We start from the raw sequence: 57,671 nt of genomic DNA on the forward strand, positions 1-57,671 counted from the left end.
CCGCGACGACCTCCCCGTCCTCGAGGAGGACGGCCGCGCCGTCGTGCGCCGAGATCGCGTTGAACGCCGGTCGTGGATATCCCAGGTGATCCGGCTCGTGCCCGCCGCTGATGCCAAGAACTCGCATGGCGGACCATGGATCGCAGATCCGTGTCTGTCGACCGCCGGAGACGACCCTGAGCCGGTGTCAGAGAGAACGTGCAAACGTACAGCGATGATGTGTCGAGTAATGTCACGTTCTGTGAAGAAGTGCTAAGCGAATGGCCGGCGAGCGGCGTCCGCGCCGGGTAAACCGCTGGACAGGGCCTGCTCCGCGTGTCATCAACTCCGCCGGCCGCCAAAACGGCCGTCCGAGACACGATATCTTCGCCTGACTGCAGGGGACGAGCATTGGCCCCTGGCACTCGTTGTGACAGTTTGCGCGCTCAACGGACACTTCGAGGCGCGTCGCTGCGCCGCCGTCGCTGCGCCCCGGCTCCGCGCTGGAGCAAGGACGGGCGCGGTCTCGTGAGCTGGCGCGGCCTCAGTGAAAGGACCTGCTCGTGACACGTGGCATGACTCCTCCCGGCCATGACGCGCGGCGCTCCGCGCCTCGCGAGGCGCCGGGCGCGCCGGGCGACGTCGCGTCGCTCCCTGAGCTGCTCGCTCGTCGCGCCGAGGAGCGCGGCGGCGCGCCAGCCTATCTCTATTTACAAGAGGGCGAGGCGGAGACCTCGACGCTCACGTTCGACGCGCTCTACGCGCGCGCGAGGGCGATCGCCGCCTTCCTCCGGCGGCGCTACCCTCCGAGGAGCCGGGTCCTCCTCCTGTTTGCCCCGGGGCTGGAGTTCATCGAGGCGTTCTTCGGGTGCCTCTGGGCGGAGATGGTGGCCATACCCACCTCGCTCCCGCGGCCGAACCAGGCGGAGTCCCGGTTCGACGCCATCGCCGCGGACTGCGCGCCCGCGTGCGCGCTCACCGGGGGGAACGCGCTGCGCGAGCGGAGCCGCTCCACGTCGCGGGCCGGGGTGCCCGTCCACGCGCTGGGCGAGATCTCTCGAGAGGACGTGCAGGGCGCGGGCTGGCCGCGCTGTGCGCCCGGGGACGTCGCGTACCTGCAATACACCTCCGGCTCGACCTCGAGCCCGAAGGGGGTGATGGTGAGCCATCACAACGCCCTTCAGAACTGCCGCATGCTCGCGGCCGGCTTCGGGCTGGAGGAGGGCGACACCTTCGTCACCTGGCTACCCCACTTCCACGACATGGGCCTGGTTTACGGCCTCGTGATACCGCTGTTCCTGGGCGGCAGGTGCTATGTCATGCCGCCTGCGGCGTTCCTCTTCCGCCCCCTGCGCTGGCTCGAGGCGATCTCGCGCTACCGCGCGCACCACAGCGCGGCCCCGAACTTCGCCTTCGACCTGTGCGTGGCGAGCTCGACGCCGGAGCAGCGCGCCCGGCTCGATCTCTCGTCCTGGAAGACGGTCATCAACGGCGCCGAGCCCGTCCGCGCGCGGACCCTCTCGCGGTTCGTCGACGCCTTCGCGCCGTGCGGGCTGAGGCCCGATGTCCTGCGGCCTGGCTACGGCCTCGCCGAGGCGACCCTGGGGGTCTCCTGCGTGCCGAGGCGCCCGTCGCCGCGCGTCCTGTCGGTGAGCGCCGCGGGGCTGCAAGAGGGGCGGGTGCGCGCGTGCCCCCCTGCGGACCCGGACGCGCAGGAGCTCGTGAGCTGCGGCGCGCCCATGCCCGGCGTGCGCGTCGCGATCGTCGATCCGAGCAGCGGAGAGCCCGCGCCCGACAGGCAGGTCGGCGAGGTGTGGGTCGCGGGCGACGCGGTGGTGAGCGGCTACTGGCAGAACGAGCAGGCCACCCGCGCGTCGTTCGGCGCGCGGCTGCGCGGCGGCGACGGGCCACCTTTCCTGCGCACCGGGGATCTCGGGATCATCCACGAAGGGGAGCTGTTCGTCACCGGGCGAATCAAGGACATCATCATCGTCCGGGGCCGCAACTACTATCCACAGGACATCGAGCTCGCGGTCGCCGGCGCCCACGAGGCGTTCGCGCCCGACGGGGGCGCAGCCTTCTCCGTGAGCCCCGAGGACGGCATCCGCCTGCCCGCCGATGAGCCGGAGGCGCTCGTCGTCTGTCAGGAGCTCAAGCGCGGTCAGCGCGGGCTCGACCTCGAGGAGCTCGCGCGCGCCGCGCGGCGCGCCGTGGCGCAGCAGTTCGGCCTGCCCGTGGCGGCGGTCGTCCTCCTCGGCCCGCGCCGTATCCCCAAGACCACCAGCGGGAAGATCCAGCGGAGGGCGTGCAAGGCGGCGTTCCTGCGCGGCGAGCTGGAGACGCTCGGGGTGTTCCAGGACGAGCGCGGGCGCGACGGGGAGCCCGGCGCGGCGCTCGCGCACGGCGGGCTCCCCGAGGGCAGCGCGAGCTCGACCCCGCTCCTGGAGGCGCTCGCCAGGGACGTCCTGCAGGTCGAGGCCACGCCGCTCGGCTGGGATGTGCCCCTCGTCGAGTACGGGCTCGACTCCCTGAAGGCGGTCCAGCTCGCGAACCGCCTCGCCCGGCTCAGCGGGGCGCAGATCTCGCCGGTGCGCCTGTTCGAGGGGATGACGCTCGCCGAGCTCCAGGCGCTGCTCGACCAGCACGGCGCGCCGGGCGGCCACGCGGCCGCGATCTCCATCGCGGGCCCGGATCGCGGCGATCCGCACGCCCCCTTTCCCCAGACCGAGGTGCAGCGCGCGTACCTTGTGGGGCGAGAGGAGAGCCTCGATCTCGGCGGCGTCGGCTGTCACGCCTACCTCGAGCTCGAGCGGGACGAGCTCGACCTCGACCGGTTCGAGCGAGCGTGGAACCGGGTGATCGAGCGGCACGACATGCTGCGGGCCGTCTTCTCCTCGGACGGCCTCCAGCGCGTGCAGCGGGCAGCGCCCGCCTTCCAGCTCACGGTGTGGGACCACCGCGCGGAGACGCCGGCCGGCGCCGAGCGGGCGGTCGAGGAGGTGCGGTCTCGGCTGTCGCACCGCGTGTTCGCGCCCGACGCGTGGCCGCTGTTCGAGGTGGGCGTGTCGCTCTTGCCGGACGGCCGCTGTCGCGTGCACCTCAACGTGGATCTCCTCGCGCTCGACGCATGGAGCGTCGGGATCCTCTCGCGCGATCTGGAGCTGTTGTACGAGCAGCCGGAGCTCCGGCTCCCCCCGCTCGGGGTGACCTTCAGGGACTGTGTCCTCGACGATGTCCGGCACAGGCAGACAGCGGCCTACGAGCGCTCGCTGGCGTACTGGCGCGAGCGGATGGCGAGCTTGCCGCCGGCGCCCGAGCTGCCGCTCGCGCGGAGCCCGCGGGACGTCACGCCGCCGCGCTTCGTGCGGCGAAGAGGGCGCCTCGCCCGGCCCGCGTGGGAGCAGATCAAGGAGCGGGCGAGAGCGCACCGGCTCACGCCGTCGGGCGCCTTGCTCGCCGCGTTCGCCCAGGTGCTCGGGAAGTGGAGCGCTCGCCCGGAGTTCGCGTTGACGCTGACGTCGTTCGAGCGGCCGCCGCTGCACGAGGACGTTTACGGGGTCGTCGGCGACTTCACCACGGTGGCGCTCCTCGGCTTCGACGTGGACCGACACCGGCCCTTCTGCGAGGTGGCCCGCGCCGCGCAGGACCAGATCTGGGGCGCGCTCGAGCACCGGCGCGTCGGGGCGATCCCCGCGCTGCGCGAGCGGAGGGCCCCGAACGTGCCCGTGGTGTTCACGAGCATGCTCGGCCAGGGAGGGCCGAGCTCGCGAGCGCCGTTCGCCTGGCTCGGCGAGGAGGTCGCCGGCATCAGCCAGACGCCGCAGGTGTGGTTCGATCATCAGGTCGTCGAGGACGGCGGCGATCTGACGTTCTCGTGGGACGTCGTGGACGCGCTCTTCCCCGAGGGAATGGTCGACGCGATGCTCGAGTCCTACCGGGACCTGCTCGACGAGCTGTCGCGCAGCGACGCGGCGTGGCGGCGCGCGGCGCAGGTGGCGCTCCCGCCCGCGCAGCGCGCGGTCCGCGAGGCGGTGAATCGGACGCGGAGCGCCGAGCCGGAGGCGCTCCTCCACACGATGTTCGCCCGCAGCGCGGCGAAGGACCCCGCGGCGCCCGCGGTCATCGCGCCCGAGGGGATCATCACCTTCGGGGAGCTCGATCGGCGGAGCAACGCCCTCGGCCGCGCGCTGCGCGCGCGCGGCGCGCGCCCGAACGCGCTCGTCGCCATCGCGACGGAGAAATGCGGGGCGCAGGCGCTCGGCGTCCTCGGCATCCTGAAGTCCGGGGCGGCCTACCTGCCCGTGGATCCGACGTGGCCGAGGGAGCGGGTGTGGAGGATCCTCGAGCAGGGCGAGGTGCAGATCGTGCTCACGCAGGCGCGGTTCGCGGAGCCGACCCGGTGGCCCGCGGGCGTTGTCGTGCTGCCGATCGACGCCCCCGACGGCGGGTCGGAGGACGCCTCGCCGCTCGACGTCGTGCAGGGGCCCGACGACCTCGCGTACGTCATCTTCACCTCGGGCTCCACCGGGACGCCGAAGGGGGTGGCGATCGAGCATCGCGGCGCCGCCAACACCATCGACGACGTGAACGCGCGGCTCGGCGTGCGCGCCTCGGATCGTATCCTGTCCCTCTCGTCGTTGACCTTCGATCTGTCGGTGTACGATCTCTTCGGGTCGTGGGCGGCGGGAGGCGCCGTGGTCCTGCCGCACCCGGCGCGCACGCGGGATCCGGGCCACTGGCACGAGGTGATGACCCGGCACGGCGTGACGCTGTGGAACACCGTCCCGGCGCTGATGCAGATGCTCGTCGAGGATCGCGCGCTCCGGGCCGACACCTCGGCGCCTCTGCGCGCGGTGCTCCTCAGCGGGGACTGGATCCCGGTCTCGCTCCCCGATCGCGTCCGCGAGGTGTTCCCGGGCGCTCGTGTCCTCAGCCTCGGAGGGGCCACCGAGGCGTCGATCTGGTCCATCGCTTATCCGATCGAGCGCGTCGACCCGGGCTGGAAGAGCATTCCTTACGGCAAGCCGCTGGCCAACCAGCGGTTTTACGTGCTCGACCGCTACATGAAAGCGTGTCCGGACTGGGTACCTGGCCGCCTCTACATCGGCGGCGTGGGCCTCGCGCGCGACTACTGGCGCGACGAGGAGAGGACCCGGGAACGCTTCGTGACGCACCCGGACACGGGAGAGCGCCTGTACTGGACCGGCGATCTGGGGCGCGCCCTTCCGGATGGAACCATCGAGTTCCTCGGGCGTGAGGACCTCCAGGTGAAGATTCAAGGGCACAGGATCGAGCTCGAGGAGATCGAGGCGACGCTGCTCAAGGCCCCCGGCGTCGGCAGCGCCGCCGCCGCGGTGGGGAGCACCGCGAGCGGGGGAAAGCGGCTCCTCGCGTTCGTCGCGCCGGCCCCGGGGCAGGCGGTCGACCTGGCCACGCTGCGCGGGTTCGTCGCGTCGAAGCTCCCCGACTACATGGTCCCGAGCGCGCTGATTCAGCTGCCTTGCTTGCCCCTCACCAGCAACGGCAAGGTCGACCGCGGCGCGCTGGCCGAGCCGGCGCGCGAGCGGAGCCCCGAAGAGCTGCTCCGCGCGCACGCGCGCGTGCGCGACGTGAGGCTCGAGCGGGCGATGGACGGGAGCGGCGCGTGGCTCGCCTACGTGGTCGCCCGGGAGAGCGGGCCGGCCCCGGCCGCCCCGCTGCTGCTCGATCCCATCGAGAAGGCGCTGCACAAGCTGAGCAAGCCGGCGCTGCGCGACGATCTCGCCGGGGCCGCGATCCCGCTCGGCTCCGGCGGGCCGGCGGACGATCGGCTGAGCGCCTTTGCCCGGCGGCGCAGCCATCGCCAGTTCCGGAGCGAGCCCGTCGCCTTCGAGCGCCTGGCCGGCATGCTGGCGCAGCTCGCTCAGGTGAGGCTGCCGGGGTATCCGATCCCCAAGCAGGCCTATGCCTCGGCCGGGGGCCTCTACCCGGTTCAGGTCTATCTCTACGCAAAGCCCGGCCGGATCGAGGGGGTCCCGGGCGGCACGTTCTACCATCACCCGGAGCGGCACGAGCTGGTCCCCATCGAGATCGGGGCGCACATCGACGGCTCCGCCCACGCGGGGCCCAACGCGCAGGCGTTCGAGAGCTCGGCCTTCAGCGTGTTCCTCGTGGCGGACCTCGGCGCGATCGAGCCGGTCTACGGCGCCCTGGCGCGGGATTTCTGCCTCATGGAGGCCGGGATCATCGCCCATCTGCTCGAGTCGTCGGCGCCGGATCAGAGCCTGGGCCTGTGCCAGATGGGCGGGTTCGATTTCGCGCCCGTGGCCCGCCTGTTCAAGGCCGGGCCCCGACACGAGTACCTGCACGGCCTCGTCGGCGGGGCCATCTCGCCCGCGGACACGACGATCGAGGCCCTCGCCCGCGATTCGGAGGCGCTGCGGGCGATGATCGACCTGGCGACGCGCGTCGCCGCGGAGCGGCCAGCGCGGCCCGCGGCTCCGCCGGAGCGCTCGCCCGAGCCGCTCGAGAGAGAGCTCTCGGCCTACCTCGCGGAGCGCTGGCAGGAGCGGCCGATCCGGGTGATCGTCGTCGATCGACTCCCCGGGTCGCCCCCGCCCGCGCGCGTCCCGGCGCACCGCGCGCACGCGGAGGGCGGGAGTCCGGCCGGGGCGGCTGTCGCGGAGGACGACGCGCTGGAGGGCGCGATCGCCCGCATCTGGGCCGAGGCGCTCAAGAGACCGGCCGTGGGTCGCGACGACAAGTTCTTCGAGCTCGGGGGCGACTCGCTCTTGCTCGTCGGGGTGGCGCGGGCCATCCGGGAGCGCCTCGGATACGACGTCGCCCTGGTGCACCTCTTCGAGCACCCGACCGTGGCCCGACAGGCAGCCTACCTGAGGACGCTCGCAGCGAAGGCGCCCCGGCCGGCCGGAGGCGGGGCGGGCGAGCCCGCGGCGCCGCGGGCGGCCGAGGACGCGAGGCTCGATGCGGTCGCGGAGCGCGCGCAGCGGCAGCGCGAGCGAGGCCTCGGGCGGCGCGCGCTCGCCGACGGGCAGGCCGCACGCCGGAACCGGCAGGAGGGGTGAGCGATGCGAGAGCTCGAGGAGCTTCGTGATGCCATCGCGATCATCGGGTTGAGCGGCCGGTTTCCGGAGGCGAACGATCCGGAGGCGTTCTTCCGGAACCTGTGTGAGGGCAAAGAGTCGATCGCTCGCTTCACCGACGAGGAGCTGCTCGCCGCCGGGGTCCCTCGGGCGCGCGTCGAGGATCCTCGGTACGTCAAGGCGCGGCCCTGCGTCGATGCCCCCGAGTGGTTCGACGCAGACTTCTTCGGATACAGCGATCGAGAAGCGCAGTGGATGGATCCGCAGCAGCGGCTGTTCCTCGAGTGCGCGCACGAGGCGCTCGAGCAGGCGGGCTACGACCCGGAGCGGTACGCTGGCTGGATTGGCGTCTTCGCCGGCGCCAACCTGAACAGCTACCTCCTCGAGCACCAGCGCGCGCTGCCGATCGAGCTCGACTCCGCCGAGGGGCTAGAGCTCCTCATCGCGAGCGAGAAGGACTACCTGGCGACGCGCGTCTCGTACAAGCTCAACCTCAAGGGCCCGAGCCTCACGATCCAGACGGCGTGCTCGACAGGGCTCGTCGCCGTCCACCAGGCGTGCCAGAGCCTGCGGGCCCTCGAGTGCGACATGGCGATCGCGGGCGCGGTCTCGCTCATGTTCCCGCAGCGCCGCGGGTACCTCTATGAGCGGGGCGGGCCCTGCTCCCCCGACGGCCGGTGCCGTCCGTTCGACGCCAGGGCAGCGGGCACCGTGTTCGGCGACGCGGCCGGCGCGGTGCTGCTCAAGCGGCTCGAGGACGCGCTCGATCAGGGGGACTTCATCCACGCGATCATCCTGGGCTCCGCGACGAACAACGATGGATCCGCGAAGGTCGGTTACACCGCCCCGAGCGTCGAGGGGCAGGCCTCGGTGATCACCATGGCGCACGCGGGAGCCGGCGTCCGCGCGGGCACCATCGAGTACATCGAGGCGCACGGGACCGGCACGTCGCTGGGCGATCCCATCGAGATCCGCGCCCTGGAGCAGGCGTTTCGGCGCGATCCCGGCCCGCTCGGCCGGTGCGCGCTGGGGTCGGTCAAGGCGAACATCGGGCACGCGAGCACGGCGGCGGGGATCGTCGGGCTCATCAAGGCGGTGCTGGCGCTCCGGAACGAGCAGATCCCGCCCACGATCCATTACGAGGCGCCGAACCCGGAGATCGCCCTCGACCGCACGCCGTTCTACGTGAACGCGGAGCTCCGCGCCTGGCCGAGGCGCAGCGCCCCCCGGCGGGCCGGCGTGAGCTCGTTCGGGATCGGGGGGACCAACGCGCACGTCGTCCTGCAGGAAGGCCCGCGCTACGAGGCTGCGCCCGGCGGGGAGAGCGAGGTCCTGGTCCTCTCGGCCCGGACCGATGAGGCGCTCTCTCTCCTGCGGTCGCGCCTCGCCGATCACCTGGAGCGCCACGGGGAGCTCTCCCTGCGCGACGTGGCGTTCACGCTGCTCGAGGGGAGGCGGCGCTTCTCGCGCCGCGCTCACGTCGTGGCCTCCTCGCTGCCCGACGCCGTCGCGCGGCTGCGGCGGGCGGGCGAGGGGCGAGCGGCGGGCGCCGAGGGCTCGGGCGTGGTGATGCTGTTCACCGGGCAGGGGAGCCAGCACCCGGGCATGGGCCGGTCGCTGTACGAGGAGCACGCGCTCGTCCGGCAGATCGTCGACGAATGCGCCGGGAAGCTGGAGCCGCTCCTCGGGCTCGACGTGCGCCGCGCGGCGTTCGACGGCTCGGCCGAGGAGCTCCGGAACACCGGGGTGGCCCAGCCCGCGCTGTTCGTGATCGAGTACGCCGTGGCGCGGTGGCTCGAGTCGCTGGGCGTCCGCCCGAGGGCGCTGCTCGGCCACAGCGTGGGCGAGCTCGTGGCGGCCTGCGTCGCGGGGGTGCTCTCGCTCGAGGACGCGCTGCGGGCGGTCGCGGCGCGGGCGCGGCTCATGCAGTCGCTGCCGCGCGGGGCGATGCTCGCGGTGTCGCTCTCGGCGCGGGCGGCGCTCGAGAGCCTGCCCGCGGAGCTGTCGCTGGCCGCGGTGAACGGGCCCGAGCTCTGCGTCGTGTCCGGCAGCGAGGCGGCCGTCGCGCAGTACGAGGCGCGGCTCCGCGCGCTCGGGGTGCACGGGCGGAGGCTGCAGACCTCCCACGCGTTCCACTCCCCCGCCACCGAGCCGATCCTGCGCGAGTTCCGCGACGTGATGGCCGGGCTCGCGCTGCGCGCGCCGCGGATACCCATCCTCTCGAACGTGACGGGCGAGCGGATGACGGACGAGATGGCGCGGAGCCCGCAGTACTGGGCGGACCACCTGCGGCGCGCCGTCCGGTTCGCGGACGGCGTGAGGACGCTGCTGCAGGGCGGGGAGCCGCAGCTGTTCGTGGAGGTCGGGCCGGGCTCGACCCTGTGCTCGCTGGTGCGCGCCCAGCTCCAGGGGGTGGAGGGCAGCGCGGCGGTCCCTGTCCTGCCCGGGCCCTCCGAGGCCGGGGCGGGCCGTCAGGTGCTGCTCGAGGCCCTGGGCGCGCTGTGGTCGCGCGGCGTCGACCTGCGCTGGGCGGAGGTGTTCCCGCGCGCGCAGGCGCGCCGCGTCGCGCTGCCGACCTATCCGTTCGAGCGCAGGCGCCACACCGTGGGCGCGGCGGCGTCCGAGCAGCCCGCGAGCGCGGCGGAGCGGGAGGCCCCCCGGAGCGCGGGGGGCGCGCGGCTGTCGCGGCTGCGGTGGTCGCGCCTCCTGGAGCCGGCGCAGCCCGCGTCGGCGTCCGAGCGGGCGCGCGAGCAGCCGTGGCTGCTCCTCGCCGACGAGCACGAGGGCGCGCGCGCGCTCCACGAGCAGCTCCGCGCCGCGGGCGTCCAGCTGCTGACCGTGCGGCCCGGGGCGGCCTTCGCGGAGCCGGACCGCGGCGCGTTCGTCGTGCGCCCCGACAGCGAGCGCGATTTCCGGGAGCTCTTCGCGGCGCTCGGCGGACGAGGCCTCGCCCCCCGCCGCATCGTTCACCTGTGGAGCGCGCTGCGAGGCCCGGGCGCGGGCGCCGACGAGGCCATGCAGCGGGGCCTGCTCAGCGTGTGCGCCCTGGCGCGGAGCCTCGCCGACGCCCCGAAGGCGGCGGACATCGAGCTCACCGTCGTGACCCGGGAGGCGCACGCGGTCGCCGGCGAGGCGAGGCACGCGCCCGACGAGGCGGCCCTCATCGGCCTCTGCCGCAGCCTGCCGAACGAGGTCCCGGCGCTCCGCTGTCGCGTCGTCGACGTGGTCGCCCCGCAGGGCGGGGCGGCGAGCGCGCCGTGGGCCCGGGCGCTGGCCCGCGAGCTGTCGAGCGACGCGGAGCACGACCTCGTGCTCCTGCGCGGGCAGCAACGGTGGGTCCCGACGTTCGAGCCGATCGCCGGCGCGGCCGGCCCGTCGCTCCTGCGGGAGCGGGGCGTCTACGTGATCACGGGCGGCCTGGGCGGCATCGGGCTCTGCCTCGCCGAGCACCTCGCGCGCGCCCACGCGGCCAGGCTCGTGCTGGTCGGGCGAACGCCGCTCCCGCCTCGGCCCGCGTGGCGCCGCTACCGCGAGCGCGACGACGCGCGGGCCGCGGTCGCCGAGATCCTCGACGTCCTCGGGCGGCTCGAGGACGGCGGGGCAGAGCTCCTCGTCGCCGCCGCGGACGTGGCCGTGAAAGAGGACGTCGATCGCGTGTTCGCCGAGGCGAGGGCGCGCTTCGGGCGCATCGACGGCGTCTTCCACTGCGCCGGCATCCCGGGCGCAGGCCCGCTGCGCGGGAGGACGGACGACGAGGTCCTTCGGGTCCTGTCACCGAAGACCACGGGGGCGTGGAACCTCGCCGCGCAGCTCGCGCAGGAGCCGCACGCCTTCCTGGTGCTGTGCTCGTCGATATTTTCCCACCTCGGGGCGATCGGCCAGGCCGACTACGCCGCGGCGAACGCCTTCCTCGACGCGTTCGCCGGGGCGTACCACGACCTGACCGGCAACCCCGGGTTCGCCGTCGCCTGGGACGGCTGGGAGCAGGTCGGCATGGCGGCGAGGGCGGGGATCACCGCGGCGGCGCCGCTGCGGCCCGGGCCGGCGTCGACGAGCCGGGGGCCACACCCGCTCATCGACCGGGTCGAGGGCGCGGCGCCGGCGCCGCGAGCGTTCCACAAGACGTTCAGCCTGGCGCGCGACTGGACGGTGGCCGAGCACCGGATGCGGAAGGACGCGGTGGTGCCGGGCGCGGCGCTGATCGAGATGGCGCGGGCGGCGGCCGCGCTCACCGGGCTGCGCGCCGTGGCGATCCACGACCTTCGCTTCCACGCCCCCTGCCGGGTGGAGGACGGCGCGCCGCGGCCCGTTTGCCTCGCGATCCAGCAGAACGGGGCGCGGACCGATTTCTCCCTCGTCGTCCCGGGCCTGGACGGGCCCGAGGGCCGGATCGCGTCGGGCTCCTGGACCCGCGCGGAGGAGGCGCGCCGGGTCGTGGACGTCGCGTCGATCCGCGAGCGCTGCGCGACGGCGTCACCCGCGCGGCTGTTCGAGGCCGTGAACGCGAGCGGGCTCATGCAGTGGGGGCCCCGCTGGGACAGCCTCGAGTCGCTCCACACGGGGGTCGACGAGGCGCTCGCCGTCCTCTCCCTTCGACCGGAGTTCGCGCAGGACCTGTCCGAGGTCGGCTTGCATCCGGCACTGCTCGACGTGGCGACCGCCATCACCGCCGGGTTCGACCCTCGAGGGACCTATCTCCCCGTGGCGTACGGCCGCGTCGTGTGCCTCGCGCCCACGCCCGCAAGGCTGTTCAGCCATGCTCGCCTGCGCCGCCAGGACACCGTGCCCGGGCGCGCGCTCTCCGCGGACGTGACGCTGTTCGACGAGCAAGGGCGGGTCATCGCCGACATCGCGGGCTTCGTCCTGGAGCGCGTCCAGAGCGACGCCGTCGCCGCGCTCTCCGCTCCGGCGCGCAGGGCCGCGCAGGGCATCCGTACCGAGGACGGGATGCGGGCCATCGAGCAGGTGCTCTCGCTCGCCGGGCCCGAGCAGATCGTGGTGTCGCCTCACGAGCTCTCCCAGCTCGTCGAGCAGCAGCGCCGCGCCCGGATCGCGCCGCCCGCGGGTGCGCCGCGCGCCCTCGGGGACGACGAGCGGCCCCGCGACGAGATCGAGCGAGCGATCGCCGCGCAATGGGAGGAGCTGCTCGGCCGCCGGCCGATCGGCATCCACGACTCGTTCTTCGAGCTCGGCGGGCACTCGCTCCTGGCCGTCCAGGCCCTCTCGCGCATCAAGGAGGCCTTCGACATCGACCTCGCGACGCGCGACCTGTTCGAGGGGGCGACCGTCGCCCGGGTCGCGGAGAAGATCACGAGCGCTCTCGCCGAGCAGCTCGAGGCGCTCGAGCTGCTGACGAGCGGCGCCGCCCGCGCCGACGAACCGTCGTGAAGCAGGGCAAGGAACCCGGAAGAGGAGCGCGAAGGTGACCGAGCTAGCGCAGCGGATCAAAGGCCTGTCGTCCGAGGAGCTCAAGGCGCTCGTCGCGACGCTGAAGCAGAAGCGCCCTGCGGCGGGCGGATCGGGCTCGGGGCTCGTGCGGACCGGGCCGCGGACGCGCTTCCCGCTGTCGTTCGCGCAGCAGCGGCTCTGGTTTCTGTACCGCTACGCGCCCGACAGCCCGGCGTACAACCTGCACGCGGCGGTGCGCTTTCACGGCGCGCTCGACGGGGCGGCGCTCGAGCGGGCGCTCTCGCTGCTCGTGGAGCGACACGACATCCTGCGGACGCGCTTCGACGAGGGCGCCGAGGACGCGTACCAAGAGGTGATGCCCGAGGCCGCGGCCTCCGTGGCGCTCACGGACCTGTCCACGATGGATCCGGCGACCCGGGAGCGGGAGCTCGGCGCGCGGTGCGCGCAGGTGGCCCACGCGCCCTTCGTCCTCGAGCGCGGCCATCTCCTCAGGGCGGTCCTCTATCGTCTGGCCCCGCAGGAGCACGTCCTGCTCCTCGTGACGCACCACATCGCCAGCGATCACTGGACGTGGGGCGTGTTGATCCGGGAGCTCGGCGCCCTCTACGACGCGCTGGTCGCGGGGCGCGCCCCGGAGCTCCCCGAGCTGCCGGTCCGGTACGGTGATTACGCCGTCTGGCAGCGTGACGCGTGGAATCAGGAGCGCCTCCAGCGAGAGCTCGGGTACTGGAAGGAGCGGCTGCGCGGCGCGCCCAGCCTCCTCGAGCTCCCGCTCGACGGGCCGCGCCCGGCGGCGCAGACGTACCGCGGGGCGAGGACGTCGCTCACGCTGCCTCGTGCGCTGTCCGAGTCCCTCAAGGCCCTGTGTCAGCGGGAGGGCGTCACCCTGTTCATGGCCCTCATCGCCGCGTACCAGGCGCTCCTCTGCCGGTATACGCGGCAGCCGGACGTCGTGGTCGGGTCGCCGGTCGCCGGGCGCACGCTGCGGGAGATCGAGCCGCTCGCGGGGATGTTCGTCAACAACGTCGCGCTCCGCGCCGACCTCTCGGACGACCCCACGTTCCGGGAGCTCCTGCGCAGGGCGCGCCGCGACACGCTCGACGCCCTGGCCCACGCCGAGCTGCCGTTCGCGCTGCTCGTCGAAGCGCTGCAGCCCGAGAGGAGCCCATCGCACCCGCCGCTGTTCCAGACGATGTTCATCCTCCAGAGCGCTGCGGCCGATCTGCCGGCGTTCACGGGGCTCACGCTCGAGCCGGTGGACGTCCCGGTGATGACGTCGAAGTACGACTGGACGATCGAGGCGTGGGACCGCCCGCAGGGCATCCGGCTCGACCTCGAGTACAACACCGACCTCTTCCGCCGCGAGACCGTCGACCGGCTGCTGAAGAACTACGAGGCGCTCCTCCGCGCGGCGGTCCTCCGCCCCGAGGCGCCCGTGCTCGCTCTCCCGGTCGTGCACGAGGACGAGGCGCGGCTCCTCCAGCAATGGAACCGCACGGAGCGCCCCTACCCCGAGGACCTGTGCGTCCACGAGCTCTTCGAGCGGCAGGCGCGGCGCGGGCCGGAGCGCGTCGCGCTCGGGTTCGCGGGGCAGGAGATCACCTACGGAGCGCTCGATCGCGCCGCGACCCGGCTCGCGCGGCGGCTGCGCGAGGAGGGCGTCGGCCCGGACGTCCCCGTCGCCGTCTGCATGGAGCGATCGCCCGGGCTCGTCGTCGCGTTGCTCGCGGTCCTCAAGGCGGGCGGCGCCTACGTGCCGCTGGATCCCGCGCTGCCGGCCGAGCGCCTCGCGTTCATCCTGCGCGATCTGGGCAGCGCCGTCCTGCTCACGGAGCGCGCGCTCCGCCTCGAGCTCGCCGGATCGCCGCGGCACGTCCTGTTCTTCGAGGACCTCGAGGCGCAGGTCGACGAGGGCGAGGCGCCCCCCGCGGCCCCGGCGAACCGTCGGAACCTCGCGTACATCATCTACACGTCGGGCTCGACCGGGCGCCCCAAGGGCGTGGAGGTCGAGCACCGCAGCGTCGTGAACTTCCTCTGGGCCATGAAGGACAGGCCCGGGCTCGACGCCGACGACGTGCTGCTCTCGGTGACCACGGCGTCGTTCGACATCTTCGTCCTGGAGCTGTTCTTGCCGCTCAGCGTCGGCGCGAGGACGGTCCTCCTGTCCGCGGCCGAGGCGCGGGATGGCGTCGCGCTCCTCGGGGCGCTGGATCGCTCCGGGGCCACGGTGATGCAGGCGACGCCGAGCACCTTTCGGCTGCTCCTCGCGGCCGGGTGGACGGGCGACCCGCGCCTCCGCGCGCTCGCGGGCGGCGAGGCCCTGCCCCCGGATCTCGCCGGGCCGCTGAGGGCGCGCGTGGGCGCGCTCTGGAACATGTATGGCCCGACGGAGACCACCGTGTGGTCCGCCGTGGCGCGCATCGAGGATCCGGAGAGGATCACCCTTGGATCGCCGATCGCCAACACGCGCATCTACGTCCTCGATGAGCGGCGAGCGCGGCTCCCGATCGGCGTGGCCGGGGAGCTGTACATCGGCGGAGCGGGCCTCGCCCGCGGCTATCACGACCGGCCCGAGCTCACCCGCGAGAGGTTCCTCCCCGATCCGTTCTCGGACGAGCCGGGCGCGCGGATGTACCGGACCGGCGATCTCGCCCGGATCGCGCACGACGGCCTCGTCGAGTACCTCGGCCGGCTCGATCATCAGGTCAAGATCCGCGGCTTTCGCGTCGAGCTCGGCGAGATCGAGGTGACCGTCGCGCGGCACCCCGGCGTCGCGGAGTGCGTGTGCGCGGCGCGCCGGGACACGGTGGGCGAGAGCGTGCTCGTGGCCTATTACGTGCCGGCGACGGAGGAGGCGACCCCCGACGCGCTCCGGGCGCACGCGCGCGCCTCGCTCCCCGAGTACATGGTCCCGGCGCATTTCGTCGCGCTGCATCGGCTGCCGCAGACGCCGAACGGCAAGATCGACAGAAACGCGCTCCCCGACCCGGGCGAGCAGGGGCGCGCGGCGGGGCGAGATCGGGAGCCGCCCTCGACCGACGCGGAGCGGCTCGTGGCCGCCGTGTGGGAAGAGCTCCTCGGGCGCGCCCCGAGCAGGACGGATCGCTTCTTCGATCTCGGGGGCCACTCGCTGCTCGCGATGCGCGTGGTCTCCCGCCTCCGCGAGCGCGCGGGGCTCGAGGTCCCGCTGCGGTGGCTGTTCGACAGGCCGGCGCTCGCCGATCTGGCCGAGGCGATGGGGCAGCTCGCGGCGTCCTCGGCCCGCCCGGCGCTGCGCCGCCGGGATCCGGCGGCGGCGATCCCCCTCTCGTTCGCGCAGACCCGGCTCTGGTTCCTCGACCGGCTGGCGCCCGGGACCGGCGCGTACAACGTCAGCTCGGCCGCCGTCCTCGAGGGGCCGCTCTGCGAGCGCTCCCTCGAGGGGGCGCTCCGCGCGGTGATCGAGCGGCACGAGGCCCTGCGCACCGTGTTCCGCGTCGTGGACGGGGTGCCTCTCCAGATCGTGCAGGCGCCCGGGGCGATCGACTTCCAGGTCACCGACCACCGCGGGCTCGCCGAGGACGCGCGCACCCCGCGGGCCGTCGCGCGGCTGCGGGAGATGGTCGCGCGCCCCTTCGACCTCGCGAACGGCCCGCTCGAGCGGGCCGAGCTCGTGCGGATCGACGACGAGCGCAGCCTGTTCGCGTTCGCGATGCACCACATCGTGACCGACGGCTGGTCGCACGAGATCTTCGTGCGCGAGCTCGCCGCCGCATATGCGGCGATCGCGCAGGGAGAGCGCCCGAGCTTCGGCGAGCTCCCGGTCCAGTACGGCGATTATGCCCTGTGGGAGCGGCAGGGCTGGGGCGGCGCGGCGCCGGGCGAGCCGCTCGAGTTCTGGAAGGCCGAGCTCGCCGGGGCGAATCAGACGCTCGATCTGCCGACGGATCACCCGCGTCCCGAGGAGAAGCGGTACGAGGGGGCGCGCCACCACTTCCGGCTCTCGCGGGAGCTGACCGAGGCGGTCGAGCGCCTCGGCCGCGATCACGGCGCCACGCCGTTCATGACGCTGATGGCCGGGTTCCTCGCGCTGCTCCACCGCCTCAGCGGGCAGACGGACCTCCTCGTCGGCACCCCGATCGCGGGGCGCGACCGCCCCGAGCTCGAGCACGTCGTCGGGTGTTTCGTGAACACGCTCGTGTTCCGCGGCAAGCTGGAGGGCGATCCGTCGTTCGCCGCTCTCCTGGGTCGGGTGCGGGACACGGCCGTACGGATCTTCGCGCACGCGGAGATCCCGTTCGAGCGGCTCGTGAACGCCCTCCGGCCGGAGCGGGATCTCGGCCGGACGCCGCTGTTCCAGGTGATGTTCGCGTTCCAGCCCAAGGTGCCCGAGCCGATCACGCTGGGTCGGGCGCGGGTGACTCCGATCGATCTCGACCCCGGAACAGCGCAGTACGACGTCACGCTGTCGATGCAGCACGACGGATCGTGCCTGAGCGGACACTTCGAGTACGACACGGCGCTGTTCACGGGCGAGACGATCGCGCGTCACGCCGCGCTCTTCGAGCGCATCCTGGTCGAGGCCACGCGGCGGGCGGAGACGAGGGTCTCCGAGCTCCTCCAGGGCGAGCTCCTCGCGGCCGCGCCGGCGCCCCTGCGCGGAGCGCTCTCGGCGCCCGCGCTCCCCTTCGCGCGGGGCCCGGCCGAAGGGGAGCCCCTCCGGCTCGTCCAGCGCGAGCGGCGCCTCGACGCCGGCGTCGTCCGCGGGCTGGAAGAGCGTGCGACGAGGATGGGTGTCAGCCCGGCGGCGGCCATCGCCGCGGCGTTCGCCGAGGTCGTGGCGTACTGGAGCACGTCGCCTCCGGCCATGACGTTCCAGGCCGCGCGCGCGCCGTCGCGCGCGGACGGCGGCGCGATCGACGTGGCGGTCGGCTCGGGCAGCGGCCATCTCGAGGGGGTCCCGGAACGGGAGGTGACCTTCGCGCGCCTGGCGCGGGCCATCGACGGGGCGCTCGCGGCCAGGGGTGCCCTCGTTCCACAGGGCGCACGTCACCCCGATGGCGCCGTCCTCCGGCTGCGCGTCCCCGCGCCTTCCCTCGACGGGCACGGCGGCGCCGCGGCGCCGGGCTCCTGCCTCGAGCACGAGATGCGATGGGACGGGGGCGGGGGCGTCCTCCTGTGGAGCGCCGCCGAGGCGCTCTTTCCCGAGGGCCTCCCCGCGGACATGCTCGATGCGTACGAGGCGCTCTTGACGCGGCTCGCGCAGGGGGACGCGCCCTGGCACGAGGCGACGCCGGTCGCGCTGCCGGAGCGGCAGCGGGCGATCCGCGCCCGCGTCAACGGCACGGTCAGGTCGCTGCCCGACGAGCTCCTGCACAGCGGCTTCCTGCGGCACGCGGCGCGCTGGCCCGACGCGCCGGCGGTCATCAGCCCCGGGAGGACGCTGAGCTACGGTGAGCTCGACCGGCTCAGCAACGCCATCGCGCGGCGGCTCCGCCGGCTCGGCGCTCGACCGAACGCGCTCGTCGCGGTGGCGGCGGAGAAGGGTTGGGAGCAGGTCGCGGCGATCCTGGGCGTCCTCAAGTCGGGCGCGGCGTACCTGCCCGTGGATCCGGAGTGGCCGGCGGAGCGCATCCGCGCCGTCCTGGACCAGGGGCAGGTCGAGATCGTCCTCACGCAGGCCCGCCTCGCCGCGTCGCTGGCCTGGCCCGAGCGGGCCCGGCTGGTCGTTGTCGACGACGAGGGCGCGTTCGCGTCGGAGGACGACGCCCCGGTCCCGGCGGCCCAGGGGCCGGACGATCTCGCCTACGTGCTGTTCACGTCGGGATCCACGGGGAAGCCGAAGGGCGTGGCGCTCGACCACCGAGGGCCGCTGAACACGATCCTCGAGTTCAACGAGCGACTCCAGATCTCGCGGTCGGACCGCGCGATCGCGCTCTCGGCGGTCCATTTCGACCTGTCCGTGTACGACCTCTTCGGGCTGCTCGGCGCCGGGGGCGCCCTGGTCGTCCCTTCGCCGGAGGGCCTGCGGGACCCCGCGCACTGGCGGCATCTCATCGACGCGCACGGGGTCACGGTGTGGAATTCGGTGCCCGCGCTGATGCAGATGCTCGTCGAGCACCTCGGCGCCGGCGCAGGGGCCTGCTCCTCCCTGCGCTGGGTCGTCCTGAGCGGCGACTGGATCCCGGTGCCCCTGCCCGACCGCATCCGCCGCGCCTGCCCGGGGGTCCAGGTCATCGGCTCGGGGGGACCGACGGAGACCTCGATCTGGTCGATCTTCTATCCCATCGGCGAGGTGGATCCGACCTGGAAGAGCATCCCTTACGGCAAACCGCTCAGGAACCAGCGCGTCCATGTCCTCGACGCGCGCATGCGGCCTTGCCCCGAGTGGGTCACGGGGCGCATGTACGTCGGCGGCGTCTGCCTCGCGCGCGGGTACCATCGTGATCCCGCGCAGACGGCGGAGCGCTTCATCGAGCACCCCGAGACGGGCGAGCGGCTCTACTGGACAGGAGACCTGGGCCGGTTTCTCCCCGACGGGAACATCGAGTTCGTCGGCCGCGAGGATTTCCAGGTCAAGATCCAGGGCAACCGCATCGAGCTCGGGGAAATCGAGGCCGCGCTCGCGCAGCATCCCGGGGTCGAGCGCGCGGTGGTCGCCGTGGACACGGGCCCGGCCGGGGGCAAGCGCCTCGTCGCCTGTTGCGTGCCCGCGCCGGGGGCCGCCCTCGAGCCCCGGGCGCTCTCGGATTTCCTCGCGGCCAGGCTGCCACGGTACATGGTGCCCGGCGCCTGGGTCGCGCTGGATCGCGTGCCCCTGACGGCCAATGGCAAGGTCGATCGGAGAGCGCTCCTCGATCGCTCGACCTGGCGGCGCCAGACGGCCAATCCGGCGACCCGGGCGCCGTCCTCCGAGGCCGAGCGGCGGATGGCCGCCCTCTGGGCCGACGTCCTCAAGCTCGATCGGGTGGGCGTGGACGACAACTTCTTCGCGCTCGGCGGCGACTCGCTCCTTGGCGTTGCCCTCGTGGAACGGGCGCGCGAGGTGGGGTTCGACATCACGCCACGGCAGCTCTTCCAGCACCAGACCATCGCCGGGCTCGTGGCGCAGCGCCCCTCGGCGGCGAGCCCGGTGGCCTTCGACGAGGACCCGTCCGGGGAGCGGCCGCTCACCCCGCTGCAACGCTGGTATCTCGAGCAGGCCGATCATCGCAGCCGACCGGAGCGCTGGAACGTCAACCTGCTGCTCGAGGTCACGGCGCCGCTCGACCTCGACCGGCTCGGGCGCGCCGCCCTGCACGTCGTGAACCGCCACGAGGCGCTCCGCGCGCGCTTCGAGCGCGCCCCCGGCGGCCATCGCCAGCGGATCGATCCGCCCTTCCGTGAGGCGCCGTTCACCTGCGTGGACCTGTCCGGGTTGCCGGAGGAGCAGCGCGCGGCGGAGCTCGAGCGGCGCTGCGATCGCATGCAGGACGGCCACGCGCTCGATCGCGGGCGGCTGTTCCAGATCGTGTTCTTCCGGTGGGACGAGGCGGGGCGTGGCCGGCTCTGGCTCAACGCGCACCACCTCGTCGTCGACTGGATGTCGATCGTGCTCGTCGCGCGCGATCTGCAGTCGATCTACGACCAGCTCGCCGCGGCGGCGGAGCCTCGTCTGCCGCCGGGGCGGACCTCGATGGGCCGCTGGGCGCGCGAGCTCGAGCGGTGGGTCGAGGACGAGCTCGCGCCGGCCGAACGGGGGTACTGGCTCGGGCTGCCCTGGGGCGAGATCGACCTGCTCCCGGCGGACCACCCGTCGACCCGTCACCTGTACACCGTCGCGTCGATCCGGGATCACTGGGCCTCGCTCCCGGAGGGCGAGTCCAGGGCCATCCTGCGGGACGTGCCCGCGCGCCTCGGCGTGAGCACGGAGAGCGCGCTCATCGCCGCGCTCCTCCGCGGCGTGACCGACTGGACGGGTCGCGCGTGGCAAGACATCATGGTGCTCCACGCGGGCCGGGATCTGATGCCCCATCGCCCGGATCTCGACGTGTCGCGCACGGTGGGTTGGCTCAGCGCCGAGCGGGTGCTCGTGCTGCGGCGCCCGAGCGCGCGAGGGCCCGTGGCGGCGCTGCTCGAGCTGAATCAGCAGATCGAGCGTATCCCGAACGGGGGTCACGGCTACAACCTGCTCAGGTATCTCGGCGGAGACGCCGAGCTCTCCGCCGCGCTCGGGCGGCTGAGGAAGCGGCCGGGGATCCTGTTCAACTACCAGGGGCAGATCGACGACCCCGGGCCGGGCTCGATGATGCGCATGGCGACGGAGAGCACGGGATACGACGAGCCGGCGACGAACCTCCGGTTCAACCTGCTCGAGTGCCATGTCCTGGTCCGCGGAGGGCAGCTCGTGTTCCGGTGGCGCTACAGCGCGAACGTGCACGAGCTCGCGACCGTGCAGAGGATCGCCGCCGACGTGATCGGGTTCCTGCGGGGCGTGGCGGGCGAGCGTCGATGATCGGCGTTCGCGGAGGTGCATCCGCGGCGCGAGAGGCCGTAAGGCGACGGGAGCCATCGAGATGAAGACGTTCATGATCACGCTGCCGAACCGGATCGTCATGCACGATCGCGTGCCCGACATGGCGAGGACGCTGCACCAGCAGGTGCAGGGGTACTTTCGCCCCAGGCTGCTGAGCGCGCTGGCAGCCGGCGACGTGACGGTCGTCGACGTCGGCGCGAACATCGGGATCTTCGCGATCGAGGTCCTCCAGCGCACCCGGGGTCGAGCGCGGGTTCATTGCTTCGAGCCGATCCCGGAGACCTTCGAGCTCCTCACGATGAACCTGCGGCCCTTCGGCGCCGAGCGTGTCCGCGCGCACCGCGCGGGCCTGGGGCGGGCGGCGGGGGAGGCGACGTTCCACTACTCGCCGCGCCAGAGCGCGATCTCGAGCATGTACGACATGATGGCGAGCGACGACAAGGAGGCGACGCTCGCGGCCATCTATGACCGTCGGATATGCGACAAGCACCATGCGGATCTACCGGCGTACATGAGGTACCTCCCGCGCTCGGTGAACTCGGCGCTCATCGACGGTCACAGCTGGTGGATGAAGCGCGGCATGACGCGCGTGACCTGCCCGTTGACGACGCTCTCGGAGTTCATGGAGCGGGAGGGGCTCGAGCGCATCGACGTGCTCAAGGTGGACACGGAGAAGGCCGAGCTCGACGTGCTCGCGGGCATCCGCCCCGGCGACTGGGGCAAGATCCGGACGATCGCCCTCGAGCTCCACGACGTCGAGGGGAGGGCCGAGCACGTCCGGCGGATGCTGGTCGATCACGGCTTCGAGGTCGAGACCGACCGGGTGTGCCCCGAGGACGTGATCATCACCATGATGGGATATCGTGGTTAGGTAATGGCCCGGCGCCTGGAAGGCCCCCCGCGTCGCCGGCGAGCTCGAGGCACTGTGCCACGAGGGACAGCCGCTCACCGAGCCGGCCATCGGAGAAGCGGAAGAACAGCCGCTCGACGTGGGCGAGGGTCGGCTCGCTCCAGAAGAAGCCGGACAGGGCCGCTTCGGCCGTCGCTGCGCGTCCGTGGGCCGCCCCGGTCGCCGGGGCGCCCTGCCGGCAGACCACCGATTCCGCGAGCTCGACGTACACCTCGGCGGCCGCCGCGTCGTCGAGCGCGCGCAGCGCGAGCTCCTCGAGCAGCGGCCGGAGGTCCACGCCGAGCAGCGCGCACGACGCGGCGAGGTCGATCGCTTCCACGCTCGCTCCGCCGCCGAGCCGGAGCCGGAAGAGCGCGGCGAAGGCGGCGCGCACCACCTCGCGCTCGGACTCCGGCCACGCGGCGAAGCCGGCCGACAGGATCTTGCCCGCGACGATCTCGAAGCAGAGCGCGCCGACCTGCTCGATCGCCATGAGCTCGAGGACGCGGGGAAGAAACCAGCGGAAATCGCGCGGCTCGCCCCACGTGGTCATGGCCTTGAAGGCAAAACGCCCGATGGCCTCCGCGGGCGCGGACTCGCGCGCGACCTGATGCAGCGCGCGCGCCTCGCCGGGCGAGACGCAGCACGGACAGCCCTCGACGGGGCCCAGCGGGCGGTCGCCGCGCGTCATGGCGTAGAGCGCGGCGATCGACGCTTTCCATGCCTGCACGTCGCCATCCACGCGCCGAAGCGTAGCCCAGAAGCGGCGAGGGACGGCCCGAGGCTGACGATCGTTGTCTTCGTCGCCCGCCCGACCGGGGTTGCGGCGCCCGACCGGGGTTGCGGCGCCCGACCGGGGTTGCGGCGCCCGACCAGGGTTGCGCCCCCCCGACCGGGGTTGCGCCCTCCCGACCGGGGTTGCGGCCCCCGACCGGGGCTGCGCCCGACCGGGGTTGTCGCCCGCTCCCCCGACCGGGGTTGCGCCCGACCGGGGTTGTCGCCCGGTGTTCACCGTTCACCGCCGGCCCCTATGCCGTTCTGGGTCGCGCTCGCCTCCGCGGCCGAGCCGTTGCGCGCGCGACGCTCAGCGGGGACCGCGTGCCGAGGGACGCCGGGCACCTCGATCTCCGGCGGCTCGTCCGTGTCCTGGACCGAGGAAAGGAGTGCAGTGCCCATTGCCCGCGGCCAACGATCCGGCCCTGTAAGCTCCGGTGCTCTGCACCTCGAGTTCTGGCCCGTTGCCGTCTACTTGTAGACGGTCGGCCGCGTGTCGGTAAGCTCCTCGATCGTGTGGTTCGGCACCCGTCGCTGCGCTGCCTCGCTGGTGCGGTGGTCGATGAGGCATCGTCGGTCCTTGGCGGCCGAGCTGGTCCCTAGAGCACCGATCACGTTGGAGTCCCGAAAGAATCAACAGAAGGGAAGAGAGAGCGCAAGGGCGCGAGGGGCGCAAGGGGAAGAGAGAGAGAGAGAGAAAATCTCGTCTTTGGCTCATTGCGCCCCTTGCGCCGTTGCGCTCTCTCTTCCCGCATTCCTTGCCCCTGGAGCTTGCTTCCCGGCAGAGCGGTCGGGCTTCACAACTCATTGAATTCACGAAGCTTTCAACCTGTTCGGTGCTCTAGGTAGAAGCGCCGCGGCCGGCGTCGAACTCCTGGAACGCCAGCACCGCGGCCCGGTGTCGAGTTCCTGGATCACCGGCGCCGCGGCCGGCATTCTTGCGGATTTCGACTTCGACTAGCTTTTCATGCCTGGGTCAAGCGTGGCCCTGTGGGTTCGCCTCACGGAAGCACATTCCAACCCGGCACGCCGATCGCAACAGCCGCGGCATGCGAACACTCGACACCATCACCATCACCATAGTTTGCTGTTCCATTTCCGCGTGCGCGCTGGACCCGACACCGGGCTCCGAGGCTGCTCTTGACAATGAGAGTAGTATCACAGCTGAACCCATGAAAATTCGAGCCACACGAGGGAGGTGCGAAGATGCGGTAGACGATGGGGCCGACATCTGGCAGCTCATGTGTGGAGCGGCTGGCTCAACCGAGTACATGACGCGCGGGGACACGATTCTGTGCCTGCGGGAGCACATGCAAGGTCGAGCCGCAGGCCACAACAAGTGTCGTTCCAGCTGCCCTGCTGCATGCCTCGCGCTATCGAGCCGATGGGATCTTTACTGTGAAGAGCGCTCGCCCTTCCTCCTGAGGAGCATCTGTGAACAGGCGCGTGACAATGGGCGGAAGAAGTGCCTGAGCTCCTGCTGAGCTCGTTCACTTGACACCGCCAACGAGTGCGCTAGCTGGGGCGTCATGCCGGACCCGATCGCAGAACGCACCCTCACGCTAACACTACCGAACGGGAGCCAAGAAAACATCCAGGTACGAGTCTGGGCGCCCGAGTACAGGCCAGCCGCCCTGTGCTGGGAAGCTGACGTAGAGGTCACTGGGGCGGGGGACACCCATAAGTCCCATGGGGCCGGCTTCGATGCATTTCAGGCACTCTATGGCGCGCTCTACCTGATCCCAACGATGCTATCCAAGTATGAAGCCTTTGGCCGGCTCTCGCGGTTCGAAATGGATTGTGTCGGGTTCCCCGAGATCGACATTTCGAAGTCGTGAGCCCGTGGCCTCGTCGATGTCGCGACGCGCTCCTCGACCCCCCACGGCCCGCTGTTCAGTGGTCGGGGTGTTCGTCAACCGATCGACGACGAGCGGCGAGCTCCGCGCCGGAGCGGAGCTCGCCCACATCCGCCGCAACGTAACCGCCCGACGGACGCCATCTTGCGCCGTCGCGATGCCGCGAGCACGCTCGCCGGTTCGCCGATGCACGCCGGGCGCGTGGGTTCGAAGGCGGTGAGCTCGACGCGGAGAGGCGCCTGGCGCAGACGCGACCGACCGCAGTCAGAGGCGATCGCTCCGCCGCAGCTCGGCTCGCCGCGATGACGACGCCTTCCTCAAGACAGGTCGGGCACGCCAGCTCCTCGCGCTTCTCCTCGATGACCCGGAACTGAGCCGGCACGCGCTCGAGGATCTCGCTGGTGCGATAGCCGATGCATTCCAGCCGGGGGCAACCTGGAAACGGAAGGTGCGCCGCTGCAACGCGCGCCAGCCTCTGGAGTACAGCTGTGGACGCTACCCCGGCCTACCCATGTGCCTGGTCGATCCCCGTGTCCTCTCCGACGGCTTTCGGCGCTGCGTCGCCATGACGGTCGACGGAAGCGGGGGAGGACCAGACGATGTCCTGGCTCGCTCCTGTCCGTCGGAGTTCCCGGAGAAGCTCGGCATGTACAGGTTCGTCTCCGGCTGCGGCACGTGCGAATGCGAGTTCGATGGGGAGCCGTGCTCGATGGAATTCGCGTACTACAGCGACCGGGCGTGCAGCGATCTCGTGCTGACCCAGACGCTCACGACCAAGAGTGTGTGCACCGAGCTGGCGGAGCCTGTGGACATCCGCGGCATCAAGCTCCGCATGCTCTCGGAAGGCCACGGCGACTGCATCGACCACGGGCGCGTGCGGATCGAGGAGGGCGCGAAGATCGAGCCCGACTATGGCCAAGTGCTTTGCTGCAAGCCGCTCGGCGGCTGAGCTTGCGCCGCGCCTGGAGGGCGGCTCAGCTCACGAGCTCGCCGTCCGCGGCGCCCGCTTCCTCTGCTGCTTCACCCGCCGCCGGCTCCCCCGGCTCCTCCTGGCCCGCCCCCTCGCCCACGGCCGTCCCGCCATACCGCTTGCCGGCCCGCTCCGAGGCCTTCAGCACGGGCCCGCGGATCGTCTCGATCGCCTCGATCGGCGCGTCGGAGAGCTCCAGGTTGGAGAGCACCGCGGACACGACCCGGAACCATTGGCTGCGGGCGGCGGCGATCGTCGCCTTGGTCACCGGTGCCGTCTTTTCCTTCGCGGCGAGCTCGTCCCGCCGGTGCTCGATCGCCTCGAGCTCCTTGCCCACCTTGATCCACCGTTGCGTCGTGTGGAGCAGCGTCGTCTTGCCGGGCGCCGGGATCCCCTTCAGGAACTCGCCGGTCGACGGCTCCTCGTCGAGGAGCCGGGCGATCCGCGCGGTGTTGCCCGCCTCGGCGGTCGGCGAGGCCTTGATGATGTTGAGCCCGCCCGGAAACAGCTTCGCCTGCACCTGGTCGCAGGTCGCGGCGCGCTCTCTCTCGGGAGGGTCCGCTCCGAGGCAATGCTCGCGGTGCGCGTCGATGCCCCAGCACACGGCCCTGGCGAGGTGATCATGGCGCTCGTCGACCCGCCCGAGCTCGTCGTTCAAGGCGCTCATCTGGCCCGATGGCCCCGCCTTGCTCGGCCGCACCGCGAGCACGGCCTCGTGGGCCGCGACCACCTTGGGGTGCAGGCCGGTGATCTCGGGGATCGAGAGGAACAGCCGCTTCCGCTGCGCGTTCTCGACCCACGGAGACACCAGCGCAACCATCTCTTCGATCATCAGGTGCTTCAACATCGCAGTCGACCTCCTTGACCGGGGTACAGCGTGTCCAGCCAGGAGACGGCGAGCCGGACGGGCCCGTCAAGCGACCCGCCGGTTTCCGACGGTTCGAGACCAATCCGGCCGGCTGAAAAGGAGGTGCCGCGGAGGTCGCGACCAATCCCGGCGCTCGTTGCGAGGCCGAGGCGAGGTCGCGATCGACCGCGGGGGATCTTTTCGGCCGGCCGCATTGGTCTCGATCAAAAGATTTGAATTTTTTCATACAATGGAGAGGTCTCGACCTGTTCACCGGCATCTGAAGAGCCTCCGCACGTGGTCGAGACCACGCGGAGGCATTTGAAAGATCGGCCGGAGAGGATCAGGAACGTCGGCGGCGTCGGGTAGTGGTCAACTTTGCCGGGGAGAGTCCACAGGAAGGCGGGAAGGCGGGAAGATCATTCATGTTTTCTTTCTGCCTTCCCGCCTTCATGTTCAAATTTGACCACTACCCGGCGTCGTACCTGCTGATCGAGCGAGCAGCGAGTCCGGCCCAGCAGCCAGTCCAAACTCGTTCGTGAAGCTGCGCCCTTGCCATTGCGACCCAGAAATGGCCGGGGGCGCAGGCGGTTACGCGGCGGGGGTGTTCGTCAACCAACGGGTTGACGAACACTCCGAGCGCCCATCCGCCGGCGGTCCGGGTGGCCGCGGTGTTCGTCCACCGAACGGTTGGTCTCGGCGAGGCACGCCTCCACCGGCCGCGCCGCGGCACCGCTCTCACCGCTCACCGGCGTCGCTTCCCAACCGCGAAAGCGCCCCCGAGGAGACCAGAACGGCCAGACCGCGCGCAACTGCATGATATCGCTCATGTTGTGGCGCTCGCTTCTCCGGAGGATCAGCGCCCGACGCAGTGGGATACGAACGGTGTAACTCCGAATACTTGCGCGCTGTCTGGCTGGTTTGCACGCCTTCGCGGTCGCTGGGCCAAGTCGTCGCGGCGATGCTGTCTACACATCGAGCTCGAAGGGCATATCGTGCGCGGCGCGTGAACGTGATAGCGTCCGCGCCCGATGAGCACCAACCAGAAAACGCTTGAAAACAAGGTCGCAATCGTCACCGGAGGCGCCTCCGGCATCGGCCGCGCGCTCGGTGAAGAGCTCGCCCATCGAGGGTGCGAGGTCGTGCTGGCGGATCGCCAGCACAGCGTCGCCGCGGAGGTCGCCAAAGACATCACCGACCGCGGAGGTCGCGCGACCGCCGCCGAGCTCGACGTGCGCAGCCTGCCGGCCTTCAAGGCCATCGCAAAAGACACGCTGCAGCGCTCAGGCCGCATCGACTACCTGTTCAACAACGCCGGCATCGTCGTCGGGGGCGAGATGGCCAGTCACGTGCAAGAGGACTGGGACGACGTCATCGACGTCAACCTGCGCGGCGTCGTTTACGGCATCCAGGCAGTCTACCCGATCATGGTGAAGCAGGGTTCAGGACACATCGTGAATACAGCCTCCGTCGCAGGCCTCGTCGCGGGCTTCAACGAGGGCGCCTACACCGCCACCAAGCACGCCGTCGTCGCCGTCACCAAGGCCCTCCGCGTGGAGGCAGAGCGCTACGGCGTCCGCGCCTCCGTCCTGTGCCCCGGCACCATCCGCACACCCATCCTCACCGGCGGTGTGTACGGCCGTATCAACGTGGAGAACGTCTCCAAAGAGGCCATCATGCGCATGTCGGAGCGCCTGCGCCCAATCGCCCCCGAAGAGCTCGCGTGCCGCACGCTCGACGCCGTCGCCCGCAACGAGGCGATCATCGTCCTGCCCAAATGGTGGAAGGCATTCTGGTACCTCGATCGCCTGTCTCCGGCGCTCAGCCTCAAGCTAGCCAGCTACAGGCACAAGCGCATGCGCGAGGAGATGCTGGCCGCCGGCGCCAAGCCCAAGAGCATTGACGCCGACGCGTGAGCGGGATCCGTGAGCACATTGAATAGAGCCGAACTGGGCGACGCTTCGGTGCCGTTCGAGTTCGATGTCCACGCCATGATCTGGTCCGAGGATGCCCCCGCTTTGGAGAACGCTCTTCACCGTGAGTTCCACTACCGGCGGGCCAACCTGATCAATGAGAGGAAGGAGTTCTTCCACGTCGAGATCGATGAGGGTGTCCGGTTGGAGCGCAACGTTTCCTTCGCTGCTGGTGGCCCCGGAGCAAGGTGCCTGGACGGTTTCTCCGAAACGCCGCAGCCGCCGAACAACGCGTTGCACGCCGACGAGGCGCGAGCTGACGCTCGCGACCTCGCGGGTGAACGCTGACCGTCCGGCGGACGGGCACATCTTTCTAGCGGTTCAGTGGTTCGGGTGTTCGTCAACCATGCGGTTGGCGAACAGTCGTCGCCCGGAGATCCGCAGCACCGCGACGATTCCCCTTGACCATGGCGACGGCACCGTGCTCGCCGGCGTGCTCCGCGATCGCTGCGGCTGCAGCGGCGGAGGGAACCGTGCCGAGTTCGCGCCCATGCTTCCCTCGCCCGCACGGATCCCGAGCGTGGTCAGGTGGATGAGGTCGGCATCGGCCGCCCCGGCTCGCGCTCGAGGACCCCGACGCCGGCCGGGGAAGCCGGCCGCTCCGTGAGCGCGGCGAGGCCCGCACAGCGCCACGCGCCCCCGCGTCAGTTTTCGTTTGCCTCCCGCGCGCCCGGGCAACATGGAGCGCGGCGCATGCGAACCGAGCGGCTCGCCGCTGACGCGGCATCCATCGCACGGGCGGCCGAGATCCTCCGCCGCGGAGGGCTCGTCGCCTTCCCCACGGAGACCGTGTACGGGCTCGGCGCGCGCGCCGACGTCGCGGCCGCGGCGCGCGGCATCTTCGAGGCGAAGGGGAGGCCGCCTGGCAACCCGCTGATCGTCCACGTGCCGGATGTCGCGTCCGCCCGTGCGCTCGCGGAACGCTGGCCCGACGACGCGGAGCGCCTCGCGCGGGCGATGTGGCCGGGGCCCGTCACCCTCATCGTCGCGCGCCGGCCCGACCGCGTCGCCGACGAGGTGGCCGCCGGCGGGCCGACCGTCGCGATCCGCGTGCCCGTGCACCCGGTCGCGCGCGCGCTGCTCGACGCGGTCGGGCTGCCGATCGCCGCGCCGAGCGCCAACCGGTCCACCGCGATCTCGCCGACCACCGCCGACCACGTCGAGAAGAGCCTCGGCGGGCGCATCGACGCCATCGTGGACGGCGGGCCGACGGCGGTCGGCATCGAGTCGACCATCGTCGACGTGACGACCTCGCCGGCGCGGCTGCTCCGGCCGGGGCACGTGGCCGCGGAGGCGATCGCCGCGCTCGTGCCGCTCCAGACGACCGCCGGGCTGGTCACCGCGACGACAGAGCGTGCGCCGGCGCCGGGGACCCACGCGCGCCACTACGCGCCGCGCGCGCAGGTGGCGCTGGTCCCCGCGGAGGCGGTCCGAGACGAGGTCGAGCGCGCCGCGCGGGGCGGCGCGCGCGCGGGCGCCATCGAGCGCGGAAGGCGCACGGCGGATGGGCCGCACGCGGAGGAGCTCCCCGCGGACCCCGCCGGCTACGCGGCGGGGCTCTACGCGGCGCTGCACCGGCTCGAGGACGCGGGCTGCGATGTGATCGTGATCGCCGCCGTCCCGGAGGATCCGGCGTGGGACGCCGTGCGGGACCGGCTGACGCGCGCCTCCGCGGCGGCCTGAGCCGACCGGGGTTGCGGTGCCCGACCGGGGTTGCGATGCCCGACCGGGGTTGCGATGCCCGACCCAGGTTGCGGTGCCCGACCCAGGTTGCGGTGCCCGACCGGGGTTGCGGTGCCCGACCCCGGCGCCCGACCGGGGTTGCGGCGCCCGACCGGGTTTGCGGTGCCCGACCCAGGTTGCGGTGCCCGACCCAGGTTGCGGTGCCCGACCCAGGTTGCGGCACCCGACCGAGGTTGCGGCACCCGACCGAGGTTGCGGCACCCGACCGGGGTTGCGCCCGCCCGACCCGGGTTGCGGCGCCCGACCGAGGTTGCGGCGCCCGACCGAGGTTGCGGCGCCCGACCGAGGTTACGCCCTCCCTGCGGCACCCGACCGGGGTTGCGCCCGCCCGACCCGGGTTGCGACGCCCGACCGAGGTTGCGACGCCCGACCGAGGTTGCGCCCGCCCTCCCCCCGCCCGACCGAGGTTGCGGCGCCCGACCGAGGTTGCGCCCCCCCTCTCCCGCCCCCCGCCCGCCCGCAGGTAGGTTTTCACCCCCCGCCCTGCCGGTTTGTGGCAAATCAGCTCCGCCCGCCCGCCGGGTGAGCTACCGTCCCTCGCGCGCCTCGCCCTCCCTCGATCCCATGCCGGCAACGTCCCGCGCCGCCCACCGCCTCGCCGCCGCCGTCGGCCTCGCCGCCCTGCTCGTCGCCGCCCCGCCGGACGCAGGCGCCAGCCTGCTCGACGAGCCGCCGAAGCGCGCCACCTTCAACCTGAACGAGACCGTCGCGCCGGAGCTGCCGCTCCTCCGCGCCTTCCGCAACGCCGCCGTCGAGCGCCCCGGTCCGCTCCGGCTCTACATGAGCAGCGCCTACGGGAAATGGCAGCACCAGCCGTGGTGGCAGCTCGCCTGGGGCGGCGCGCGCCCCGACGCCGACGCCGACCTCGGCGAGCACAACCTCGCCGCCGCTCCCCCCACCACCCCCGCGTTCGCCAGCGCAACCTCCCCCTTCCCCTCCCCGCTCGAGCTGCCCGGATCCCTCCACCTCGATCCCGCCGCGCCCGCGTGGCTCCGCCCGCTCGACCCGATCCTCGGCACGCCCCTCCTCGCGACCACGGGGCCGAGCCTCTCGTCGAACGGCTTCGACCTGCTCTGGGATCTCCCGAAGAAGCAGCCCCCCTCCTTTCGCTGCCGCAGGGGCCCGGTCCAGTTCACCCGGTACGGCGCCCAGCACGACGCCTTCGAGCTGGTGCGCTGCGACGGCTCCGTCGCGCCCGGCGCGCTCGATCGCCTGTCGATCATGGCGCGCCCCCCCGAGGCGCCGGACCCGGGCGAGCAGCTTCCCGACGAGCCCAACGCAGGCACCTGGCTGCAGGCCCTCGAGTGGGTGCCCCAGGTCCGCCTCGTCCACCCGCGCCTGCTCTGGCTCCTCCAGCAGATCGCCGACGCCTTCCCGCGCCGCGCGATCCACATCTTCAGCGGCTACCGGCCGCGCCCGGCCGGCGAGGCCCCGGCGAAGGGGAAGGCCTCCGGCACCCACCACAGCCAGCACGCCGAGGGGCGCGCCATGGACATCCTCGTCATGGGCGTCCCGAACGCGGCGCTGTTCCAGTTCTGCCGCACCCTCGACGACGTGGGCTGCGGGTTCTACCCGAACAGCAAGTTCGTCCACGTCGACGTGCGCCGCCCCGGCACCGGCCGCCTCTTCTGGATCGACGCCTCCAGGCCCGGCGAGCCGTCGGAGTACGTCGATTCCTGGCCCGGCGTCGTGGAAAGCGGAGGGCTCACCTGGGGAGCGCAGGACGCTCGCTCCCCCGCGCAGGACGCGCGCTCTCCCGCGCCGTCCGCCCGCTGACGTCGCCTCCCCGCGGGCACCCTCGCACCTCCTCCGGCTGCACCGGCGCGATCGGGCCGCGCCGCAGCTTATTCCCGTTCCGGTTCCCGTTCCGGATGGAGAAAGCTCCGGGGCGCAGCCGCCTTGCGTTCCCGCGATCGGTGTTAAGCTTGGCTTCCCCCCGGGCGCGCGGCGCACGACGGAGGCGGAGCTCGGCACGCCGGGCCCCGCTCCCGCACCTCCGGCGGCCAAGGCCGCCCCGCGGTCGCCCTGGAGAAAAAGGTGCGAAATGGGCGAGTTGCGGACAGGGATGGTTGACAAGATCGCGGCGATGCAGGACTTCGCGCTCTACCGCGATCTCGCGTGGGAGGGCACGTTCGAAGAGTACCTCCAGATCGTGCGCCAGAACCCGCAGGTGACGCGCAACGCGTTCCAGCGGGCGTACGACATGATCATCCGCTACGGCATCGAAGAGTACACGGACAACAAGAAGAAGCTCATCCGCTACAACTTCTTCAAGGATGAGATGAACGGCGGCGCCGACGCCGTGTACGGGCTCGACATCCCGCTGATGCGGCTCGTCCACGTGCTCCGGGCCGCCTCCGAGGGGTACGGCCCGGAGAAGCGCGTCATCCTGCTCCACGGGCCGGTCGGCTCGTCGAAGTCGACGATCGCGCGGCTGCTCAAGAAGGGGATCGAGCACTACTCGACGACCCCCGACGGCGCGCTCTACACCTTCGACTGGGTGAACCTCGACGACGTCGGCATGGCCGGGACGGAGAGCTCCCGCTTCAAGTGCCCGATGCACGAGGAGCCGCTGCGCCTCGTGCCGCCGTCCTGGCGCGACCGCGCGTTCCGCGAGCTCGGCCTGTCGAGCCCGCAGTTCCACGTCCGCACCGAGGGCGACCTCGACCCGGCGTGCCGCTTCATCTTCAACCGCCTGATGGACAAGTACGGCGGCGACTGGTCGAAGGTCATGCAGCACGTGCGCGTGCGCCGCCTCGTGCTCAGCGAGAAGGACCGCGTCGGCATCGGCACCTTCCAGCCGAAGGACGAGAAGAACCAGGACTCGACCGAGCTCACCGGCGACATCAACTACCGCAAGATCGCCGAGTACGGCTCGGACTCGGACCCGCGCGCCTTCAACTTCGACGGCGAGTTCAACATCGCGAACCGCGGCATCGTCGAGTTCATCGAGGTGCTGAAGCTCGACGTCGCCTTCCTCTACGACCTGCTCGGCGCGTCGCAGGAGCACAAGATCAAGCCGAAGAAGTTCGCCCAGACCGACGTCGACGAGGTCATCATCGGCCACACGAACGAGGCCGAGTACAAGAAGCTCCTGAACAACGAGTTCATGGAGGCGCTCCGCGACCGCACCATCAAGATCGATATCCCCTACATCACCAAGGTGTCGGAGGAGATCCGGATCTACGAGAAGGACTTCAACAAGGAGAAGATCCGCGGCAAGCACATCGCCCCTCACACGCTCGAGGTCGCCGCGATGTGGGCCGCGCTCACCCGGCTCGAGGACCCGAAGAAGCACAACCTCTCGCTCGTCCAGAAGATGAAGCTCTACGACGGCAAGGTCCTGCCCGGCTACACGCAGGACACCGTGAAGGAGCTCCGCAAGGAGGCGTCGCGCGAGGGCATGGAAGGGATCAGCCCCCGCTACGTGCAGGACAAGATCTCGAACGCGCTCGTGAACGACCTCGGCGAGGGGACGATCAACCCCTTCATGGTCATGAGCGAGCTCGAGAAGGGCCTGCGCCACCACTCGCTCATCACGAACGACGAGCAGCGCAAGCGCTACACCGAGTGCATCGGGATGGTGAAGCGCGAGTACGAGGAGATCGTCAAGAACGAGGTGCAGCGGGCGATCAGCGCCGACGAGGACGCGATCCAGAAGCTCGCCGCGAACTACATCGACTCGATCAAGGCCTACACCCTGAAGGAGAAGGTGAAGGACCGCTTCACCCGCGAGGACGTCGAGCCGGACGAGCGGCTGATGCGCTCGATCGAGGAGAAGATCGACATCCCCGAGAACCGGAAGGACGACTTCCGCCGCGAGATCATGAACTACATCGGCGCGCTCGCGGTCGACGGCAAGAAGTTCGAGTGGCACACGAACGACCGGCTCCGCCGCGCCCTCGAGCTCAAGCTGTTCGAGGACCAGAAGGACGCGATCAAGCTCCAGACCCTGGTGTCGAGCGTCATCGACAAGGAGACGCAGGAGAAGATCGACATCATCAAGACCCGGATGATCAAGTACTTCGGGTACAACGAGGTCTCGGCGCGCGACGTGCTCGACTACGTGGCCAGCATCTACGCGCGCGGCGACACGAAGTAGCCGCCCCGGGCGCGGCGCCTCGCGCGCCGCGCCCCCCGCGCCCCGGGATCACCCCTCGCGCCTGAGCTTCGCGATCTCGCGCTCCAGCGAGGCCACCGTCCGCTTGAGGTCGCGGACCTCCTCGACGGTCGCCAGGCCCATCGCCTTGGCGAACGTCTCCTTCTGCTCCGCCGTGAACGAGGAGACCCGACCGGGCACGCTCATCGCCGTCATGAACAGCCGCATGAACCGCTCGTCCTGCATCAGCTTCGCCACGTTCGGGTTCGCGGCGAGCTTCATCCCCTCGGAGACCAGTTTGTCCTTGAGCGCCATGCGCGCAGCCTAGCCGACTTTCGAGCGGGCGCGTCAGCCCACCTCGACCAGGACCGCGGTGATGTTGTCCCGCCCCCCGCGCCGGTTCGCGAGCTCGATGAAGAGGTCGACCGCCGTGTCGCCGCCCTTCGAGGCGATGCTCGCGATCTCCTCCTCGGCGTGGAGATAGCCGTGCAGCCCGTCGGAGCAGAGCAGGTATCGATCCCCCGCCTCCACGGCCACGATCGAGGTGTCGACCTCGACATAGTCCCTGTTGCCCACCGCGCGCGTGATCACGTTGCGGTGCGGCGAGCTCCTCGCCTCGTCCGGGGAGATGAGCCCGTTCTTGATCTGCCACGCGATCAGCGTGTGGTCCTCGGTCATCTGCACCGCGGTCCCGTTGCGGACCTGGTAGATGCGGCTGTCGCCCACCTGCCCGGTCACCAGCGCGCCGCCCACGATGAGCGCCGCGCTGATCGTCGTGCCCATGCCGCTCTTGTCGCGGTCGAGCTCGGCGATGGCGAAGACCATGTACGTCGCCGCCTGGATCGCGCCCTCGAGGATCCGCAGCACGGCGCGCGCCTTGGGCTGCGTGAGCGGCGCGTCGGGATCGCCGATGGCGGGCAGCCCGCGCTTGACCATGCCGTAGATCGTCTCGACCGCCTCGGCGCTGGCGACCTCGCCCGCCGCGTGCCCGCCCATCCCGTCCGCGACGATGTAGAGGCGGAGCTCGTCGTCCCGGAAGAACGCGTCCTCATTGGCGCGCCGGTGGCGCCCGACGTCGGTGCGGCCAAATGATTGGATCCTCATCGAGCTTGCCCGGTCCTTCGATCGCCGCCCGTGGGGAGAGCCCCGAGGCGCCGGCGCGACTATCGCACGATAAACTTCTTCAGCGGGGCCTGTCGAGTGGGCGACGGCTCGGTTAGGATGGACCCGCCAGCCATGGCACGAAGCTTCTCCGCCACCTGTGGGCCGGATGGCCTTCTCCACCACCTGGCCGACCTGCGCAGCGCCGTCCCGTCGGCCTCGGGCGGGGTCGTCTTCGTCTCCGGGCAGCTCGCCCAGCGCGCCTCGGGCGTCGCCGAGCTCGTCCGTAGCACGTGGCGCGGCATCCCCGCCTGCGTCGTGCCCGCCGCGGGCGTGCTCAGCGAGCGCGGCGAGATCGAGGGGGACACCGGCGCGAGCGGCGTGCTCTGGTCCGGCGGGCAGGTCACGCCGTTCGCGCTGCCCGAGCGCGCCGAGGAGCCGGTCCGCCTCCTGCGCGAGACCCTCGCCCGCATCGTCGGCCGCCGCTCCGCGACCGCGATCCTCTTCGTACGGCCCGGGGCGTTCGCCCCCGAGACGCTCGAGGCGCTCGCCTCCACCGCGCCCAGCACGTGCCTGTTCGGCGCCGGGACCGCGTCCGGCGCCGCCATCGGCGTCACCGCCCAGGGCGAGCTGCTCGAGGGCGCGACGACCGGCCTCGCCATCACCGGGCTCGCCCCGCCCCTCGTCGACGCCTCGCCCGCCGTCCGACTGCTCTCCGGCTTCCACCCCATCGAGGACGTGAGCGGCGGGGTCGTGCTCCGCGCCGGCGGGCGGCCGGCGCTCGACCTCCTGTCCGCCGCGACCGCCGCGCTCGGCGAGCAGCCCAGCCCCCAGCACCTCGTCCTCGCCGCGCTCGCCGACCCGCCCGATCCGCGCGGCGACGCGGCCGATCCGCGGGGCGAGGCCGCCGCGCCGGCGGCGCCCGGCGACGCGCGGTACGTGCTGCGGCCGGTCCGCGGCGTCGATCCGTCGCGGCGCGGGCTCCTGCTCGGCGACGACGCGAGGCCCGGGGTGCGCCTCGCCTTCGCGGTGCGCGACGCCGCCGCCGCCCGCGCCGGTCTCGAGGGGATCGCCCGGCAGGTGTCCCAGAGCGCGCTCGGGTCGGCCCCGCGCTTCGCGCTGTACCTGAGCTGCGCCGGTCGCGGCCAGGGCCTGTACGGGGCGCCCGACGTCGAGGCGCGCATCCTGCGCCAGCGCTTCGCGGACCTCCCCATCGCCGGCATGCACTCGAGCTTCGAGATCGCCCCCTGGGCGCCGGGCCAGGCCCGGCTCGCCCTCTACACCGGCGTGCTCGCGCTCTTCCGCGCGCCGAGCTGAGCGCCGCGCCCCCCGCCGCCGCACAGGTACCGCAGCACCTGGCGCCCCGCCGCCGCACAGGACGCCGCGCGCGTCAGCGCTCGCGGTACACCGCGACCACGGCGGAGGCCCGCCGCTGCACCTCGGCCTGGATCGCCGCGTAGCGCGGGTCCGCGCGCAGCGAGGCGAAGACGGGGCAGCGCTCCATCCAGACCAGGTCGAACAGGCCGTCGGCCAGCGAGAGCTCGAGCGCCTGCAGCGCGAGCTCCGATTTGCCCAGGAAGGCCGCGAGCTCCGCCTGGAGCTGCCGCAGGAACGACGTGCGCCGCAGCGCCGTGACGGGCGCGCTCGGGCCCGGCGCCAGCGTGGGCCGGTCGTCCGACAGCCGATCCGAAAGGACGTCCTCGATCAGCGGCACGAACGGGTCGGGGGCGTACGGGAAAGCGTCGCGCACGCGCCGCTGCGAGAGCGCCGCGAGCACCTCCGGGTCGCGCTGCCACATCACCTTGCGCATCCGGTAGACCGCGGGTCCTGATCCGCTGCCCGAGTTCGGCAGCGCCCTGATCACGTCCTCGCCGTCCGACCACCGGTCCTGGAGCGCGTACGCGCGCGCCAGCGCGTACGCCGCGAGCACCACCTCGGGATCGCGCGCCAGCGCGGACCGCGCACGCCGCGCGCCCTCCTCGAACGCGCCGCACTCGAGCAGGATGGTGCCGATGAGGCCCTCCGCCTCGGCGTTCCCGGATTGGGACGCGAGCGCGGCCTTGAGCTCCCGCATCGCCCCGATCACGTCGAGGCGCTGGAACCGCACCGACGCCATCGCGAGCCGCGCGTCCGGCAGCCCGGGCGCGGCGGCGGCGGCGCGCGCCGCCGCCTGCATGGCCAGATCGCCGCCCTGATCCGTGAAGAACCAGAAGCGCGAGCGCGCGAGCGCGTAGGCCGACAGGATCATCGGATCCTCGGGCGCGCGCGCGAGCGCCTGCTCGAAGAGCTCGATCGCGCGCGCCTGGTGCTCCGGCCAGTACCTCCGGTACTCGTGGCGCCCGCGCAGGAACAGGTCGAGCGCGACCGGATCGCTCGGCGCCGTGCGGCTCGGGGCGGCCGCGTCGAGGGTCAGCGCCGCCGCGACCGCCTCGGCCACCTCGTCGTTGATCCGCAGCACCTCGGCCTCGGGGCGGTCGAAGCGCTTCGCCCACAGCTGGAACCCGTCGGCGACGCAGACGAGCCGCGCGCTGATCCGCACCGTCCCGTCGCGCCGCCGCACCGAGCCGCCGACGACCACCTGCACCCCGAGCTCGCGCCCGAGCTCGCGCAGGTCGACCTCGCCGTCCGGGCGCCGCGGCAGCGACCCGCGCGACCTCACCCGCAGGCCCCGGGTCATCGAGAGCGTGTCGATGAGATCGTCGGTCAGCTCCTCGGCCAGGTACGCGTCGGACGGCGCGCCCTGGTTCGCGAACGGGAGGACCGCCACGCTCTTGCCGCCCGGCTCGTTCGACGAGGAGATCGGCCCAGAGATGACCCCGGAGACGCCGGAGATCGCCGTGCGCTCGTGCGGCGGCGTGAACGCCGGCGGGACGATCGTGGCCGGGCGCGTGAGCGACGCGAGCTCCTGCGCGGCGCTCTCGACGGACGCGTACCGCTCGTCGCGCGAGCGGGCCATGCAGCGGAGCACCACGCGCGCGAGCGCGTCGGGCAGGTCGGCGCGCCGGCGCCGCGGGTCCGGCGGGTCGGAGACGAGCCGCGCCGCGGCGACGGCGAGCGGCGCGTCGCCCTGCCACGCGCGCTCGCCCGTGAGCATCTCGTAGAGCATGGCGCCGAGCGCGTAGACGTCGGCGCGCGCGTCGATGTCCGCGGCGCCCTGCACCTGCTCGGGCGCCATGTACGCCGGCGTCCCCATGACCGCGCCCAGCGTCTTGCCCGCCTCGCCGTCCGGCACGATCGCGCGCGCGATCCCGAAGTCGGTCAGGACGACGCGCCCGTCGCGTCCGAGCAGCACGTTGTCCGGCTTGAGGTCGCGGTGGATGACGCCGGCCCGGTGCGCGGCCACGAGCCCCGCGCACACGCTCTCGACGATGTCCATGGCGCGGGCGACGGCGAGCCGCCGCTCGCGCGCGAGGAGCGCGGCGAGCGCCTCGCCCTCGATGAACTCCATCGTCAGGAACCGGTCGCCCTCGTGCTCGCCGATGTCGAAGACGCGCGCCACGTTCGGGTGCGTCACCTTGCGCGAGAGCCGCACCTCGCGCCGGAACCGATCGATCACCTCGGGCGCGCCGCTGAGCTCGCGCCGCAGCACCTTGACGGCGACGACCTCCTCGAGCTCCAGGTCGCGGGCGCGGTACACGCTCCCCATGCCGCCGATGCCGACCAGCCCGAGGAGCTCGTACCGGCCGGCGAGGACCTGGCGCGGGCCGGTCTCCGCCGCGGCGTTCGCGGGCTCGCCCCCCGCCCGGGCGCCGCTCGCCGGGAGCGGTGTGTCATGGATCGTGTCGTCCTTGAAGCTCTGCGGCATAGGGGAATCCGGGCCGTTGCCCCCCGCGCCCTGAGGGTAGCCCGGATCCGCGGGGCGAGCATTCGGTCGCCGCGGGAGCTCCAGCGCGGAGGTGCTAGTGTCCGCCGAGCATGGCAGAGGCGTCGAGCGCCATCGCGGTGGAATCGCTCTCCAAATCGTACCAGGTCCACGAGCGCGCCCCCGGCTTCGGGGCCATGGTGCGCTCGGTCTTCCGGCGCCGCACCCGGGTGGTCCACGCGGTCGAGGACCTCTCGTTCTCGATCGCGCCCGGCGAGCGCGTCGGCTTCCTGGGGCCGAACGGCGCGGGCAAGACGACCACGCTGAAGGTCCTCTCCGGCCTGCTCCACCCGTCGGGCGGCCGGGTCCGGGTGGCGGGCTTCGTCCCGCAGCACCGCGAGGTCGGCTTCCTCAAGCGGATCACCCTCGTCATGGGCCAGAAGCAGCAGCTCCTCTGGGACCTCCCCCCCGCCGAGACCTTCGCCCTGAACCGCGCCATCTACGGGATCAGTGAGGCGGATTTCAAGCAGACGCTCGGTGAGCTGGAAGACCTGCTCGGGATCGCCGCCATCGCCTCGAAGCCGACGCGGCAGCTCTCGCTCGGCGAGCGCATGAAGTGCGAGCTCGCGGCCGCCCTGCTGCACCGGCCGGAGATCCTGTTCCTCGACGAGCCGACGATCGGGCTCGACGTGGCGATGCAGCTCGGCGTGCGGGAGTTCATCCGCCGCTACAACGAGCAGCGCGGGGCCACGGTGGTGCTCACGTCCCATTACATGGACGACGTGGCGGCGCTCTGCCCCCGGGTCATCGTCATCGACAAGGGTCGGCTGCGCTACGACGGCGACCTCGCGGCGCTCGCCCGCAGCGTGCGGCCTCACAAGCGGATCGCGCTGCGCTTCGGCGGCCCGGTCGACCGGGCGCTCCTCGAGCGGGTCGGCGCCGTGCTCTCGTTCGATCCGGGCCGCGCGGTGCTGCAGGTGCCGCAGGAGGAGCTGCGCCAGGCCATGTCGTGGCTGCTCAGCCAGACCGACATCGCGGATCTCACGGTGGAGGATCCTCCCCTGGAGGAGGTGATGCGGGAGCTCTTCGCGGGCGAGGGGCGGGCCGGCGAGCCGGCGGGCGCCGCGGGCGAGGCCGCGTCGTGAGCGCGCTCTCCAGGGCGGGCCGGGCGTTCCCGACGCTGCTCCGCGTCGGGGTCGCGGCCGCGATGGCGTACCGGGCCGAGATGCTGATCTGGATGCTCACGACGACGATGCCGCTCGTGAGCCTCGCGCTCTGGTCGGCGGTGGCGGCGAGCGCGCCGGTCGGCCGCTTCGGGGCGAGCGATTTCACCGCGTATTTCCTGGCCATCCTCATCGTCCGGCAGATGACCGGCTCGTGGCTCGTGTGGGAGCTGAACATGGAGATCAAGAGCGGCGCCCTCTCGCAGCGCCTGCTCAAGCCGATCCACCCGCTCATCTCCTTCGCCGCCGACAACCTCGCGGCGCTCCCGCTGCGCGCGGCGCTCTGCCTGCCCATCGCGATCGTCGCCCTCGCCGTCACCTCGGGCGAGCGGTTCCAGCCGACGCCCCTCGAGCTCGGGATCTGGGCGGCGTCGCTCGTCGGCGCCTGGATGATCAACTTCTTCACGATGGCGCTGATCGGCTCGCTCGCGTTCGTGATCGAGAGCTCGACCGCGGTGTTCGAGGTCTACCTCGCGGCGTTCATGGTCTTCGCCGGCTACCTCGTCCCGATCGAGCTGTTCCCCGCGTGGCTCGGCGACGTCGCGCGGGCGCTGCCGTTCCGGTACAGCCTCGCGTTCCCGGTCGAGCTCATCACCGGCCTGCTCGCCCCGGGCCGCGCGCTCACCGAGCTCGCGGTGCAGTGGGCGTTCGCGCTCTTCACGGCCGCGGCGGCGCTCGTCGCGTGGCGCGCGGGCATCCGGCGGTTCTCGGCGTTCGGCGGGTGAGCGGCGTGCGTTACCTCCGGCTCCTCGCGACGCAGCTGCGCGTCTCGCTCGCGCTCGGGATGCAGTACCGGTGGGATTTCCTGCTCGGCGCGGTGATGACCGTCATCTGGACGCTGGTCGGGCTCGTCCCGCTCCACATCGCGCTCGCCGCCCGCCCGCCGGTCCAGGGCTGGACGTACGAGCGCGCGCTCGTCGTGGTCGGGTGGTTCACGCTCCTCAAGGGCATCCTCGAGGGGGCCGTGAACCCGTCGCTCATCAGCGTGGTCGACCAGATCCGCAAGGGCACGCTCGACTTCACGCTGCTCAAGCCGGCGGACGCGCAGTTCCTCGTCTCCACGGCCCGGTTCGAGGTCCGCAAGGTCGTGGACGCCGCGGCCGCGGCCGCGATCTTCGTCTATGCGTTCACGAAGATGGGCCGCGCCCCCGCGCCCTTCGACCTGGCGCTCTCGCTGTGCCTGCTCGTGACGGCGACGCTGGTGCTCTACTCGATCTGCATCCTCGTCATCTCCGCCGCGTTCTGGGTCGTGCGCCTCGACAACCTGGCTTACCTCTTCAACTCCCTGTTCGATTTCGCGCGCTGGCCGGTCACGATCTTCAACGGGTTCTGGCGCATCGCGTTCACCGTCGTCATCCCGCTCGCGCTGATGACCACCTACCCGGCGGAGGCGATGCTCGGCACCATCGCCCCGCGCACGGCCGCCGCCGCGGCGCTCGGGGCGCTCGCCTTCGGCGCCGTGGGCCGCGCGGTGTGGAAACGGGCGATAGGGCGGTATACGTCCGCGTCGAGCTGAGCCGCCGTGAGGACTTCCGGCGCGCGGCGCTGCGCACTACGCTCGTCGACTTGACCTCCTGGCGCGAGGAGGGGGCGGCATGGGGAAGGAGCCATGGTGGAGCACGGAGGGCTGACGCTCGAGGAGTTTGGCCGGAGCCTCCTCGATCTCACGATGACGGACGACGTGATTCGCCGGCGAGCGATATCCCTCCTGCCGCTCGCGCGCCGCGAGGAGCGGGAGCTCAAGATCCTCGGGAAGCCGTCGCGCCTCACGGTCGACTTCCAGGTCGGCGACGCGACGGTGACGCGCGGCGTGAGCGTCGCGGTCGATGTCTCGATCCCGCAGGTCCTGACGGTCCGGGTCGATACGGCCGGGGAGGCCGACGCGGCGGAGCATCGGCTCGACGCGACGATCGTGTTGCGCATCACGCCGAGGCCGCGCGCGCCGCTCGGGATCTACCTCGACGTGGCGGAGCCGGCGGCGGAGTCGGTGCTGTTCGCCGAGTCGCAGGTCGGCTCGAAGGACTACCTGCGCGCCCGGATCGAAGAGGAGGTGCGGAAGGAGCTCCTCCGCCTCGTGCGCGCCCGGATCGCGGAGACCGAGGCCGAGCGCACCCTCGATCTCGAGGAGCCGCTCGCCCGCGCGCTCGGGGCCGCTTTCGCCGACCCGGGCGGCCGCGAGGCGCCGCCGCCGAGCCGGCTGCGCGGCGCCGGCGCCGCGCTCCAGCAGGGCGGCGCGGCCCCGCACGGCGCTCCGGCCGGCGTGCTGGACGCGCAGCTGCGGACGTTCGGGAACGCCATGCCCCTCCAGGTGTGGACCGCGCGCCCGGACGGCAAGCTGAACTTCGTGAACCAGGCCGTCCTCGATTACTTCGATCGCACGGAAGACCAGATGCTCGGTGAGGGCTGGCTCTCCATGCTGCACCCGGACGACGTCCAGAAGACGATCGCGGTGTGGACCCGGAGCCTGGAGACCGGGCAGCCGTACGAGACGGAGTTCCGCCTGCGGCGCGCGAGCGACCAGAGCTACCGCGAGCACATGGTGAGGGCGCTGCCGCAGCGCGACGCGGCGGGGAACATCGTGCTGTGGATCGGCGGCACCACCGACGTGGCCGAGCTGCGCCGGGCCGAGGCCGCCCTGCGGCAGAGCGAGGCGCGTTACCGGCTCTTCGCGGAGGGGTCGAACGAGGGCATCTGGTTCTGGAACATCCGCGAGGACACGACGGAGTGGAGCGATCGCATGCTGGAGATGATGGGCGTCAGCCGCGAGGCGTGGGGCGGGACGTTCATGAGCTTCTTCGAGCGCTTGCACCCCGACGATCGGAGCCTCATGCAGGCCGCGCTCAAGGCGCACCTCGAGGAGCGGCGGCCGTTCGCGATCGAGTACCGGCTGCGGCACGAGGACGGGGAGTATCGCGACGTGTTCACCCGCGGCATGGCGGAGTGGGACGAGCGGGGCGTGCCGTTCCAGATGGCGGGCGGCGCGACCGACGTCACGGAGCAGAAGCGCCATCAGGCCATGCTGAAGGAGCGGCTCGAGATCATCGAGCGACAGCAGGAGGCGATCCGGGCGCTGTCGACGCCGATCATCGAGGTCTGGAAGGGGGTCCTGACGATGCCGGTGCTCGGCGTCCTCGACGAGCAGCGCTCGCAGCAGATGATGGAGGTGCTGCTCGAGGCCGTGGCGCGGACCCGGTGCCGTCACGCGATCATCGATCTGACGGGGGTGAGCGCGCTGGACGCGGCCACGGCCGATCACGTGCTGAGGCTCATCGACGCCGTCGCGATGCTCGGCGCGCAGGGGATCGTCGTCGGCATCCGGCCCGAGGTGGCGCAGACGGTGGTGTCGCTGGGGCTCGATCTGTCGAACATCAAGACGCTCTCGAACCTGCGGGAGGCGCTCCTCTTCGCGATGCAGTCGAGCGGGGTGTCGGTCCGGAGGCGGCGGAGGCGGCGGGATCTGCGCGAGGACGAGGACGAGGCGCCGCGCGCGCGGGGGCCGCTGCCCGAGCGCGACGGGTGACGCGTGAGCGGGCTCGATCCGTACCGCGATGCGCGGCCCAGCCTGGCCGCCGAGAACGAGCGGCTCCGCCGGGAGCTCGCCCGCCTGCGGCGCCGCCGCGCCTGGCCCGCGGCGGCGGCGCTCGGGGGTTACGTCGCGCTCGTCACGGCGCTGCGGGGCTGGCTGAACGGCGCCGACCCGGTACGCTACTGGGTCGCCCTCGTCGCGCTCCTCCTCGCGTTCGGCGTCAGCGTCGCGAGCGCCCTCTGGCTCATCGTGGGGCGCGACGACTGAGAGGCTCCATCCATGGCGAAGATCCCCTCCATCAAGCTCGGTCCATCGAACGTCGCCGCCGGCGCGGCGCGCCGCGTCGCGCTCGGCCTCGTGCTCCTCGTCGCGACGCTCTTCGTCGCGTGCACCACGGTGACGCGGATCGACGCCGCGCACGTGGGCATCCGGGTCAAGCTGGCTGGATCGAGCCGCGGCGTCGACGACATCCCGGTCGTGACCGGCTGGGTGTTCTACAACCCGCTCACCGAGCAGATCGTGCAGTTTCCGACGAGCGTGCAGAACGTGGTCTGGACGTCGTCGGCGCACGAGGGCCGGTCGGTCGACGAGTCGATCACCTTCTCGTCCTCCGAGGGGGTGAACGTGGGCGCGGACATCGGGATGTCCTTCCACATCGAGCCGGACAAGGCGCCTCACCTCTACCTGCGCTTCCGCGAGAACGACCTGATGCGGCTCGCGGACCGCTACGTGCGCAACGCGGTGCGCGAGGCGTTCAACTCGGTCGCGTCGAAGATGCCAGTCCAGGAGATCTACGGGTCGGGCAAGACGAGCCTCATCCACGACGTGATCAAGGAGCTCGAGGTGGTCCTCGAGAAGGACGGCATCCGGATCGATCAGCTGACCATCAACGGCGCGCTCCGGCTGCCCGAGAACGTGGCCGCGGCGATCAACCAGGCGATGGAGGCGACGCAGAAGGCGATCCAGGCCGAGAACCGGGTGCGCCAGGTGCGGGCCGAGGCCGAGCAGGCGATCGCGACGGCGCGCGGCGCGGCCGAGTCGGCGCGGGAGCGCGCCCGCGGCGAGGCGGACGCGCTGCTCATCCGCGCGCGGGCCGAGGCCAAGGCGAACACGATCATCCGGCTGTCGGCGACGCCTGCGGTGCTGCAGTACCGCGCGCTGGAGCGGTGGAACGGGCGACTTCCGGCGATGAACCAGGGTCCGCTGCCGATGCTGACGTTCGACATGAAGAGCGCGCTCGACAAGGACGCCGAGCAGAAGCTGGCCGAGCTGCTGGAGGAGACCGCGCCCGGGGGCGAGGCGGGCGCGGCGGACGGGGCGACGCCCGGCGCGGGCGGCGGCCAGGGGGACAGGGGCGCGAAGCCCGCGCAGCAGGCGCCTGCCGCGGCGCCCTGAGGGGCGCCTGCACGGCGTCGTCGCGCTCGCCACCTCGCGGCGAGCAGGAGGGCGCGGCAGCGTGTCTTGCAGGGTGCCTGGCGCTCCGCCACGCTCCTCACGGGGACCGGCGCTCGGCTATGCCCGCAGCAGCGTCACCTTCCTCCCCGAAGGCGTGGCCACCTCCTCGAATCGGGTGCGCGTCTCGATATCGCCGGCCTCCGGCCGCCGGTCGAAGATCACCAGCACCCCGGCATCGAGCCCCGTCTTGTCGAGATAGCCGTCGAGCTGCGCGAGGGCCTTGTTCAGCGGATCTTTCGTCTTGCCTCGCCAGACCTTCAGCTCCAGCGCCTCGCGCTGCCACGCGCGCGCGCCGCTCACGTCGCGGTAGGGCCAGCGCACCAGCAGGTCGATCCGGCCGCGGCCGATGCCGTACGCGCGATCGATGACCCCGCCGCCGTTCACCACGCGCTGCAGGAACGCCATCAGCACGAGCTGCGGCGCCGCCTCGTGATAGGGCAGGCCGGCGGCCAAGACGTCGCCGTGCTCGCGCCAGAAGTCGGCGAACTCGCGCAGGACGCGGCCGAAGTCGAGGCGGCCGTCGGGGAGGACGAAGCTCCGCGGCTCCGCCACGATCTCGGCCTCCACCGAGCCGGCGAGCACGCGCGCGATCACCTCGTGATAGATGGGGTTGGCGATCCGGAGCGGGTTGTCCCGCGCGAGCAGGCCGAGATCGCGGCAGTAGCTCAGGTCGTCGTCGTAGGCTTCGTCCTTGCCCGTCAGGGTGCCCGCGAGGACGGGCTCGATGAAGCGCTTCACCCGCGGCTCGGCGAGCTTCGCCACCAGGGAATCCAGGTGCGTGGCGCGCGCCAGGATCAGCCGTTCCTTGGCCTCCTCGACGTGCGCCGCCGTGACGGCCTGCGCGGGCGGCACGGCCATCTTCTCGACGACCTCGCGCGCCAGCGCGTTCACCAGCCACGGCTGTCCCCGCGTCGCCTCGAAGGCGCGCGAGATCGCCTCCTCGGCGAAGACCTGCCCCGTGTCCGCCGTGTGCTGTCCGTAGAGCTCCCGCACCTCGTCGAGGCTGAAGTCGTCGAGGCGGAGCGACTCGAGCTTGATGTTGAACGGGCTCGCCGTGCCCAGCCGCGACGGATCGCCGCCGCTCGCGGCCTTGTAGTCGCGCACGTCACGCAGACCGCAGAGGATCACGGAGGCGGGGAATTCGCGAGGACGACCGGGGAAGCCCGCCCGGAGCTGCCGGAGCACGGTCACGAGGCTGCTGTCGCGGAGCGCGTCGATCTCGTCGAGCATCAGCGCGAGCGGCAGCGGGCAGGCCTGTGCCCAGGCCTTGAGCGCCGCCCGCAGACGATCGCCGGGCGGCGCATCGGGAAAGGGCGGCGGCCGCTGCTCCGGAGCGAGCCTCGACTCGGCCTCGCTGCGCATGTTGGACAGCACGATCCGCTCGGCCGCATCGTAGTCGTCGCCGGCCGCCTGGCCGGCCTCGCACGAGAGCAGGACCGCCGCGTGCTTGCCCGAGGCCGTGAGGCTGTGCGCGAGCGCCCGCAGCGCGGTGGTCTTGCCCGTCTGCCGCGGGGCGTGCACCACGAAATAGCCGAGCTGCTCCACGAGCCCGGGCGCCTCCGGCAGGCGGCGGGCCGGCGGGATCATGTAGTGCATCCCCTCGATGCAGGGCCCGGCCGTGTTGAACCGGCGCTTCATGCCGCGACCTTGGCCCGATCGCGGCGGACAGCGCAAGCCGGTAAGCTCGCGCTCCGCCGCGGCGGGCGGGAGCTCCGGCTCGACCAGCGCGGCGCCGCCGGGCGTCGCGGCTCAGCGCAGCCACGTCTCGGCCCTGAGCCGCTCGACAAGGAAATCGACGAACGCCCGCACCCTCGCCGCCGCGAGGCGGCCCTCGGGGTGCACGACGTGGATCGGGACCGGCGGGGGCTCGAACGCCGGGAGCACGATGGCGAGGCGCCCGTCGCGCAGCTCCGGGCCGATCTGGTACGAGAGCACGCGCGCGAGCCCCCGTCCGGCAGCGGCCGCCGCGATGGCCACGTCGGCCGTGTTGACGAGGAGCTGGGACGGCGGGAGGACCTTCTCGACCCGCGCGCCCGACCCGAACGACCACTCCTCGGGCGAGCCCGTCTGCGAGAACGAGATGGTGTCGAGCTGCGCCAGGTCGGCCGGCGTCGCGGGCGTGCCGCGCGCGGCGAGGTAGCCCGGCGACGCGCAGACCACCCGCCGCACCGAGCCGACGCGGATCGCGGTCAGCGACGAATCCCGCAGGTGGGCGATCCGGACGGCGACGTCGATCCCCTCGTCGAGCATGTCCACGACCCGGTCGAGGAGCAGCGTCCGCGCCGACACGCGCGGGTGGCGCGCCAGGAAATCGAACACGATCGGCGCGACGAACATCCGCCCGAACAGGACCGGCGCCGTCACGCCGAGCGGCCCCCGCAGCGCGGCGTGAGACCCGGCCGCCGACGCCTCGGCCTCCTCGATCTCCGCGAGGATCCGCTTGCAGTCCGCGAGGAACCGGGCGCCCGCCTCGGTCAGCCGGACGATGCGCGTGGTGCGGTGCAGGAGCCGCGTGCCGATCCGCTCCTCCAGCGCGGAGATGGCCCGCGTCACCGCCGGCGGCGACATGGACAGCCGCCGCGCCGCGGGCGCGAAGCCCTCCTCCCCGGCGACCGCGACGAACACGCGCATCGTGTCCAGCCGATCCATCCGATTATTCCAGTTCCCGGAATGGTCCCTTGTCAAGGATGGGTATTACCCATCGCCGCTGGAATGGGCATCTTCGGCTGGCGAGGCGGGGAGGCCCACGCGGGCCGCGCCGCCTCTCGACCCATCCCTCCCCAAGGACACCTCCGATGACGACCCCTGCCAGACCCATCCGTCTTTATCGTCACCCGCTCTCGGGACACGCGCACCGCGTGGAGCTGTTCCTGTCGCTGCTGCGGCTTCCGTTCGAGCTCGTCGACGTGGATCTGAAGAGCGGCGCCCACAAGGCGCCCGAGTTCCTGCGCAAGAGCCCCTTCGGTCAGGTGCCGGTGATCGAGGACGGCGACGTGACGCTGGCCGACAGCAACGCGATCCTCGTGTACCTGGCGGCGCGCTACGACCCGTCGGGGCGATGGCTCCCGCGCGATCCGGTGGCGGCGGCGCGCGTGCAGCAGTGGCTCTCCGTGGCCGCGGGGCAGCTCGTGACGGGGCCCGCGGCGGCGCGCCTCGCGCGCGTATTCGGCGCCAAGGTGGATGTCGATCGGGCCAAGGCGATCGCCGCCCAGCTCCTCACGGTGGTCGATCAGCACCTCTCGGCGCGGCGATTCCTCGCGGGCGACGCGCCGACCGTGGCGGACATCGCGATGTACACGTACACGGCGCACGCGCCGGAAGGCGGCGTGTCGCTGGAGCCGTACGGCCACGTGCGCGCGTGGCTCGCCCGCGTGGAGGAGCTGCCCGGCTTCGCGCCGATGACGAGGACGGCCCTGTGAACGCGCTGCCCGGATGGCCCGGCGACGGGTCGCCCTATCACCCAGGCGAGATGGCCGTGCAGGAGCGGGCCGGCGCGCGCGAGCGGGCCGAGAAGGCCGGACGCAGGATCATCCGGGATTTCATGCCCGACCAGCACCGCGAGCTGTTCGCGAAGCTGCCGTTCTTGCTCGTCGGGAGCCTCGACGCGCAGGCCCGGCCCTGGGCCTCGCTCCTCGCGGGGCGGCCGGGGTTCATCGCCTCGCCGGACGCGCGGACGCTCGCCGTGAACGCGCGCCCTCTGCCCGGCGATCCGCTCGCCGCGCGCCTCGTGGCGGGCGCGCCGGTGGGCCTGCTCGGCATCCAGCTCGAGACCCGCCGCCGCAACCGGATGAACGGCACGATCGTCGAGGCCGGAGACGGCGGCTTCGTCGTCGAGGTCGGGCAGAGCTTCGGCAACTGCCCGCAGTACATCCAGGCGCGAGAGCCGGTGTTCGTGAGAGAGCCCGGCGCGGCCGCCGCGCCTCCGGCGGCGCAGGCGGAAGGGCCGCTCCTGTCCGCCGGCGCCGCGGCGCTGATCCGCCGCGCGGACACGTTCTTCATCGCGACCGCCGCGCCGGCCGCGCGCGGGGGCAGCGCGATCGAGGGGGCCGACGTGTCCCACCGGGGCGGCAAGCCCGGCTTCGTGCGCGTGACCGAGGAGGACGGCCGCACCGCGCTCACCGCGCCGGATTTCGCCGGAAACTCCGCGTTCAACACGTTCGGCAACCTGGCGCTGAACCCGCGCGCCGGGCTGCTCTTCGTGGACTTCGCGTCCGGCGGGGTGCTGTCGCTGACCGGAGAGGCCGAGGTGCTCTGGCACGGGGCGGAGCTCGCCGCCTTCGCCGGGGCCCAGCGGCTCCTGCGGTTCCGCGTGGCCGAGGGCGTGTGGACGGACGACGCGGTGCCGCTGCGCTGGTCGGCGCCGGTGGCGGCGCCGCAGCTCGCGGCGACCGGCTCGTGGGAGGACGTAGAGCGGGCGTGACGGCGCCGCGGGGGCCTGCCAGGGGAGTTTTGCCCCACCGGGGAGATCCGGGGCGGCCCCGGAGCGACCGGCGCAGCGACGCTCCGGCTTGAGAATGCGCACGCGTCCTGCATTCTCCTCCAGGATCCCATGCGGCTCGCCAGCAAACTCACCCTGGCCCTCGTCCTCGTCATGTGCGCGGCGCTGAGCCTCTACGGCTACCTCTCGGTCCGGCGCGAGCGGGCGCTGTTCGAGGCGGACATGCGGCGCGACGAGCACCTCATCGGCATCGCGCTGCGCGCGGCGGTGACCGAGCGGTGGCGCCGCGACGGGCTCGACGAGGCGCTCCGCGTGCTCGCCGAGGCGAGCGAGCGCCAGGACGGCGTGCACTTCCGCTGGGTCTGGCTCGACGCGCCCCCCGGCGATCGCTTCGCGCCGGCGCTGCCCGCCGACGAGATCGCCGATCTCGCCGGGGGCACCGAGGTGTTCCGGATGCAGCGCGAGGGCGACAGGACCGGGCGCTTTTACACCTACGCGCCGGTCGCCGTGGACCCGGCGCGCGTCGGCGCGATCGAGATCTCGGAGTCGCTCGAGGAGGGAGAGTCGTACGTCCAGGCGAGCGTGGTCAACACGGTGACCACCATCGTCGCCCTCGCGGCGCTGAGCGGCCTGCTGGCGATGACCTTCGGGCAGCTCCTCGTCGGGCGCCCGACGCAGCGGCTTGTCGACAAGACCCGGCGCATCGGGGAAGGCGACCTCGGCGGCCCGCTCATCCTGTCGCAGCGCGACGAGCTCGGGCAGATCGCCCGCGAGATCAACGCGATGTGCGAGCACCTCGCCGAGGCGCGCGAGCGCGCCGCCCGGGAGACGACCGCGCGCATCGCCGCGCTGGAGCAGCTCCGGCACGCCGATCGGCTCACCACCGTGGGCAAGCTGGCGTCGGGCATCGCGCACGAGCTCGGCACGCCGCTCAACGTGGTGGGCGGCCGCGCCAAGATGATCGCGCGCGGCCTCTCGCCGGAGGAGGCGGCGGACAGCGCGCGCATCATCGCCGAGCAGGCGGATCGGATGACGAAGATCATCCGGCAGCTGCTCGATTTCGCGCGCCGCCGGGTCGCGCAGAAGGCGCCGGCCGATGTCGCGCAGATCGCGCGCCAGACGCTGGCGCTGCTGGAGCCCCTCGCCCGCAAGCGGAGCGTGACGCTCCGCCTCGACGAGGCGGACCTCGCCCCGTCGGGGGCGCAGGCCGAGGTGGACACCGGGCAGATGCAGCAGGTGCTCACGAACCTCGTGATGAACGGCATGCAGTCGATGCGGCGCGGCGGCGAGCTCACGGTGCGCGTCGAGCGCGCGCGCGCCCGCCCGCCGGCCGATCACGGCGGCGCCGAGGGCGAGCACGTGGCCATCCGGGTGATCGACCACGGCGACGGGATCGCGCCCGAGAACATCCCCCGCGTGTTCGAGCCGTTCTTCACCACGAAGGACGTCGGCGAAGGCACCGGCCTCGGGCTGAGCGTCTCCTACGGCATCGTGCGCGAGCACGGGGGCTGGATCGACCTGGAGAGCGAGCTCGGCAAGGGCTCGACCTTCACGGTGTACCTCGCCCCGAGCGGCCCGGGGGGCGCGGCGCCGGCGGCCGGGGGCGAGGGCGCGCCCTCTCCGGCGCAGGGCGGGCTGGCCGGGACGGCGGCCTAGCGACGGCTGGTGGCGGGCCCGGCGCTGTATTACGCAATCGATCGAGGAGAGATGGGACGGCGAGCGCTGATCATCGACGACGACGAGGCGATGTGCGCGTGGCTCGCGGCGGATCTCCGCGCGCGGGGCGTCGAGGCGACCACGCGGACCTCGCCTGCGGAGGCGCTCGCGCTGCTCGAGGAGGACGAGCGCTTCGACGTCCTCCTGACCGACCTGAACATGCGCGGCATGGATGGGATCGCGGTCTGCCGCCGGGCGGCCGAGATCCGGCCGGACCTGCCGGTGGTGGTGATCACCGCCTTCGGCAGCATCGAGACGGCGGTGCAGGCGATCCGCGCGGGCGCGTACGACTACGTGACCAAGCCGGTCGACATCGAGGCGCTGGCGCTGGCGCTGGAGCGGGCGATCGCGCACCACGCGCTCAAGGCCGAGGTGCGGCGGCTGCGCCGCGCGGTGGCCGGGCCTGGCGCGTTCCCGGACCTCATCGGCCGGAGCGCCGCGATGCGGGCGGTGCAGGATCTGATCGAGCGCATCGCCGACGCGGAGGCGACCGTGCTCATCACGGGCGAGAGCGGGACGGGCAAGGAGGTCGTCGCGCGGGCGCTGCACGAGCGGAGCCGCCGCAAGGGGGGGCCGTTCGTGGCGATCAACTGCGCTGCGGTGCCGGAGTCGCTGATCGAGAGCGAGCTGTTCGGGCATGCGCGGGGCGCGTTCACCGACGCGCGCGCGGCGCGCTCCGGGCTGTTCGTGGAGGCGAACGGCGGGACGCTGTTCCTCGACGAGATCGGGGAGCTGCCGCTCGCGGTGCAGCCGAAGCTGCTCCGCGCCCTGCAGGAGCGCCGGGTGCGGCCGGTGGGCGGGAACGCGGAGGTGCCGTTCGATGCGCGCATCGTGGCCGCGACGAACCGCGACCTGGACGAGGCGGTCGAGGAGCGCCGGTTCCGGGAGGATCTGTATTACCGGATCAACGTGCTCCACGTGGAGCTGCCGCCGGTGCGGGCGCGGGGCAGCGACGTGCTGCTGCTCGCGCAGCGCTTTCTGGAGGACTTCGCCGCGCGCTCGGGCAAGGAGGTGGTGGGCCTGTCGCCCGCGGCCGCCGAGCGGCTGCTTGCGTACTCGTGGCCGGGGAACGTGCGGGAGATCCAGAACTGCATCGAGCGGGCGGTGGCGCTCACGCGGTACCAGGAGATCACGGTGGACGATCTGCCGGCGAAGGTGCGGGAGCACCGGCCGTCGCACGTGCTCGTGGCGGGGGATGATCCGTCGGAGCTGGTGCCGCTCGAGGAGGTGGAGCGCCGGTACATCCTGCGGGTGCTGGAGGCGGCGGGCGGGAACAAGACGCTGGCGGCCCGGATCCTGGGGCTCGACCGGAAGACGCTGCACCGCAAGCTCGAGCGGTGGGAGCCGGCCGCCGGGGCGGCGAAGGGCGGCTGAGGGCGCGGAGGAATACCCCAGCCGCCCCAACCTGGGTCGGGTCCTGGCCTTCCACCGCAACCTGGGTCGGTTCCTGGCCCTCACCTCAACCCGGGTCGGGCGCCTCAACCTCGGTCGCCCCAACCTCGGTCGCCCCAACCTGGGTCCGGCCGCCCCAACCTGGGTCGGGCGCCCCAACCTGGGTCGGTTTCGGCCGGCCGCCCCAAAACCTGGGTCGGTTCCTGGCCCTCACCTCAACCTGAGTGGGTCCGCCCAACCTGGGTCGGTTCCTGGCCCTCACCTCAACCTGGGTGGGTCCGCCCCAACCTGGGTCGGTTCCGGGCGCCCCAACCTGGGTCGGTTCCTGCCGCCCCAACCTGGGTCGGTTCCTGCCGCCCCAACCTGGGTCGGTCCGCCCCAACCTGGGTCGGTCCGCCCCAACCCGGGTCGGTTCCCGCCAACCCGGGTCGGTTCCCGGTTCCCACCGCCGCCCGCGGCACGCTGCCTGCACCCAGGCTCCCTCGAAGGAGACCCCATGAACCCCGAGCAGCTCCGCGAACGTGCCTGGTCCCCGAGTGTGCCCCCTGAACCCCTGCCGAGCGTCCACCCCGTCGCGACGCCCGTCCGCGTTCTCCTGGCCGAGGACGACCGGGAGCTGCGGCTGCTGCTCGCCACCGCCCTCCGTCGCGACGGCTACGAGGTCCTGGAGGCGCGCGACGCCAACCACCTCCTCGAGCTGATGGGCGACGCGCTGGTCTCCGGCGGCGGCGCCCCAGCCGACGTCGTCGTCAGCGACATCCGGATGCCGGGCAGGAGCGGCCTCGAGCTGCTCGCCGGGCTGCGCCGCGACGACTGGGCGACCCCCGTGGTCCTCATCACCGCGTTCGGAGACCCGGAGACCCACGCCGAGGCCTACCGCCTGGGCGCCGACGCCGTGCTCGACAAACCGCTCGACGTCGACGACCTGCGCGTCGTGGTCCAGACCCTCGCCTCGATGCGCGGCTGACGCGCCCCGCGGCCGCGCCCGCCGCCCCGCGCGCCCGCCGCCCCGCGCGCCCGCGGCCCCCGCGCCGCGCCTCACCCCGCCTCGACCGGCAGCCGGCGCGGCTCCCCCTCCCGCTGCGCCTTCAGCCGCGCCCGACGCATCTTGTGCCACGCGAGGATCCCCGCGTCCGCGCGCACGAAGCGGCACGCCTCCAGGTCCGCGTCGCGCGGCTCCGACGACGCCAGCATCCGCTCGTCCTCCGGCTGGATCAGCCAGAACTCCATCAGCAGCCCGAGCCGCGCCAGCAGCCGCCCGATCGCCGGGACCGGCACGTAGTACCGCCCCACGATCGCCGTCCGCCCCCCGTCGATCGGCGCGCACCCCACCACCCCCACCACCCGCTTCCCGAACGAGAGCCGCAACGCCCCCGGGAAGCGCACCTCCATCTCGAACTTCCACCCCCGCCGGCCGTCCCACGGCCCCCCGTCGTCGTGGCGGAGCACCCCCATCGCGCGGATGACGTCGCCCTCCACCCGGACGTCGTAGGGGTCCAGCAGCGCGCCCATGCCCGGCACCCACGGCCGGTGCGCGAACGGCGCGTGGTGAAGGTCGAGCATCCCCTCCATCGCCCGCGCGAACGGCACGTCCCAGTCCATCGACGCCGTGTGGGCGTGCCGCTCGTCGGCCGGCAGCCCCTCGAACCAGGGCACCGGCGGCAGCTCGTCCGGCCGCTCGCCCCAGAAGAGCCACGCGAAGCCCCGGTGCTCGCGCACCTCGTAGCGCGTCAGCGCGAGCGCCTCGGCCACGCCGCGCGCGCTCGCCCCGCGCCCCTCGCACGGGATCGCCACGCAGCGCCCGTCCGACGCGAACCGGAAGCCGTGGTACGGGCACTCGATCGCCCCGTCCACGATGCGCCCCAGGCCGAGGTCCGCGCCCCGGTGCGGACAGCGCGCCCGCGCCGCGACCAGCGCGCCCCGCTCGTCCCGGAACAGCACGATGCGCGTCCCGAACCGCTCGACCGTGACCGGCCGCTTGCCCACGCGCGCCGCGTCCGCGATGATGTACCAGGCGCCCTCGACGAACCCGCCGCGCCCTTCCTCGATGCCGTGCCTTCGCATGATGCTCCTCCGATTGCCCGGAAGCCTGAGGCTCCCTCGGCGGTGGAGCAGTGACAGCGCGCGCCACAAGGGCTGACATGCCGCGCCAGCCCGCCCGGGCCCCGGCGCGCGCGCCGACGATCTGGGCCCGCACCGCCGCGCAGCTCGCCGACCACGCCGCGCAGCGCGGGGCGGACCGCGCCGCGCTGCTCGAGGCCGCGGGGCTCCCGGACGCGGCGCTCGCCGATCCCGACGCCCGCGTCCCGCTCTCGGCCTTCTACGCGCTCGTCGAGGCGGCCGTGACGGCCGCCGCCGATCCGCACCTCGGCCTCGACTTCGCCGGGCGCTTCCAGCCGGAGCACTTCGACGCCCTCGGCTTCCTCGCCATGAGCAGCCCCACCCTCGGCGAGGCGTTCCACCGGATGCTCCGCTACCAGCAGGTCTGGAACGAGGGCGAGCGCTACACCCTGGAGATCCGCGGCGGCGCTGCGCACATCGCCTTCGCGCCGTTCGGGCCCGATCGGCCAGCCCACGGCCAGGTGGCGGAGATGTTCGCGTTCGACGTGCTCGTGAACGCCGGCCGCATGTGCGGCGACCCGATCCAGGCGGTCGCGGTGCGCTTTCGCCATGCGCCCGCGGGCGATCCGGCCGAGAAGGCGCGGCGGCTCGGCTCGCCGGTGCGCTTCGGGGCGCCGCAGACCGAGCTGGTCCTGCCCGTCGAGGCGCTGGCCCGGCCGCTGCCCCACGCCAACGACGCGCTCGCCGCCTTCCTGGAGCGCCACGTGCAGGTCATCGCAGCCAGCCTGCCGGGCGCGGCGCCGCCCGCGCTGTCCGACCGCGTGCGCGCGCTCCTCGGCGAGCGGCTGCGCGAGGGGGCCGACCTGGGCGCGCTCGCGGCGCGCCTGCGGATGAGCCCGCGCACGCTCCAGCGCCGCCTCGGCGACGAGGGCACGTCGATCCACGCCCTGCTCGACGAGGTCCGCCGCGGCCGCGCGGCGGCGCTCCTGGAGGCGGACATGGCGATCGGCGAGGTGGCCTACCTGCTCGGCTACTCGGAGCCGAGCGCGTTCCACCGGGCGTTCCGGCGCTGGACGGGCGCGACGCCGGAGGCGTTCCGCGCCCGCGCCAGGGGGACCGCGCCCCGGTGAGCGGCTACCGCCGTGGGGGCGACGTCTGGCACTGGTTCATGCAGCTGACGTTGCGCCCGCACGCCTCGGCGCACTGACCGAGATCGGGCCGGTAGTTCGGGTCGCGCGCCCGGCCCGAGCCGAGCCCCTCGCACCCGAGGACGAAGGACGAGAGGGCGGCGGCGCACAGGGCGGCGCCACACCGCGCTCGCCGCGCGCCGACCCGGGCGCGCGACGCGCGGCGCGCGAGCAGGACTCGTTCGCTCATGGTGGCGTGATCCTGTTCCCGTATGCGCCGACCGGTAGCCGTTCTCCGGCTCCAGAAGCTCCGCAGCCCGCCCGCTCGGCCGCGGCCCGCGCCGCCGCCGGGCGCGCGCTCACTCGTCGGCCGCGGGGGCGATCCTGAGCTCGGCCATCACCTTGGTGCTGGCCGTGAGGCTCGCCTCGATGTTCTCGACCGCCTGCGTGATCGCGTTGGTGGCCGGGAGGATGCACGCCCCCGCCTTCACGCTGCCGGTGGCCACGGCGTCGAGGCTGGCCGCGGTCGTGACCACCGCCTTGCCGCTCTCGAGCAGCAGCCGGCCGCGCGCCTGGGCGGCGACCAGGAGCCGCGGCAGGTTCGTCCTGAGGGTCGAGATCACCGCCTCGACGTCCTCCCCGCCCTCGATGTTGACCGCGGGCTCCCTGCAGGTCGCCCTCGCGCTCGCGCTCGCCTCGCAGGAGCCGTTGCACTCCGCGTTCGCCCTGCAGTCGACGGACGGCTCGGTGAGCTGGGCCCTGCACTTCGGCGCCTTGAAGTCGACGTCGCACTTGCCCGAGCAGTCGGCGTTGCACTGCACGTTCGCGCTGCCCTCGAACGAGCACGAGCCGCGGCACTGGCCCGTGCATTTGCCCTTGCACTCCCCGCGGCACTCGCTGCCAGCGGGCTGCCCGCCGCACTCCGCGTCACACGTGCCCTCGCACGTGCCCTCGCACGTACCGTCGCAGTTCACGGCCAGGTTGGCCGAGCCCTCGCAGCTGCCGGTGCACTGCCCCTCGCACCGGCCCGAGAGCTGGGCAGGATCGCAGCGCGCGATGATCTCCGCGGGGGTCAGCTGGCACGCGGCGTTGGCGTTGCACCTCGCCTCGCAGTTCGCCTGTACGCTCGCGTCGACCGTGCAGCTCGGCGGCTGGACGGAGATCGACAGATCGGCCGTCGCCTCGCCGAGCGCGTCGAGGGCGAGCTCGCACCACTGCGTCGCCCGCTCGCTCGGCTTCGTCGCCGTGATCGTCGCCGCGTCCTCGCCGAGATCGAGCGCGATCGCCTGACAGGCGCTGGTGACGTCGACCACGATGGATCCCGCGGCCCCGGTGAAGTCGGACACGGACTGCATGAAGGCACCATAAATGAGCTCGGAGTCGCCCTCGAGCCCCCACTTCACCGTGGCGAGATCGGCGCCCGGCGTGAAGTCGCGACAGCAGAGGTCATTCTGCAGCTCCGCGGCCTTGTCACACCCCATCAGCGGAACGACGGAGAGCCCCGCCAGCGCCAGAGGGAATGTCGCGATTCGCCACGTCAGACGGATATTCATCAGGAAACTCCTTGGTTCTTTGTCGGGAGCGCGTCCGGTGCCGGATCGCCGCGACCGCGGCGAAACCCCATGAGGGCGGCCGCTCACCTTCGGGCTCGGGCGACAGCCGCCGCCGAGGCAGGGCGACAATAACTCATAAACCGACCCGGCTGACAAGGTGCA

35 protein-coding genes and 1 pseudogene (1 of these 36 cut by a window edge) are annotated in these 57,671 nt (G+C 72.6%); 24 read left to right on the forward strand and 12 right to left on the reverse strand.

Annotated elements, in window-relative coordinates; all coding sequences use genetic code 11:
- Positions 1-127: the beginning of a carbamoyltransferase family protein gene (locus WME83_RS40575; RefSeq protein ID WP_437315077.1), read on the reverse strand. Its footprint begins 1,856 nt before the window's first position; the window shows 127 of its 1,983 coding nt (coding positions 1-127); it begins with the start codon at positions 125-127; its stop codon lies off the left edge, out of view.
- A 427-nt stretch (positions 128-554) separates the two neighbouring features.
- Here WME83_RS40575 and WME83_RS40580 point away from each other — a divergent pair, with 427 nt between their 5' ends.
- From WME83_RS40580 to WME83_RS40595, 4 genes are all read left to right on the forward strand, one after another.
- Positions 555-7,043, forward strand: coding sequence for an amino acid adenylation domain-containing protein (locus WME83_RS40580; RefSeq protein ID WP_437322098.1), 6,489 nt, complete (start codon positions 555-557; stop codon positions 7,041-7,043).
- A 3-nt stretch (positions 7,044-7,046) separates the two neighbouring features.
- Positions 7,047-12,449: an SDR family NAD(P)-dependent oxidoreductase gene (locus tag WME83_RS40585; protein ID WP_437315078.1), complete on the forward strand. Its 5,403-nt coding sequence runs from the start codon at positions 7,047-7,049 to the stop codon at positions 12,447-12,449.
- Between the two features lie 34 nt (positions 12,450-12,483).
- Complete coding sequence (locus WME83_RS40590) at positions 12,484-20,943, forward strand: amino acid adenylation domain-containing protein (protein WP_437315079.1); 8,460 nt, start codon at positions 12,484-12,486, stop codon at positions 20,941-20,943.
- Between the two features lie 61 nt (positions 20,944-21,004).
- Positions 21,005-21,835, forward strand: coding sequence for an FkbM family methyltransferase (locus WME83_RS40595; RefSeq protein WP_437315080.1), 831 nt, complete (start codon positions 21,005-21,007; stop codon positions 21,833-21,835).
- Here WME83_RS40595 and WME83_RS40600 read toward each other — a convergent pair.
- A complete protein-coding gene (locus WME83_RS40600; protein WP_437315081.1) occupies positions 21,810-22,595 on the reverse strand; it encodes a hypothetical protein in 786 nt (261 codons plus the stop codon). The two genes, WME83_RS40595 and WME83_RS40600, sit on opposite strands and share 26 nt — an antisense overlap.
- 1,561 nt (positions 22,596-24,156) lie before the next feature.
- On the opposite strand from WME83_RS40600, the gene WME83_RS40605 reads away from it, so the two are divergent.
- Positions 24,157-24,465, forward strand: coding sequence for a DUF6968 family protein (locus tag WME83_RS40605; RefSeq protein WP_020740036.1), 309 nt, complete (start codon positions 24,157-24,159; stop codon positions 24,463-24,465).
- Between the two features lie 55 nt (positions 24,466-24,520).
- Here WME83_RS40605 and WME83_RS40610 read toward each other — a convergent pair whose 3' ends face one another.
- Positions 24,521-24,955 (reverse strand): IS66 family transposase zinc-finger binding domain-containing protein, encoded by a 435-nt coding sequence (locus tag WME83_RS40610; protein WP_437322099.1) that lies wholly within the window; start codon positions 24,953-24,955, stop codon positions 24,521-24,523.
- A 174-nt stretch (positions 24,956-25,129) separates the two neighbouring features.
- Between WME83_RS40610 and WME83_RS40615 the strand changes: the two genes are divergently transcribed.
- Entirely contained in the window at positions 25,130-25,432 is a 303-nt protein-coding gene (locus WME83_RS40615) for a hypothetical protein (RefSeq protein WP_437315082.1), read from the forward strand.
- A 25-nt stretch (positions 25,433-25,457) separates the two neighbouring features.
- Here WME83_RS40615 and WME83_RS40620 read toward each other — a convergent pair whose 3' ends face one another.
- Positions 25,458-26,300, reverse strand: coding sequence for a hypothetical protein (locus tag WME83_RS40620; RefSeq protein ID WP_437315083.1), 843 nt, complete (start codon positions 26,298-26,300; stop codon positions 25,458-25,460).
- 1,031 nt (positions 26,301-27,331) lie between these two features.
- Between WME83_RS40620 and WME83_RS40625 the strand changes: the two genes are divergently transcribed.
- The 5 genes and pseudogenes from WME83_RS40625 to WME83_RS40645 all read left to right on the forward strand — a co-directional run bounded on the left by WME83_RS40625 (position 27,332) and on the right by WME83_RS40645 (position 34,118).
- Positions 27,332-28,216, forward strand: a complete 885-nt coding sequence (locus WME83_RS40625; RefSeq protein WP_437315084.1) for an SDR family NAD(P)-dependent oxidoreductase — start codon at positions 27,332-27,334, stop codon at positions 28,214-28,216.
- 30 nt (positions 28,217-28,246) lie between these two features.
- A pseudogene (locus WME83_RS40630) lies at positions 28,247-28,408 on the forward strand (GIY-YIG nuclease family protein); the annotation flags it as partial.
- Between the two features lie 558 nt (positions 28,409-28,966).
- Entirely contained in the window at positions 28,967-29,956 is a 990-nt protein-coding gene (locus WME83_RS40635) for an L-threonylcarbamoyladenylate synthase (protein WP_437315085.1), read from the forward strand.
- A gap of 624 nt (positions 29,957-30,580) precedes the next feature.
- On the forward strand, positions 30,581-31,792 hold the full coding sequence (locus WME83_RS40640) for a YcbK family protein (protein WP_437315086.1): 1,212 nt from the start codon (positions 30,581-30,583) through the stop codon (positions 31,790-31,792).
- A gap of 268 nt (positions 31,793-32,060) precedes the next feature.
- Entirely contained in the window at positions 32,061-34,118 is a 2,058-nt protein-coding gene (locus tag WME83_RS40645) for a PrkA family serine protein kinase (protein ID WP_437315087.1), read from the forward strand.
- Positions 34,119-34,166: 48 nt separating this feature from the next.
- Here WME83_RS40645 and WME83_RS40650 read toward each other — a convergent pair whose 3' ends face one another.
- Both WME83_RS40650 and WME83_RS40655 read right to left on the reverse strand, forming a co-directional pair.
- The gene (locus tag WME83_RS40650) at positions 34,167-34,430 is read right to left on the reverse strand and encodes a hypothetical protein (protein WP_020740040.1); all 264 of its coding nucleotides are present in this window, start codon (positions 34,428-34,430) and stop codon (positions 34,167-34,169) included.
- A gap of 33 nt (positions 34,431-34,463) precedes the next feature.
- Positions 34,464-35,219 carry a PP2C family protein-serine/threonine phosphatase gene (locus WME83_RS40655; protein ID WP_061626069.1) on the reverse strand — a complete coding sequence of 252 codons (756 nt, stop codon included), beginning with the start codon at positions 35,217-35,219 and terminating at the stop codon, positions 34,464-34,466.
- 132 nt (positions 35,220-35,351) lie between these two features.
- On the opposite strand from WME83_RS40655, the gene WME83_RS40660 reads away from it, so the two are divergent.
- Positions 35,352-36,533, forward strand: coding sequence for an FIST C-terminal domain-containing protein (locus WME83_RS40660; protein ID WP_437315088.1), 1,182 nt, complete (start codon positions 35,352-35,354; stop codon positions 36,531-36,533).
- 73 nt (positions 36,534-36,606) lie between these two features.
- Here WME83_RS40660 and WME83_RS40665 read toward each other — a convergent pair whose 3' ends face one another.
- Positions 36,607-39,021 carry a protein kinase domain-containing protein gene (locus WME83_RS40665; RefSeq protein ID WP_437315089.1) on the reverse strand — a complete coding sequence of 805 codons (2,415 nt, stop codon included), beginning with the start codon at positions 39,019-39,021 and terminating at the stop codon, positions 36,607-36,609.
- A 110-nt stretch (positions 39,022-39,131) separates the two neighbouring features.
- On the opposite strand from WME83_RS40665, the gene WME83_RS40670 reads away from it, so the two are divergent.
- The 6 genes from WME83_RS40670 (at position 39,132) to WME83_RS40695 (ending at position 45,162) form a co-directional block, all read left to right on the forward strand.
- Positions 39,132-40,163 carry an ABC transporter ATP-binding protein gene (locus WME83_RS40670; protein WP_437315090.1) on the forward strand — a complete coding sequence of 344 codons (1,032 nt, stop codon included), beginning with the start codon at positions 39,132-39,134 and terminating at the stop codon, positions 40,161-40,163.
- A complete protein-coding gene (locus tag WME83_RS40675) occupies positions 40,160-40,966 on the forward strand; it encodes an ABC transporter permease (protein WP_437315091.1) in 807 nt (268 codons plus the stop codon). Before WME83_RS40670 ends, WME83_RS40675 begins: the two co-directional genes overlap by 4 nt.
- Before the next feature lie 5 nt (positions 40,967-40,971).
- Complete coding sequence (locus WME83_RS40680) at positions 40,972-41,757, forward strand: ABC transporter permease (RefSeq protein ID WP_437322100.1); 786 nt, start codon at positions 40,972-40,974, stop codon at positions 41,755-41,757.
- A 93-nt stretch (positions 41,758-41,850) separates the two neighbouring features.
- Positions 41,851-43,761 (forward strand): PAS domain-containing protein, encoded by a 1,911-nt coding sequence (locus tag WME83_RS40685; protein ID WP_437315092.1) that lies wholly within the window; start codon positions 41,851-41,853, stop codon positions 43,759-43,761.
- 3 nt (positions 43,762-43,764) lie between these two features.
- Complete coding sequence (locus WME83_RS40690) at positions 43,765-44,034, forward strand: hypothetical protein (RefSeq protein WP_437315093.1); 270 nt, start codon at positions 43,765-43,767, stop codon at positions 44,032-44,034.
- A 12-nt stretch (positions 44,035-44,046) separates the two neighbouring features.
- On the forward strand, positions 44,047-45,162 hold the full coding sequence (locus WME83_RS40695; RefSeq protein WP_437315094.1) for a prohibitin family protein: 1,116 nt from the start codon (positions 44,047-44,049) through the stop codon (positions 45,160-45,162).
- A 117-nt stretch (positions 45,163-45,279) separates the two neighbouring features.
- On the opposite strand, the gene WME83_RS40700 is transcribed toward WME83_RS40695, so the two are convergent.
- Positions 45,280-46,860, reverse strand: a complete 1,581-nt coding sequence (locus WME83_RS40700; RefSeq protein WP_437315095.1) for an AAA family ATPase — start codon at positions 46,858-46,860, stop codon at positions 45,280-45,282.
- 111 nt (positions 46,861-46,971) lie between these two features.
- A complete protein-coding gene (locus WME83_RS40705; RefSeq protein WP_437315096.1) occupies positions 46,972-47,871 on the reverse strand; it encodes a LysR family transcriptional regulator in 900 nt (299 codons plus the stop codon).
- A 146-nt stretch (positions 47,872-48,017) separates the two neighbouring features.
- On the opposite strand from WME83_RS40705, the gene WME83_RS40710 reads away from it, so the two are divergent.
- The 5 genes from WME83_RS40710 (at position 48,018) to WME83_RS40730 (ending at position 53,735) form a co-directional block, all read left to right on the forward strand.
- Positions 48,018-48,641: a glutathione S-transferase family protein gene (locus WME83_RS40710; protein WP_437315097.1), complete on the forward strand. Its 624-nt coding sequence runs from the start codon at positions 48,018-48,020 to the stop codon at positions 48,639-48,641.
- Complete coding sequence (locus tag WME83_RS40715) at positions 48,638-49,642, forward strand: flavin-nucleotide-binding protein (RefSeq protein ID WP_437315098.1); 1,005 nt, start codon at positions 48,638-48,640, stop codon at positions 49,640-49,642. The genes WME83_RS40710 and WME83_RS40715 overlap by 4 nt, the downstream gene beginning before the upstream one ends.
- 129 nt (positions 49,643-49,771) lie before the next feature.
- A complete protein-coding gene (locus WME83_RS40720; protein WP_437315099.1) occupies positions 49,772-51,316 on the forward strand; it encodes a sensor histidine kinase in 1,545 nt (514 codons plus the stop codon).
- Between the two features lie 51 nt (positions 51,317-51,367).
- A complete protein-coding gene (locus WME83_RS40725) occupies positions 51,368-52,750 on the forward strand; it encodes a sigma-54-dependent transcriptional regulator (protein WP_437315100.1) in 1,383 nt (460 codons plus the stop codon).
- Between the two features lie 514 nt (positions 52,751-53,264).
- On the forward strand, positions 53,265-53,735 hold the full coding sequence (locus WME83_RS40730) for a response regulator (protein ID WP_061626061.1): 471 nt from the start codon (positions 53,265-53,267) through the stop codon (positions 53,733-53,735).
- Positions 53,736-53,806: 71 nt separating this feature from the next.
- On the opposite strand, the gene WME83_RS40735 is transcribed toward WME83_RS40730, so the two are convergent.
- Positions 53,807-54,832: a Rieske 2Fe-2S domain-containing protein gene (locus tag WME83_RS40735; protein ID WP_437315101.1), complete on the reverse strand. Its 1,026-nt coding sequence runs from the start codon at positions 54,830-54,832 to the stop codon at positions 53,807-53,809.
- A gap of 77 nt (positions 54,833-54,909) precedes the next feature.
- Between WME83_RS40735 and WME83_RS40740 the strand changes: the two genes are divergently transcribed.
- Entirely contained in the window at positions 54,910-55,959 is a 1,050-nt protein-coding gene (locus WME83_RS40740) for an AraC family transcriptional regulator (protein WP_437315102.1), read from the forward strand.
- A 4-nt stretch (positions 55,960-55,963) separates the two neighbouring features.
- On the opposite strand, the gene WME83_RS40745 is transcribed toward WME83_RS40740, so the two are convergent.
- The gene (locus tag WME83_RS40745; RefSeq protein ID WP_437315103.1) at positions 55,964-56,206 is read right to left on the reverse strand and encodes a hypothetical protein; all 243 of its coding nucleotides are present in this window, start codon (positions 56,204-56,206) and stop codon (positions 55,964-55,966) included.
- Positions 56,207-56,315: 109 nt separating this feature from the next.
- Positions 56,316-57,509, reverse strand: a complete 1,194-nt coding sequence (locus WME83_RS40750; protein WP_437315104.1) for a hypothetical protein — start codon at positions 57,507-57,509, stop codon at positions 56,316-56,318.
- Between the last annotated feature and the right edge of the window lie 162 nt (positions 57,510-57,671).

The organism is Sorangium sp. So ce385 (genome assembly GCF_051474135.1).
In the GTDB taxonomy this organism is placed as follows: Bacteria; Myxococcota_A; Polyangia; order Polyangiales; family Polyangiaceae; genus Sorangium; species Sorangium cellulosum_D.

What these genes read in the sequence shown, in the direction of transcription:
- WME83_RS40635 (WP_437315085.1), top strand. Translation starts at nt 28,967, where the DNA reads ATGCGAACCGAGCGGCTCGCCGCTGACGCGGCATCCATCGCACGGGCG.
- WME83_RS40695 (WP_437315094.1), top strand. Translation starts at nt 44,047, where the DNA reads ATGGCGAAGATCCCCTCCATCAAGCTCGGTCCATCGAACGTCGCCGCC.
- WME83_RS40615 (WP_437315082.1), top strand. Translation starts at nt 25,130, where the DNA reads ATGTACAGGTTCGTCTCCGGCTGCGGCACGTGCGAATGCGAGTTCGAT.
- WME83_RS40720 (WP_437315099.1), top strand. Translation starts at nt 49,772, where the DNA reads ATGCGGCTCGCCAGCAAACTCACCCTGGCCCTCGTCCTCGTCATGTGC.
- WME83_RS40665 (WP_437315089.1), bottom strand. Translation starts at nt 39,021, where the DNA reads ATGCCGCAGAGCTTCAAGGACGACACGATCCATGACACACCGCTCCCG.
- WME83_RS40740 (WP_437315102.1), top strand. Translation starts at nt 54,910, where the DNA reads ATGCCGCGCCAGCCCGCCCGGGCCCCGGCGCGCGCGCCGACGATCTGG.
- WME83_RS40725 (WP_437315100.1), top strand. Translation starts at nt 51,368, where the DNA reads ATGGGACGGCGAGCGCTGATCATCGACGACGACGAGGCGATGTGCGCG.
- WME83_RS40655 (WP_061626069.1), bottom strand. Translation starts at nt 35,219, where the DNA reads ATGAGGATCCAATCATTTGGCCGCACCGACGTCGGGCGCCACCGGCGC.
- WME83_RS40705 (WP_437315096.1), bottom strand. Translation starts at nt 47,871, where the DNA reads ATGGATCGGCTGGACACGATGCGCGTGTTCGTCGCGGTCGCCGGGGAG.
- WME83_RS40750 (WP_437315104.1), bottom strand. Translation starts at nt 57,509, where the DNA reads ATGAATATCCGTCTGACGTGGCGAATCGCGACATTCCCTCTGGCGCTG.
- WME83_RS40745 (WP_437315103.1), bottom strand. Translation starts at nt 56,206, where the DNA reads ATGAGCGAACGAGTCCTGCTCGCGCGCCGCGCGTCGCGCGCCCGGGTC.
- WME83_RS40685 (WP_437315092.1), top strand. Translation starts at nt 41,851, where the DNA reads ATGGTGGAGCACGGAGGGCTGACGCTCGAGGAGTTTGGCCGGAGCCTC.
- WME83_RS40660 (WP_437315088.1), top strand. Translation starts at nt 35,352, where the DNA reads ATGGCACGAAGCTTCTCCGCCACCTGTGGGCCGGATGGCCTTCTCCAC.
- WME83_RS40645 (WP_437315087.1), top strand. Translation starts at nt 32,061, where the DNA reads ATGGGCGAGTTGCGGACAGGGATGGTTGACAAGATCGCGGCGATGCAG.
- WME83_RS40595 (WP_437315080.1), top strand. Translation starts at nt 21,005, where the DNA reads ATGAAGACGTTCATGATCACGCTGCCGAACCGGATCGTCATGCACGAT.
- WME83_RS40605 (WP_020740036.1), top strand. Translation starts at nt 24,157, where the DNA reads ATGCCGGACCCGATCGCAGAACGCACCCTCACGCTAACACTACCGAAC.
- WME83_RS40670 (WP_437315090.1), top strand. Translation starts at nt 39,132, where the DNA reads ATGGCAGAGGCGTCGAGCGCCATCGCGGTGGAATCGCTCTCCAAATCG.
- WME83_RS40650 (WP_020740040.1), bottom strand. Translation starts at nt 34,430, where the DNA reads ATGGCGCTCAAGGACAAACTGGTCTCCGAGGGGATGAAGCTCGCCGCG.
- WME83_RS40625 (WP_437315084.1), top strand. Translation starts at nt 27,332, where the DNA reads ATGAGCACCAACCAGAAAACGCTTGAAAACAAGGTCGCAATCGTCACC.
- WME83_RS40710 (WP_437315097.1), top strand. Translation starts at nt 48,018, where the DNA reads ATGACGACCCCTGCCAGACCCATCCGTCTTTATCGTCACCCGCTCTCG.
- WME83_RS40735 (WP_437315101.1), bottom strand. Translation starts at nt 54,832, where the DNA reads ATGCGAAGGCACGGCATCGAGGAAGGGCGCGGCGGGTTCGTCGAGGGC.
- WME83_RS40585 (WP_437315078.1), top strand. Translation starts at nt 7,047, where the DNA reads ATGCGAGAGCTCGAGGAGCTTCGTGATGCCATCGCGATCATCGGGTTG.
- WME83_RS40640 (WP_437315086.1), top strand. Translation starts at nt 30,581, where the DNA reads ATGCCGGCAACGTCCCGCGCCGCCCACCGCCTCGCCGCCGCCGTCGGC.
- WME83_RS40700 (WP_437315095.1), bottom strand. Translation starts at nt 46,860, where the DNA reads ATGAAGCGCCGGTTCAACACGGCCGGGCCCTGCATCGAGGGGATGCAC.
- WME83_RS40730 (WP_061626061.1), top strand. Translation starts at nt 53,265, where the DNA reads ATGAACCCCGAGCAGCTCCGCGAACGTGCCTGGTCCCCGAGTGTGCCC.
- WME83_RS40580 (WP_437322098.1), top strand. Translation starts at nt 555, where the DNA reads ATGACTCCTCCCGGCCATGACGCGCGGCGCTCCGCGCCTCGCGAGGCG.
- WME83_RS40620 (WP_437315083.1), bottom strand. Translation starts at nt 26,300, where the DNA reads ATGTTGAAGCACCTGATGATCGAAGAGATGGTTGCGCTGGTGTCTCCG.